Source organism: Vibrio sp. V09_P4A23P171, from assembly GCF_963875615.1.
Taxonomy (GTDB): domain Bacteria; phylum Pseudomonadota; class Gammaproteobacteria; order Enterobacterales; family Vibrionaceae; genus Vibrio; species Vibrio anguillarum.
In genome coordinates this window covers 1-50865 of record NZ_CAWNMR010000017.1, presented here as the reverse complement: position 1 = coordinate 50865, position 50865 = coordinate 1, and the positions used below count along the sequence as shown (strand labels likewise).

The following is a 50865-nucleotide window of genomic DNA, read 5'->3' as shown; positions in this document are numbered from 1 at the left end:
GTAATTTTAAAGCTATTGTTGTTCCAACAGAACAACAATGAATTGACTGTGCCAAAATCAAGTAAACTTGATTCTGATTGGTCACTCAGTTCATTGATAAATCTTTTTTGATTATCATCAACGAGTGCCCACACAGATTGATAGGTTTATATTGTTAAAGAGCGTTCCTGTCGAACAAGACCGTTAAGTCCGTGTCGCTAGGGGTGCGAATAATACGCTTTAGCTTTTAAGAGTCAAGAGTTATTTTTAACTATCTTTCTCTTTCAACTAGTAACTCGTTTGTGAGGCTTGCCTCACTCCGTGTCAGTGAGGCGGCATTATAGGGAGGTTTTACAATGTGACAAGTTCTTTTTTAAAATCACCCTTCATTCGCTTAAAAAGCCACCAATGTCGCGTTTTATTGAATAAAACTTCAACATTTGAAGGTTATCACAGCAATTGGTTGGAAAAACACCAAGCATAAACGTAAGATTGATGTGTCTATTTTGTTAATCCTAGACATCCTTCTTCTTTTACTTGATATGTAGTATTCCAATATGAACTCTAATAAATCGATTTTACTGGTTGCATCTCTTGCAATAATAGGCGCAATCCTTTTTTCTCTGGTCGCGCTTTCTCCCGCAATTACTTTTGTTCTTGGTGTTGTCTCTTCCGCTCTTGTTTTTAAATTTTTTGGCAGCAAAACGCTAACCGATGATGAGGAGTCAAAACTCTCAACGAAAACACTGTATGTCGGTAACTTGCCATACAAAGCGAATGAAGCTCATGTTCGTGAACTTTTTGCCAAATATGGAGAAGTCTTTGCCGTACGTTTGATGAAAGATAAGCGGACAGGCAAAAGGCGTGGATTTGGCTTTGTTGTGATGGCTTCTGCGAATGTAGATAGTGCTATTTCAGCTTTAAATGAGAAAGACTATATGCAGCGTACATTGAAGGTACGTGTGGCGAATGATCCTAAACATCCTGATGACGATATGTTTGAACAGGAGTAAAACCTAAGTGAGCTAATCGGCTATTGAGCGCGCTTTCTTCCCAAGGAGGTGCGCTTGATAATATCTTGTGTTGTTTGATTTTGCATTGTGGCTCGCTTTTCACACCCAATAGCTCTTGCACACGACGAGCAATAGCTTCTCCGGAATCAACTAGCACGACACTCTTCCCTAATACGGCTTGGATCTCTTCTTTTATTAATGGGAAGTGTGTACAGCCAAGGACCGCCACATCAATACGGTTCACCAAAGGGCTAAGAATCTCTTTTAATTCTGCAAGATCGACAGCTTTGCCCCTCAATTTTTCTTCTGCCATATCCACTAAGCGCGTTGACCCTAGCAATTCAACATTCTTGTCAGATGAGAAATCTCGAATCAAATCGTGAGTGTATTGACGAGTGATAGTCGCTGGGGTAGCAATGAGTCCCACGGCTTTATTTGCCAGTGACGAGGCCGGTTTAATCGCAGGGACAACCCCCACAACTGGTACAGCAAGACAAGAACGCAGCTTGGGTAAGACGATGGTGCTTGCGGTATTACAAGCAATAACGACCAAATCAATGCGCTCTTTCACAACGACATCGCTTACCAACCTAACCACACGCTTAATTAACACCTCTTGATTGAGCTCTCCATAAGGATAAGCTTCATTGTCAAACAGGTAGATGTAGTTTAATTGTGGTAGTTTGGCTTGGACCTCTTGATAAACCGATAACCCACCAACACCAGAGTCAAAGATAAGCACATTAAGCTGAGACGGTTGCGACACTCTGAGCACCTTATAATGAAAACGTTCCGATCATACTCGCTCTTTATCAATTGGCAATGCTCTTGCTCGGTATCTTTGGTGACAAAAACGTTCCCCCAGTTGGAGATACGTCAACTCTAACTCCAGTGTTCCACCCAAAAAACAGGGCGCGTCGGTGACCAGTGTATGAAACTCGCCATTTTCGCCACACGGGTCAACCTCTGCTGGTAAAGAATCAATAAACGCTCGTCCATAAGGTTGTCCACAATAGTCTGTCGTGAGGCTGTGACCATCTGTCGTCATCACCATGGTTTGGATGCCGCGATTTATGATCTCTCGCGCAAGAGCGCTACTATCTTCACCTAACAAGGGCAACACACACTCCCAGCCAGCCGGTTCAATATAGCTTTTGCGATACTCCGCAATGCCGTTACAGAACATATCGCCAAAAGCAACGGCGTCTATCTCTAATCCACTTTGTTTTAATGCGCTGATGATGGTCGATTGATAAAGCTCGTTACTTGGAAATACGGCAGGCAGCTCTATTTTGACAACGGGTAATTTTAAAAGTCGTGCTTGTAGCTCAATTACATACAAAGGGGTGGCGTGAAAGGGCACTTCATCTTCAACATAAGTGGTAAAAATGCCCACCACACAATAACGGCTATCTTCCAGTAATCGCTCTAAAGTGAGGGTTGAATCTTTTCCGCTAGACCAACTGACGATAACGTTCTTTTTCATCATCACACTCGCAAAGTAAAAACCGCCCACAGGCGGTTTCAAAAATCAGAATTGGTAAGTAGCATTTACGTAATATGTACGCTCTGGAGATGGGTATCCACCAGCTGTCTCGTACTCTTCATCAGTAAGGTTCTCGACTCGACCGTTTAAAGTAAGATTTTCATTTACGTAGTAGTTAACTGAAACATCAAACAAACTGTATGCAGCCAACTCTTCAGAGAAGTCTGGTCGCTCACCGACGTATTGGTACCCCAATGACAAATCAACATCATCGAAACTAGCTACCGCGTTATACTTATAAATCTTCTTAGCACGGCGGACTAACTGTTCACCAGATTGGTCTTTTGGATCTTGGAAGTTAGCGCTCACTTGGTGGTTAATAAAGCCTGTATCAAAACCGACAACCATTTCCACACCACGTAATTGGCTTTCACCATCAGTGTTGTAATACTTACTCGTCGCGTAATTATAATCAATTAAGTCTTCAACGTTTGTATCGTATCCAGTAATTGACCAATCAACCTCTTGGATTAAACCACTAAAAGTTAATTCAAATGAATCCGCTTTCTCGGCTTCTAGCTTGTCATTACCGTAGTAACTATATAGTTGATACAAGTTCGGAGCTTTAAACGATGTACCATAGGCAGCCTTAACCACAAGCCATTCTGCGTAACGATAACCTAACCCTGTGTTATACGTTGTTTCAGTACCAAACTGTTCATTGTCATCAGCACGAATGCTCAACTCACCAAACACTTTGTCCGCATCTGCGTTTAATGCAGTGAAGTATGCAACATTGGTTCGATCATATTCAGTATTCGATGGCTTAACGATGTAGGCCTCATCTCGCCAATCAACACCACCACTTAACGTCAGTGCTGAAGTAACTTTGTATGAGTTTACCCATTGAACATTAAGTTGCTCAAGCTCATCAGACGTAGCCGAAGAAGAGTTCTTACCTAGAGACTTTTCGTAATTCCAGTTGTCTTGGTTTTGATAATTAACTAGGAATTCAGACTTTAGCTCACTGCCATTAAATTTAACGCCAGCAGCAACAGTAGAGTTTTGTACTTCAGCTTCTTTGTAAGAGTGGACAGGGTTGCCGGTATTATAATCAACATACGAACCATCATATTGAGAGATAGTCTCGAACATTCGGAAATTCGCAAAGCCACTCCACTGTTGGTCGAAGTTATGTACGTACCCGAGCAAAGCATTACGTGATTCAAACCCATGACGGCCACCATCGTTTACTCCGGGCATTGGGTGAACGTTATAGCCCTCATCAGAATCGTAACCAACCGATGCGTTTAAATGACCGTTCTCGCCAACTTTAGTACCACTAACAAAACTTAATTCTTCATAATCACGGCTGCCTAATCCTGCACTCACTACAGTTTCTTCATTGTCAGAACTGACAACTGTAATGATATTAATCACACCACCAATCGCCTCTGAACCATACATAGCAGCACGAGCACCTCGTACATACTCTACTCGGTCAACAAATGCGATTGGCAGTTGGCTGAAATCGACACCACCTTTTGCAGCGCGAGCAAAACGAATGCCGTCAATTAAGACAAGAACCTGATCAGAGTTAGCACCTCGAACAAAGATCGAAGCTTGCTGGCCTCTACCACCATTCTGTGTAACTTGAATACCCGTTAATCGTTTGAATACATCAGTTAGTGACTTAGCTTGAATACGGGCTATATCTTGACGTGTCACAACCTCCACTTGAGCAACAACACTTTCGGTACTTTGCTCAAAACGGTTAGCCGTAACCACCATGGTTTCGTCAGCAGATGCTTCTTGGGCGTGTAAATTGGAGATAAGTGAAAGCAGCGATGCTACAGCCGCCGCTAAAAGGGATTTATTCATATTGTGATCCTAATTCGCGTAAGTCCTACCAAATCAACCAAAAGGTGGCATAGATTTGGCTGCTGGCAGGTATTCGGACTTGAGAGCTCTTGACCTACTAACCCGACTTCCCACAGCATTTTCCTGCAGTGTCATATTGGGTGTTCGTTCTCTCTTACCGCTGCGCGTCAGTTCTGGATTCACACCAGATTCCCTTTTCGGCCATCTATACCGCTAGATAGCACCAGCTGAGGGCGATACTATGGCTCTACTGATAATTTGTCTAGTACTGATTGGTGTCAGCTATTTTTGTTAGCTCGCAATTAATGACTAATTCAGGACAAAACTGGACAAGCGCGAGGGATTGAATAAAATCTGCGCTCTTTATTATTTGAATGCACCATACCCAAGCAAAGGTAATACCATGGCGACTCTTGATGTAAACCCACAACACTACCAGCAACAGTTGGCGGAAAAGACCGAGCGTCTGACCCAAATGTTCGCACAATACAACATGCCTCAGTTGGAAGTGTTTGAATCACCAGAGCAGCATTACCGTATGCGTGCAGAATTTCGAGTTTGGCACGAAGGTGATGAGCTTTATTACATCATGTTCAACCAAGAAACGCGTGAAAAATACCGCGTTGACCAGTTTCCTGCGGCCAGTCGTTTAATTAATGATTTGATGCCACTTTTGGTCGATGCACTTAAAGGCAGCGACTCACTGCGTCGTAAACTTTTCCAAGTCGATTTTCTCTCCACTCTTAGTGGTGAAGTACTGGTTTCTCTGCTTTATCATCGCCAACTCGATGAAGAATGGATAACCCAAGCAAAAGCATTAAAACAGCGTCTCAATGATGAGGGATTCAACCTCAATTTGATTGGCCGTGCACGTAAAATGAAAGTCGTGCTCGATCGAGATTTTGTGATTGAGAAACTGAACGTACATGGTCAAAGTTACATTTATCAACAAGTGGAAAACAGCTTTACTCAACCAAATGGTACTGTCGCACAAAAAATGTTGGAATGGGCCGTTGACTGCACGCAAGAGAGCCAAGGCGATTTATTGGAGCTCTACTGTGGGAATGGTAACTTTTCACTGGCATTGGCGAAAAATTTCGAGCGAGTGCTCGCAACCGAATTAGCCAAACCTTCTGTTGATTCCGCGCAATACAACATTGCGGCGAATAAAATAGACAATGTGCAAATCATCCGCATGTCTGCCGAAGAGTTTACTCAAGCGATGGAAGGTCAACGTGAGTTTCGTCGTTTACAACAAGCGGGAGTTGATCTCAAAAGCTATCGTTGCAACACCATTTTTGTTGACCCACCGCGCTCGGGTATGGATATCGATACCTGTAAAATGGTGCAAGGCTACGAGCGGATTGTGTATATCTCCTGCAACCCAGAAACCTTAAAAGAGAATTTAGACACTCTATGTGAAACACACAAAGTGACTCGTTTCGCTCTATTCGACCAATTCCCTTACACCCACCACATGGAAGCAGGTGTGATGCTGGAGAAAATTAAATAAGACTTTTAATCGGTATTTAAATTTCGATTTAATCGGCTTTCACGCATTCGTACTGACAACATTACCTATCATGCTGCTCGCTCTGACTAACGGTTTAATCAGGGCGGGCGATGCAGAGCCCATACGATAACCGTTGAGATCACCGCTTACCTTCTGTCCCCAATGCAGAATCTCTGCATACTCACCCAATTCTACAATCAGTAGAGCCTGCCCACCGGTTAATTCAATCAATGGTTATCTGTCATTTTGTCTGACTTTGAAGCAGGAAATTACATCGCATCACAATGAATCGAGCAAAATAATCAGTGAGCCAAACCAAATTCATGGGAACGTTTACAGATTGATTTTGATATAAACGTCAGATCCAAAGCCAATCTCATCAAGGAAAGTTCATCACTCGCCGTTAAAATTGCTTAAAAGTACATTCCAGAGAGGATGATCACACGAAAGAAGAATAAATCCGTTATTACTATGAAAATATAAACCCCACCATGGAAACGTTTCCACATTTTATTTACACTGAGTAGCAAGTTAGGACTCAAAAAATAAAACGATTAGCTACTCTATGTATGGCACTGTTTTTGGCCGCGTTTGCGTCGATTACCAGAGCAAAAAAGTCATCCATTACGGTATTCACTACCGTAGCTCAACACGGTTAGAAACAAAAAATAAAGTAGGAAAACCATGAAGGCATTTTCAGATATTCTCCAACGACGTGACTGGGAAACCCCGCAATCAGTGAATATTCACTGCTTAAAAGCACACAGCCCACTTTCCAGTTACCGAGATATTGACCATGCCCGTGACGGCGTTTACGCCCAACGTCAATCGCTGAATGGCCAATGGAAATTCAAAGTGTTCGACTCGCCAGAACAAGTCGAAGGCGAGTTTATTCAAACCAAATTCAATGACACGAACTGGGATGAAATAACGGTTCCTTCCAACTGGCAGCTACAAGGCTACGACAAACCAATTTACACCAACGTAAAATACCCGTTTGAAGTAAACCCTCCATTCGTACCCGCTGAAAACCCGACAGGTTGTTACCGCACTACGATTTCCCGCTCAGAAGCCGATCTTGCCAATACCCAGCGCATCATCTTCGATGGTGTGAACTCAGCATTCCACCTATGGTGCAACGGCACTTGGGTGGGATACAGCCAAGATAGCCGCTTGCCTTCCGAATTCGACTTATCGCCCTACCTAGTGGCTGGCGAGAATACACTTGCCGTGATGGTGATGCGTTGGTGTGATGGCAGCTACCTAGAAGACCAAGACATGTGGTGGCTAAGTGGTATTTTCCGCGACGTAACTTTGCTTTCTAAACCGCAATACTGCATTGAAGATGTATTCGTCACGCCAGATTTGGATGCGTGTTATCGCGATGGTTCACTATCAATCGTGACGCACATTTCAGCGCCAGATTGTTACCAAGTGCAAGTGCAGCTCTTTGATGGTGAATGCGCGGTGACTGAGCCGCGAATTGATCGCCCGCACAACCGCCGTATTGACGAGCGAGGCACATACGATGACGTGGTATTTCAAACATTGCATGTGCGTGAGCCAAACAAATGGAGCGCAGAAACCCCCAATCTATACCGCCTAGTCGTTTCACTATTAGATGAAAACGGCATACATCTAGAGAGTGAAGCCTATCATGTGGGCTTTCGCAAAGTGGAAATCACTGATGGTCAGTTGAAACTCAACGGCAGGCCTTTGCTGATCCGTGGCGTTAACCGTCATGAGCATCATCCAGAGCTTGGGCATGTGATGACAGAAGAAGACATGATCCGCGACATCTGTTTGATGAAGCAATACAATTTCAACGCGGTACGTACAGCGCACTACCCAAATCACCCTCGTTGGTACGAACTGTGTGACCAATACGGCTTGTACGTGTGCGATGAAGCGAACATCGAAACCCATGGCATGCAGCCGATGAATCGCCTTTCGAGCAATCCACAATGGGCGCACGCATACATGAGCCGCTACACCCAAATGGTGATGCGCGATAAAAACCATCCTTCTATCATCATCTGGTCTTTGGGTAACGAGTCTGGCCACGGCAGCAACCACAATGCAATGTACGCTTGGTCGAAAAACTACGATCCGTCGCGTCCTGTTCAATATGAAGGTGGCGGTGCCAATACCGCTGCAACTGACATCATTGCGCCTATGTACGCCCGTGTGAATACAACGATTGCAGATGAAGCAGTACCAAAATGGCCAATCAAAAAATGGATTTCTCTACCCAACGAAACTCGCCCACTGATCTTATGTGAATACGCCCACGCAATGGGTAACAGTTTGGGGAGTTTTAATGAATATTGGGATGCATTCCGCGAGTTTCCTCGCCTTCAAGGCGGCTTTATCTGGGATTGGGTAGACCAAGGCTTGAGCCAATGGGACGAGAACGGCCAACACTTCTGGGCTTACGGTGGCGATTTTGGCGATAAAATCAATGACCGCCAGTTCTGCATCAACGGGTTGATCTTCCCAGATCGCACTGTGCATCCAACATTGGAAGAAGCCAAATACTGCCAGCGTATGATTCGCGTGTCGCTGCAAGAACAAGTGAAAGGATTCTGTCATCTATTAGTAACTAACGAAAACCTATTTCGTGCAACGGACAACGAGCAATTGAACTGGTCACTTTTGGAAGATGGCAAATTGATTCAATCTGGCTCAGTGGTGCTGAACATCAAAGCCGATAGCCAAGCAACCGTAGAGATTGCTTTTGAATTTACACCTAAAGCAGAAGCGCGATACCACTTGAATACTGACATCACCTTAGTGGCTGAAACACTTTGGGCACCCGCGGGACATGTGAGCGCTTCTGAGCAATTTGCGCTACGCAATACCGCAGGTCTCGCCATGCCTAAATTGGAAACACAACCAGCCCCAGCGATAAGCCAGCAAAAAGGCATGATCGTAGTCACCAGCCTAGATGAGAAGCATCAATGGTGCTGGGATAGTCAAACAGGCTTGATGATTGATTGGCAAGTCGATGGCAAAGCGCAAATGCTGGCGGCACCGCAAGATAACTTCTTCCGTGCGCCACTGGATAACGATATTGGTGTGAGTGAAGTGGATAACGTAGATCCAAACGCTTGGGTATGCCGTTGGGATATGGCTGGTATTGGCCAATGGAAACGCGAATGTGTCAATTGCCATAGCGACATGTTGGCGCATGCCGTGCAAGTAACATCCACTTTCGCTTACCAATTCAACGGTGCCGTGCAAGCCATCACCACTTGGACGCATACGCTGAAAAACAGTGGCGAAATGCAGCTGACCGTTGATGTGACACTTGCCGATGATCTACCACCCATGCCACGTATCGGCTTGGAGTTGCAATTGCCATTGCATGAGCAGAGTACACCAATCACTTGGCAAGGTTTAGGTCCGTTTGAGAACTACCCAGACCGCCTATCTGCAGCACGTTTTGGCTTGCACACGCAAACGCTAGAAGAGATGCACACTCCGTATATTTTCCCAACCGACAGTGGCTTACGTTGTGGAACTCAATGGCTGCAAGTGAACGAACTGGTGATATCTGGCGATTTCCAATTTAGTGTCAGTCAATATGCTCAACAGACGCTGGCAAAAGCAAAACACACCTGTGATTTAATGGCAGAAAAAACCATTTATGTGCGCCTAGACCATCAGCACATGGGCGTGGGTGGTGATGATTCTTGGAGCCCTAGTGTGCACAAAGAATTCCAGCTAACTGGCAATAATTACGTTTACCGAATATCGTTCAAACCAATTTTGCATCGTATTTAAAAACGCACCGATAACGGCTATCGATACTTACAACGATTACGTGGCAGCGGGATGCATGACGCTACGACAAGAAAACGGCGTCCACATCCCTGTGATATGTCTTTGATAGGCTTGGATGACGGTCACATCGCACGCTATATCTACCTAGTCATTGATGACTTAGTCGGTGCGATGGCGACCAAGAAAACCCAATTTTCTTCCAACCCAGAGTAGCAACAACAGCAGTACGAGAATGGCGAAAAAGTTAGAACCAGAATCTGGATATTGTGCTTTGATAAATGCCGAATGACCAAAAGCACCGACAAAGAAACAGGCAAGCGCTACCAATGGAAGATCTTCCGCCACCGGATGGCGCAAATATTCTTGATACAACGCCTGCACAGAAAGCACTAATGCAATCAATGGGAAAATGGAGAACGGAACTTGGCTAATGGTTACCCAAGACAACAAGGCATCGCCGCACATACCTGCGATGAGCGCTAGCACAAGTGTTTTTCTTTCCGAACCACGATGGGTTGTGTTGTTTTCATTCGACATTACTCTATCCCCCCTTTGAGCCGATTACGTTCACGTTCTTTGCGATACCAAAATGCCCCTTTGGCTAGCATTCGCAACTGCATGATCAAACGTTCAGCAAGCTCATCTCGCTCACGTCGATCTAAATCTAAAGCTTCAGCGCCGGAGCTGAACACCAAAATAACGGAAGCTTCGGCCTGAGTTAATGCCTCGTCACGACCCATGCCTATCGTCATCAAATACTCGGTGAGCTCTGCGGAAAAGTGCTGTATTTCTCGCACTACCGCGGCACGAAACTCGCAAGAAGTACCTGAGCGTTCTCGCAGTAATAAGCGAAACACATTGGGACTACTTTCAATAAATTCCATGAAGGTTTCAACCGACGTGCGAATCACACTGCCCTCTTTGACAATGCGCTGCCGTGCTTGGCGCATCAATTGGCGCAGCAGTAAACCGCCTTCATCAACCATGGTTAAACCCAACTCATCCATATCTTTAAAATGTCGATAGAATGAGGTGGGCGCAATCCCCGCCTCGCGGGCCACTTCTCGTAAACTTAAGTTAGAAAAACTCCGATCGGCACTTAATTGGCTAAATGCTGCATCAATCAATGAACGACGTGTTTTTTCTTTTTGTAATGCGCGAATTCCCATCGATTTCATATTAAGTCGCTTCTCTTTTACTATCTGAGCCATACTATAACGTGATTGAGCACGTTGTCTAAGCCACAACATCGCCTCTTTGGACAAAGTGACCAATTAAACAGTCACCTAACCTAATTTCAATCACTCGCCACAGTAAGATGGGCAAAGCAATAGCATAAAGTGGCATTTTCACCTCTCGAGCGTGATCCTCTCCACTCTCTGATGGCAACATCGTTTACCGCACTGATGGATCAGTTAAAATCTCGCTACAGCAATGTTAAACAAATACAACAAGGAATAGAGTATGGCGAACCAAAACCACTTCGATGTCATCGTAATTGGTAGCGGCCCGGGCGGAGAAGGCGCCGCAATGGGTTTGACTAAAGCGGGGTTTAATGTCGCCATTATCGAAAAAGAGAGTAGTGTTGGCGGAGGTTGTACCCATTGGGGCACCATTCCCTCCAAGGCGTTACGCCATGCGGTCAGCCGCATCATCGAATTCAACAGTAACCCTCTATTTTGTAAAAACAACACCAGTATTCATCTCACTTTCTCTGATATTTTAGGCCATGCTAAATCTGTGATTGATAAACAGACGCGCTTGCGCCAAGGCTTTTACGATCGCAATCAGTGTACGCTGATTTTTGGTAACGCTAAGTTTACCCACAAAAATACCGTGGCGGTTACGCACGCTGACGGCAGCATCGAAAAATACAGCGCCGACAAATTTGTGATTGCGACTGGCTCACGCCCTTATCAACCTGATGATGTTGATTTTACTCATGAACGAGTTTATGACAGCGATTCGATTCTCTCGCTTAAACACGATCCTCGCCACATCATTATTTATGGTGCAGGCGTCATTGGTTGCGAATACGCTTCGATTTTCCGAGGCTTAGGGGTCAAAACTGACCTCATCAATACCCGTGACCGCTTACTTTCGTTTCTGGATAACGAAACGTCTGATGCACTCTCGTACCATTTTTGGAACAGCGGCATTGTGATTCGTAATGATGAAACCCATGAAAAGATTGAAGGCACTGACGATGGTGTGATCGTTCACTTGCAATCGGGCAAAAAAATGAAAGCCGACTGTATCTTGTACGCCAATGGACGCACGGGCAACACTGACAAATTGAACCTCAAAGCGGTGGGCCTGAATGCCGACTCACGTGGCCAACTGGCCGTCAATCGTAACTATCAAACCTCGGTGGAGCACATCTACGCAGTCGGTGATGTAATTGGCTACCCAAGCCTTGCGAGCGCAGCCTATGATCAAGGTCGATTTGTCGCTCAAGCGATTGCTCATGGTCAAGCGCAAGGGCACTTAATTGATGACATTCCAACTGGGATTTACACCATTCCTGAAATCAGTTCAGTGGGCAAAACAGAGCAAGAACTCACCGCGGCCAAAATTCCGTATGAGGTTGGCCGCTCTTCGTTTAAACACCTCGCACGAGCACAAATTTCTGGCAAAGATATCGGCAGCTTGAAAATTTTGTTTCACCGAGAGACAAAAGAAATTTTAGGTATTCATGTGTTTGGAGAACGCGCGGCTGAAATAATCCATATCGGACAGGCAATTATGGAGCAAAAAGGCGAAGCCAATACCCTCGAATATTTCGTCAATACCACCTTCAATTATCCAACCATGGCCGAAGCCTACCGCGTGGCGGCGTTAAATGGCCTGAATCGATTGTTCTAATCATCGACCTAATTCTGCCTGCTAATGGAATGAAAGCCGCTAACGAGTGCGGCTTTCTTTTTGGTAACCTAGTGAGTGAAGTGCTTAGGGATAGATTCGGTGATCAAGTGAGAAAAACACCGCGTCGCCATTGTGAGATAAAGACCACACCTAAACTGATGCCGCGCATCGCCATAAAGCTGATCATCGCCATCCACAGGGCGTGATTACCCAAAGACTGAGCCAGATAGAAAACGCTGAAAAAACTGCACATCGCGACAAACATGCTGTTGCGCATCTCTTTACCTTTGGTCGCGCCGATAAAAATACCATCCAATAAAAAACACCACATCGCGGTTAACGGCATCGCCACCAGCCACGGTAGATAACGGTTAGCCGCTTGCTGAACTGCGTTAATGTCAGTGATCAGCGTGATCAACGCCGATCCCCACACCGCAAACATCACCGTTAACGCTAAACAGATTAGCGCACTCCAGAAAAAACTGCCGATCAGAGCACTTTTGAGCTGCGTCTCACTTTTTGCACCAATCGCTTTGCCAACCATGGCCTCCATCGCATAAGCAAAACCATCCATGCCATAGGAGATCATCATCAAAAAACTCATTAAGACAGCGTTAGCCGCCACGGTTTGATCACCAAAGGCCGCCCCTTGAAAGGTCATAAAGCTAAACGCCGCCTGCAAACAGAGTGAACGCAGGAAAATATCGCGATTCAATTTCACAAAGCGGCTAAGACCTTGTGTCACTAAAACACCTAGCTGCAGTGGCGAAGGGAGTTGATGCCACAACCAATAGCGCCAAACACACAATAAGCCAAAGCTCATGCCCGCATAATCGGCGATAACCGATGCCAGCGCAGCACCTTCCACTTTCCAGCCGAAACCCAACACAAACAGAATATCCAACGCGATGTTGGTTAAGTTAGTGATGATCACCATCCACATCGGCGCTTTAGCATTTTGCGTGGCTAACAGCCAGCCGAGCAGTACAAAGTTGGCCAATGCGGCGGGCGCACTCCACGCTCGAATCACAAAATACTGCAACCCATATTGCTTTACTTGCTCACTGGCACTGCTGGCTGAAAAAATCGCATCGCCAATCCATCGATGCAGAATCAAAAACAACAACGCAAATGCCAGTGCCATCAAGAGCCCTTGCAACAAGACTAACGCCAGTTTTTGTGGCGACTGTTCACCGTATGCTTGCGCCGCAAGGCCTGTGGTCGACATTCTTAAAAAGCCGAGTAACCAGAAAGTGACACTGACTACCGTACCGCCAAGCGCCACTCCACCTAAATACCAAGCGTGTTCCAGATGACCGATCACCGCCGCATCAACTAAACCTAACAGCGGTACAGTAATATTGGACAGCACCATAGGTATCGCCAGTAGCAACACTTGCCGATGTACGGAACGATTCGATAACGTTTGTAAAATAGATTGCAACACGTTGACCTCTCATGGGTGAGAGCAAAGTGTAGCGGAGTGATAGGAGGACGGCTAGCGGTTACTCACCAACGGACATAAACTAAAACGGGTGTTAAGCGCAGCTTGTAAACCATCACCTTACTTAACCAACGTTGCCATAATTTCCAGCGGCCACAATGTTGATCGAGCGGTGAAAACGTTTTTGCCGACGAAGCCCAAGGCAAGACATTGAGTACCGCTTCGGTTGGATTAGCAAAACCATGTCCGTAATGGCCTGAGCCCATTTTCTGACCTAAAGTGGAAGCAGTTTTGTCTCCAGCCAGCATTAAACAAGCCGCCGCATTAGAAAAATGCAAACCCAATGCGCGGATAAAATAGGTGAGTTGCTGCGCCGTACAATCTAATAACGCATGCTCACAAACGATTAAAACGGCGGAGGACTCCGCAATAGGCAATGCATCCAACCACTGAAGATCATCGACACTGCCACACACATGTTGATAACGCTCACTGCGATGAAACAATTTCTGCCGCCACAGCAGGTTTTCGGTGATATCGAGTTCTATCCAATGGCAGCGCCCGTTGTCTACCCGATAAAAACGGGTATCTAACCCAGCACCGACATTAATGATCCATCCATCAGGGTTACGCTCAATAAACGCGCGCACTTGTTGATCGCACAATTGCGTTAAGGTGGCATGCAGCAATTGTTTTTGATCAATATCACCGCTTAAACATTCGGGGGCTAAGTGACAGCTCTGGCAGGCCTTTGCAGCGATCGGATCATACACTAACCCGTTATCAACCAAACTTTCGCGGCTACGAAACCACAACGGTTGAACTAAATTGGTTGGAATATGATGACGTGGGGTTAGTGAATGTTTATCGGTAGGCATTACCATCTTCCTTATGTCGCAACTCGATGTAACAACAAAGAAGATGATAATGAATATCAGTTAGAATAACAAGTTATTGAGAATAGATCTCAATAATAAATTACATCCAATCGGTATTGCGAATAATGCCGACGGCCACACCTTCAATGGTGAGCTGCTGAGATTTAAGATCCACTTCAATTGGTGAGAACGCTTCATTCTCTGCGTGCAATAACACGGTAGAGCCTTTGCGTTCTAGACGTTTTACCGTCACATCATCTTCAACACGCGCCACCACCACTTGCCCATTACGCACATCTTGTGTTTTGTGCACTGCGAGTAAGTCACCGTCCATAATGCCAATATCTTTCATACTTTCGCCTTGCACACGCAGTAAGAAATCCGCTTGAGGGCGAAACATATTGGGATCCACTTGGTAATGCGCTTCGACATGCTCTTGCGCCAAAATAGGCTCTCCCGCCGCGACTCGACCAATTAAAGGCAGGCCAAGATCTTCTGGCTCATTGGCAGCTTCAAGTAAGATACGCAACCCACGAGAGGCACCCGGAATAATTTCAATCGCTTGTTTACGAGCCAGTGCTTTTAAATGCTCTTCTGCGGCATTGGCGGAACGAAAACCCAGCTCGCGTGCGATTTCAGCGCGAGTCGGTGGCATTCCGGTTTCGTCGATCTTACTGCGGATAAGATCAAATACTTGTTGCTGGCGGGGCGTTAACGGCTTCATATCTCACCTGTCTGTTTATACAGTTAACTGTGAGTATATCCAGTAATCGAATAAATGGAAGAGCGGACGCTTATTTTTTGGCTATTTACAAAAAATGCCGCAATCGACCGATAAATACCTTACCGATTCACTCACTGCGCTCGCAAGTGATGCTGTTTTACTAAACAATAATGATTAAAAGGTTTGACCAGTTTCTGGTATCCTTGCGGCTCAAAAATAGCTAGCCGCTTCGGCGCATATCGATTTCTCTGAGTATCAACTCACAGGGAAATGGACATGCGCTTAAGCATATTGAAATATTCTTGAGGCGACGACCTTTATGTCTTCTGGACACTCATTATCTCGTTCACTACTAAAATTACCTTTGTCTGCGTTGGTCAAAGGCACGGCGATCCCTTCTAATCCAATAGAAGACCACGGCATTGATATTCACAAGCCGATTGTTTACGCCTTACCTTTTCGCTCAAGTGTTGATTTGCTCACCTTGCAAACGCACGCCAAAGAACTGGGTTTACCTGACCCGCTGCAACCACTTGAGCTAAACGGCAAAAGTTTTGCCCGTTATGTTTTCATCTCGGCGCGCCCAACCTTGATGCGCAATGATCAGCACGTTCCTAGTGACTCTATCGCTCTTTTTTCTGAACTGCTTGAGCTACATAAGTTTGATACGGAATTGGACGTTCAAATGATCCCAGCAACGGTGCTTTGGGGACGTAAACCAGGTAAAGAGGGGCAAGAGAAACCCTATCTCCAAGCCTTAAATGGCCCACAAAAAGCACTCGCGGTAATTTTTGCTGGACGCGATTGCATGGTGCGCTTTAGCCCCGTCGTTTCACTGCGCTATATGGCTGATTCACACGGCACCGACGAATCTATTGCGCATAAATTGGCACGAGTGGCTCGTATTCATTTCTCTCGCCAAAAGCTGGCAGCTTCTGGGCCAAATTTGCCCAATCGCCAAGCGCTGTTTAACCGCCTAATTAAATCACAAGCGATTGAAAAAGCGATTGAAGATCAAGCGAAAGCCAACAATATCTCCCTCGAAAAAGCGCGCAAAGAAGCGCATGACATCATGGATGAGATTGCCGCTGATTTCTCTTACTCCTTAATCAAGAAAGGAGAGCGCATACTGGGCTGGTTATGGAACCGCATTTACCAAGGGCTTAATATAAATAATGCCGCCACCGTGCGTCGCCTTGCGCAAGATGGACACGAGATTGTCTATGTCCCTTGCCACCGCAGCCATATGGATTATCTCTTACTTTCTTATGTGCTGTATCGCGAAGGTATGGTGCCACCGCATATTGCTGCCGGAATCAACTTGAACTTTTTCCCAGCAGGTCCGATTTTCCGCCGTGGCGGCGCATTCTTCATTCGTCGCAGCTTTAAAGGCAATAAGCTCTATTCGACCATTTTCCGCGAATATCTGGCCGAGCTATTTGCCAAAGGCTATTCAGTTGAATATTTCAGCGAAGGTGGCCGTTCACGCACTGGCCGTTTACTGCCAGCGAAAACAGGCATGCTGGCGATGACCATCCAAGCCATGTTGCGCGGCCTTAACCGCCCGGTGACCCTCGTGCCGGTTTATATCGGTTATGAACACGTGATGGAAGTGAGCACTTACGCCAAAGAGCTACGCGGCAAAAGTAAAGAGAAAGAAAATGCGGGTTTAGTGCTGCGCACGATTCGCAAGCTGCGTAATTTTGGCCAAGGCTATGTCAATTTCGGCGAACCGATCCCGCTGAACCAATACCTTAACGAGCAAGTGCCAGAATGGACGCAAGATATTGACCCTATGGGCAGCACCAAGCCGCAGTGGATCAACCCTATTGTTAACCAACTGGCCACCAAGATGATGACGCACATTAACGATGCGGCGGCGGCCAATGCCTTAACTTTGTGTGCCACCGCGTTACTTGCTTCACGCCAAAGCGCACTGGCTCGTGACAATTTGGTTAAGCAAATCGACTGCTATTTATCGCTACTAAATAACGTGCGCTACTCAGCAACCTGCACTGTGCCTAAAGCCAGTGCGGAAGAACTGGTTAACCATGCACAGTCGCTCGACAAGTTTGTAATTGAATCCGATACCATGGGTGAGATTATTTCTCTTGACCGCAATCAGTCGATTTTGATGACCTACTATCGCAATAACATCATTCATCTGTTTGCCATTCCCTCACTGATTGCGCAGATGTTGATCCGCCAGCAAACGCTATCACTAGAGCAGATAACCGCCAATGTGGCACTGATTTATCCCTTCTTAAAGCAGGAGCTGTTTTTAAGCTTTGCGCAAGATGAACTCGCAGATGTAGTCAACGCTTACGTTAACGAACTGCAACGTCAACAATTAGTGACGCTAGAAGAGGGTGTCGTGGCTATTAATCAAGCCAAAACACAAGTGTTGATGCTGCTCGGTCGTACCATTTCAGAAACCCTACAACGCTACGCGATTGCTCTCAATCTACTGGTTGCCAACCCTGAAGTGGGCAAATCAGATTTAGAGCAAAAAAGCCAAGAAATTGCACAACGTCTTGGCCGTTTGCATGGCATCAATGCCCCTGAGTTTTTTGATAAAGGGGTATTCTCCGCCATGTTTGTCACGCTCAAAGAGCAGGGCTATTTGGATGTTGATGGCAATTGCCATTTAGAACCAACCGTTCAGCTAGCACGCCTACTTTACTCGATGCTCTATCCTGAAATTCGCTTAACCATTCAAGAAAGTCTCTGCCAAGCGAACTAATCAGGCGTAAGAAACAGTAAAGGCATCCCAATGGATGCCTTTACTTTATTCGTGAAGTACTTACAAAAACTAGTGAACTACTTACCAAAACGCAAAAAGCAGGCCCAACGTTAACACCATGCCAACGTGATTGTTATTGAGAAAAGCGTGGAAGCATAAATCACGATCACGATGACGAATTAAACGCTGCTGATAGACAAACAGAGCCGCTGCAGCCAATACTGACCAATAAAAACTCGCCCCTAACTGATAATAACCACCAAGTGCGATCATCAACGCCAGTACCAATAACTGTAAAATGCCGATGATGATTTTATCAAAACGACCAAATAAAATAGCGGTCGATTTGACTCCGATATTGATATCGTCATCACGATCAACCATCGCATACTGCGTATCATACGCCACAGTCCACAACGCATTGATCAAAAATAGCCCCCACATCACCGCTGGCAATTCGTTGGCTTGCGCCGCCCATGCCATCGGAATAGACCAACTAAAGGCCAGCCCTAATACCAACTGCGGAAGGTGTGTATAACGTTTCATGAACGGATAAACAAACGCTAATGCGATACCAACAAAGGAGAGCTGAACCGTGAGTGGATTCATGGTCAAAACCAGCAGGAAAGAAGTGATACCTAGCGTTAAAAACAGTGCAATCGCCTCTTTGGTTGTCACACGCCCGGCAGGCAAAGGCCGCTGTTTGGTTCGTTTAACATGTCCATCGACTCTGCGATCGGCAAAATCGTTGATCACGCAACCCGCTGAGCGCATCAACAACACCCCCAACACGAATACCAATAATACTTTAGGATCGGGGAAACCTTGCGCGGCTAAAATCAATGCCCATAAGGTTGGCCACAACAATAGCAAAGAACCAATTGGCCGGTCCATGCGCATCAGTTGCCAATAAGCACGCGCCTTAACCAAAGTCATGACACTCTCTCCTTAGAGTAAATCGGTGAAAAGGGTAAAAACAGCTCCGCAACTAACATCGGTTTATTATTCATCCATAATCGTGAACGGCGTGCAAGCAACGGCCCCTCTTCCATCATTGCCCAGCCCACTTGTAGTGCGTCACGCTTAACGTGCTCAGCACGAAAAACCGTTAACCCAAGCGGAATATCACCTTGGCGCGCTAAGTCATATTGCTGACCCAGCATCGAAGATTGAGGAATTAAAGTACGGCCTAAAACCCATGGCAGTTGATCACCACGCAGCACAACCTGACGTAACAAACAGGCTTCATCAGATAACAGAGCCATCTCATCGCCCTGTAATTTTTCTGCCTCAACGAGCTTATTGTGCAGTAGTTCAACGCTCAGTTGCTGACACTGCGCCTCTAAGACGCGAGATAATGATCCTTGCTCTAAAAGCCAAGACTGAGAAACCTGATCAGGAAAAGAAAAAACGTCAGGTTGTTGCCAAATTACTTCTCGCAAAGCAGACAGATAGAGCGAAATTGATTGATTCATACTAGTATTCAATTAGTGGCTTTATCAACATACAATAAAGGTCCATTTTTGGTTAACACAACCATAAAAAGCGCTCACTCACAGAATCCCTCGGTTGGAGGTTAAAAACCCGCTTGTAAAAACGGGAAGCGACAACTGCGGTATATTCCAAACAACGAGATAAGCATTTTGATTACAATCCGATGCTCTATTGTAACAAGACTCAAGCGATTCGAGTATCGTGAACCAACTAAAGAAAAGATAGAAATATGCTTAAACGTTATGTAGCCCAAATAATTATCGCCCTAAGCTTGTTTTGTGCGTTACCAAGTTATGCACAAGATGAAAAAGCGCCTAGGCTGGCGTACTTTACCTTAGAGCCGGATCTCACCACCAACTTTTTCACCAAAGGAAATAAGTTAGGTTACATCCAAGTTCGTATCGACGTGATGGTATCCAGCGACGCCGATTTACCCGCCGTTGAACGGCACCAACCACTGATTCGTGATGCCATCGTCGAGCTACTCGGTAAACAGACCGAAGAGACGATAAAATCACTCGCAGGTCGGGAAGATTTAAGAAAAACGTTGGTAACAGAGCTCAACGCGGTGTTACTGCCTGAAATAGGCCGAACCATTATTGCTGACCTACTGTTTACTAAATACATCTATCAATAGAGCAGCGATTGCCGCTCTATTGATGTTTTGCTTAACGAGTTCGATGACGGCTGGCGTCATTTAATCCAAAGGCGATTCCTGCAAATAGACCCGCTAAATGCGCGCTGTTGGCAATCGCCATAAAGGGTTGTACAAACCCGAGCACCAACCACACCAGCATGAAACCGATCACGGGTTTGGGCATTTGCAAGCCAAGATTAGGGGCTTTCCAACCGAGCATCCATAGATAACCGACCAACGCATAGACCACACCCGATAAACCACCAAAATTGGCTCCTTCAACCCAGTACTGAGCCGCACCGGACAACAATGCTGACACTAAAAATAGCTGTCCAAGTTTGAATGAGCCAAGCCGTTTTTCAACATCGCCCCCCAACTGCCACCACCATAACAAGTTAAAGACGATGTGTAGCACAGAGAAATGAAGTAAAGCATGACTAAACCAGCGCCAAATCTGCCATTGCTGCCCAGCCAAAGCAGGAAAATGTAATGCAGAAAATACTTGATTGGCTAGCCCAAACTGCTGCAATGCAAAGATAATGGCGCATGCCATCATCACGCCCAGAGTTAAAGGCCCAGCTTTGGCTTTGAGCATCGCCAACATGCTCGGTGAACGATATTGAAAGTGACTTTTGCGGCTTTCAGCCACATCCCATGAAGCGGCTTGATACTTTCTGTCATTTGGATTGTGCAGAAAATGGTTGAGTTCCGCTTCGGCTTCAATCTGATGTTGCTCATCAAGTAACCATAACGCAAATTGACCACTCCCTTCCGGCATCATTTGAATCTCAATTTCACGAGAGGCCATGTAATCAATAAAGGCTTGCGCCATTCTTGGGTTATTGAGCGTGATCAGTCTTAACATAAGTCATCCTAATTGCTGGTTACGGGCAAGCCTGCACGATGCCAAGCTTCGAATCCACCATCCACACTATACACCTGTTCAAAACCTTGGTTAATCAGATACTGTGCAGCACCTTGGCTGCTAATACCGTGATAACACATCACTAAAATGGGTTGGTCAAATTCGCTTTTTTCCATAAATGAAACCATACTGTCGTTGGTTAAGTGGAATGCGCCATTTGCATGTGCAACCGCAAAAGATTGCGCATCACGAATATCCACTAATTGCGCATCATGTTGTTCCATTAAAGCTTGTGCTGCTTGAGCATTGATATGTTGAAACTGATCCATCGCTTCCTCTGATTGGTTTTATTTTTAGCGTTTGATTGTAACCTATCCCAAGGCAATCAAGTACACGGCCTTTATAAGGTTATCCACCACTGATCACTTTTTCGCCGTTTGTGGATAATCTTGTGGATTGCGTTGATAAAGTAGTAAATGAGAAATAGATCCACAACATGTAGTGATGATCCTTACTTTTCTGTGTGTAACACAATACATATCCCCAAATATAAAACGGTGTTCAAGCCTTGATTTAACCGACTTGATGACAGCTCACGAATAATTTTGTCACAGAGTTATCCACAATCAGCGCGCTGAAAATTTGATCACTTAAAGTGATCAAAAATAAAAAACCGAGATCGTAAAATCTCGGTTTTTAATGCGCTTCACAATGAGTCAGTGATTAGAACTCGCCGACAGCATCCTTTAGCTTCTTCATTGCATTTTTTTCTAGCTGACGAATACGCTCAGCTGAGACACCATACTCTTCCGCTAACTCTTGTAGCGTAGCTTTTTGATCATCCAACCAACGAGAGCGCACAATATGTTTACTGCGTTCATCTAAGCTAGCCAACGCCAAGCTTAAACGATTGTTGGTGTGATGCTCCCAATTCGCCGCTTCAATGTTATCCGCAAGATCCGAATGCTTATCTTCGAGATAAAGCACAGGTGCCGTGTAAGAAGAGCTCGAATCATCGTCTTCCGCCGACATTTCAAAGGTGGCATCTTGCGCGGCTAAGCGTGATTCCATTTCTCGCACTTCAGCCGGGTCAACGCCCAACTCACGGGCAACCGCTTCCACTTCACCGCTATTAAACCAGCCTAAACGCTTTTTCGATTTGCGTAGGTTGAAGAATAGCTTACGTTGCGCTTTCGTGGTCGCTATTTTTACAATGCGCCAGTTGCGTAACACGTATTCGTGAATTTCAGCTTTGATCCAGTGCACAGCAAAGGAAACCAGTCTCACCCCAACTTCTGGGTTGAAACGCTTCACCGCTTTCATTAAGCCAATATTGCCTTCCTGAACTAAATCCGCCATGGGCAGGCCATAACCAGAATAGCCACGAGCAACGTGAACAACGAATCGAAGGTGCGATAAGATCAACCCTTTCGCCGCTTCAATTTCACCTTTGTAATGTAATCGCTCTGCGAGTGACCGCTCTTCTTCCGCGCTCAGCATTGGGTAGCTGTTCACTGAACGAATGTAGCTGTCTAAGCTGTCTTGTGAAACGAGAGCCATTTGATACGTTTGGTTTGTCATTCAATTCCTCATCAATTTCTGATCTGGAGTAATGGATGTTTTTAACCCGACAATCTTGAACCTAAAATGAACAAGATTCAAGCAAGGGGAAACTATTATGCATAAACAAGTCGCCTATACAAGTGCTGTGGCTAAAGCTAGCCAACAGTTATTGCCTACATATGACAATATTCAACTAAACTGGTTCAATTTCTTTTAAATGACGCTGCGCAGATACTTTTGCCGCTACGCATCCTAAGAAAGTACCGAGCATCAACAGCAGTAAGGATTCATCCCAACTTAGGCCAATAAGACGAAAACGGCTGTCATACAGTAGGGCAAGATCTTCAACGGCACCGTTCAATAAAATAGTCACAAAAGCGGTTAACAGCCAAGCGGCGAATGCGCCCAACAAGCCAAACCACATGCCAGCATAGAGATAAGGGCGCAAAATGTAGCGATCGGTGGCACCGATCAATTTCATGGTTTGGATCTCTTCTTTATTGGCTTGTACGTTAAAGCGCAAGGTGTTGCCCACAATCAGAAATACAGCGCCCAACATCAATACCGATAAACTCGCGACAATGATCGCCGCTAAAGTTCGAATGGCGTTTAACCTAGCAAGCCAATCTTCATCCAAGCGAACATCCGTGACGTCTTGTTCTGCTTGTATTTTTTTCGCCAGCGCTTTGATTTGCTCTTGCTGCTCAACCTGCGGGGTAACAATAAGCACGCCAGGTAAAGCGTAATCATCCAATAAACTAATGGCTTGTTCAAACCCGGCGTATTGACTCAGGTCATCCAATCCTTGCTGCGGTGAGATGTACTCCACGCTGGCGACATCGGCCAAACTTTCTAGCTCATCTTTCAACACCATAATTCGTGCTTCAGGTGTGCGCTCATGTAGATAGACACTGATCTGAGCAGGGCTGGTGACATTATTGGCTACAGACGCGATATTTTTGCTCAGCAGGTACATACAGGCTGGCATCGCAAGCGCCATCGAAATAACGGCGAGCGTTAAAATATTGCCGAGTGGGCGTGACCATAAACTTGAAAATGAGGCCTTGGCCTGCTTAAAGTGGATGGCTAAGAAACTATCGGTTTTGGCCCGTTTCGGTTCACGTGCTTTCGCGTTCCTTTTATTCGACGACTTAACGGCCATAGTCTTCTACCTCGCTTAAAAAACCTTGGTTAAGTTCTAAATGACGATATTGAGGACGCGTGTTGACTAAGCTGATGTCGTGCGTCGCAAGCAAAATAGAGACTCCGGCACGGTTAAACTCTTCAAACAGTTTAAGCACACGGTTAGAAAGCTCTGGGTCTAAGTTACCCGTAGGCTCATCGGCCAGCAGTAAGGTAGGTCGGTTCACGACCGCTCTTGCGATACCCACTCGTTGCTGCTCACCCCCAGAAAGTTGGCTCGGTAAACAGCGTGCTTTGTCTAATAGATCAGTTTTATCCAGCGCGGCTGAGACGCGACGCTTAATTTCATTTTCTGAAATCGATTCAATGCGCATTGGCAATGCCACATTGTCGTAAACCGTTCTGTCCATCAGCAAGCGATGATCTTGAAACACAATGCCGATGTTGCGGCGTAAAAAGGGAATATCTTGATTGGGAATACGCGTAATATCGTGACCGTTAAAGCTGATGCGCCCATCGGTTGGACGCTCAATCGCACAGATTAACTTCAACAAGGTACTTTTACCGGCTCCGGAGTGCCCACCCAAAAACGCCATTTCTCCTCGGCGTAGGTGAAAGTCGACCTTTTGCAGCGCCTGACGGCCTCCGCGATACGCTTTGCTGACTTGTTGAAACTTAATCACTCGCTATTCCTCTCACCAGTCTCCATTGGATGATGAGGTGCTCATTGAGCACCCACGCACACTTACTCTTCGCGGCTAAACAGAGCTTCAATAAATTGCTGCGTTTCAAACGGACGTAAATCGTCAATCCCTTCACCAACCCCAATAAAGCGGATCGGAATTTCAAACTGATCGGCCAGCGCAAAAATAACGCCGCCTTTCGCCGTGCCATCCAGCTTGGTTAAGGTGATCCCAGTCACCGGGGCCACTTCACTAAAGAGTTTGGCTTGGCTGATGGCGTTTTGCCCAGTAGCGGCATCTAACGTCAGCATCACTTCATGCGGCGCTGATTGATCAATTTTTTTCATGACGCGCACAATTTTACGCAACTCTTCCATGAGGTTGCTCTTGTTTTGCAAGCGACCAGCGGTATCGGCGATCACCACATCCACGCCACGTGCTTTGGCGGCCTCAATCGCATCATAAATCACTGATGCGCTGTCTGCGCCAGTGTGCTGCGCAATTACTGGTACGTTGTTACGCTCGCCCCACACCTGCAACTGCTCAACAGCCGCCGCACGAAAAGTATCGCCCGCCGCTAAGATCACTTTTTTACCTTGAGCTTGAAACTGTTTGGCCAACTTACCTATCGTGGTCGTTTTGCCTACACCGTTGACGCCGACCATTAAAATAACGTAGGGCGTTTTTTGGCTATCAATCACTAACGGTTGCTCTACTTTGGCCAAAATGTCGGCCATTTCATCTTTCAGTAAACCGTAGAGTGCCTCTCCATCTTTCAACGCGTGGCGAGAGGCTTTTTCTGTCAGATTGCTGATGATTTTGAGTGTGGTCTCCATCCCAACATCGGCAATAAGCAGTTGCTCTTCCAGCTCTTCAAACAGCTCATCATCAATTTTCTTGCCTTTAAACAGACCAAAGAAACCCGCACCAATATTGGCTTTGGTTCGGCTAAGGCTGCGTTTTAAGCGTGCGAAAAAACTCTCGCTGGGTTTTTCTTGCTCTTGGATTCGTGCTTCTGCTTCTGCTTCTGCTTCTGCTTCTGCTTCTGCTTCTGCTTCTGCTTCTGCTTCTGCTTCTGCTTCTGCTTCTGCTTCTGCTAGCGCAGTGTGTGGCTCTTCGATGGGTTGAGCAACTGCCGTCGTTTCTTGTTCTTGCTCAGAATCAACTGGTTCTACAAGCGTAGATGGCTCAAGCACTTGTTCTGTTTCGCTGGTTGATTTACTTGATTCTTCGTCACCAAAACCGAGCCAAGAGAGTAATCCACGTTTCTTTTTTTCCGTCATCTGGGGATATCCTAGATCTACCTAACTAACTAACTACGACCCTTTTCTTGAAGGATTATCCCTCGTAAGAAAAAGAAAAATGACAAAGCAGTGAAAACTTTCCAATTAGATTGGTAAACTTTGTCATTATTGAAATTCAATGGCTATACCAAACCCGTTTCGGGTTGGCAGATTGGGTATAGTATCACTTTATTAGCGGTCAAAAAATCTATGGTAAGACGTCGCCAACAAAACTCATCACAAAATAAGCCTTCAACGGGCTTTGTTCGCATTATTAGTGGCTTATGGAGAGGTCGTAAACTGCCTGTTCATGATGCCCAAGGTCTGCGTCCCACGACGGATCGCGTCAAAGAAACTCTTTTTAACTGGTTAGCACAGGAGATCCCTGGTGCACACTGCTTAGATTTATTTGCAGGCTCTGGCAGCCTTGGGTTTGAAGCCGCCTCAAGGCAAGCAGAATCCGTGACGCTGATTGAACTCAACCCGACGGCATTCAAACAGCTTGAACATAATATTGGTGCGCTCAACGCGACCAACTTACGAGCGATAAATAGTGATGCGCTGGCCTTTCTCAAGCAGCAAGGGACGCCTCACCACGTGGTGTTCATCGATCCGCCGTTTCGCCAAGGCTTATTAAGCGAAGCCGTCTCGCTTTTAGAACAAAATGGCTGGCTTGCCGATGAAGCGCTAATTTATATTGAGACGGAAAAAGAATTGGCGCTAGAAGGCATCCCTGCTAATTGGCATCTACACCGTGAGAAAAACGCAGGCCAAGTCAGTTATCGACTATTTGAGAGGAGCTCGGAATGAGAGTGTTACTGGTACTTGCAAAAGCGGCGATTGCTTTTGTTTGGTTGATTCTATTACTGAATATCTTCATGCCGTTCCCCGGTAAAGCGGCGATTGCACTTTATATTATGACGGCATTTTTGTTCATTATGCACGGACTACAAATGCTGATTTTTATCGGTGCGTTTGGTGACAAGATCAGCATGAGCCGTTGGGAAAAATGGTCGATTCTGGTATTTGGAGTCTTCGCGCTGCTCGATATCCGCCGCAAACACATGACGTAAGTTAACGGCATAAAGAAAGCAACATAGGAAAAGCCGCTTCAAGTTCACACGATAGGCGGCTTTTTTATCCCCGAATCACAGCCCCATATAGCTTTTTACGCCATTTAAGAACATTTGCGTTGAGATCATAACTAGCAATAATCCCATCAAACGCTCGACCGCTTTTAAACCACGTTCACCCAGCACTTTGTGGAAGAAACCGTAGAACATCAAAATGATGAAAGTAGCGCCCCACGCGAGCAGTACAGAGGCTGACAGCTCAAGGAGTTTGTCAGGGTGCTGAGTCGAAAGAAGCAGTAAGGCCGCAATCACTGAAGGACCCGCGATCATCGGAATTGCCATCGGTACGATGAAGGGCTCTTCCCCCGCCGCTAATCCAGTAATGCTACCTGCACTAGGGAAAATCATTTTAATCGAGATGATGAAGAGAATGATACCGCCAGAAATGCTGAGAGTTTCCGGTTGCACGTGCAAAAAACCCATGATGTTTTTGCCAGCAAACAGGAACAACATCAAAATGATCAACGCAAAACAGAGTTCACGCACGAGCACAACACGGCGACGTTTGGGTTCAAGGTGTTTTAAGATGGAGAGCATGACCGGCAGGTTGCCAAGCGGGTCCATGATCAAAAAAAGCATGGTCGCCGCCGATAAAATATCCATCTCTCACTACTCACATCGATTTAAAGTGGCAGCAGTATATCAGCCCAGTCATGAGATTTCGATGCTCCTGAAAGTAACGATATAGATGACGCGATAATGTTTACAAGGCCACCGAGGCAGAGATTAACGCTTGCGCTAATAAATAGCTGCCAGAAATAAGATAGCGCCCACAAGGCAATGGCCTGCGGTAATCGTGAATGGCTAACAAACTGGCCGAGAGCATCAGCACCAGACAGCCAACAAACCCGGCAAAGGCAGGCACTGTTTGCGTCTGCAGCCACAACTCTCCCGCCGCCCACGCCAACTGAACTAACATCATACCCATAATGGTTACGGGAAAGATCAAGGTGTCAATTTGCGGCAGCAATAGGAAAAAAGCCACAATACTGGTCGCAATCAAAAGGGCAGGTAGCCACCACACCATAGTGTCAGAAAGTTGCGCCCAGAAGGCTTTACTGTACATCAACTGTGCGACAAGAAAGCTAGCAAAACAGAGTTTTGAGTAGCGTTGCAACAGATGCAATGTGTCCGCGATTGCGGAAATAAGTAGACCGAGCGTGACCCATAAGATAGGAGAAGTGAGCTGCGTGGTATGGTTTAGAACTATCGCCACCAATAACAGCATACTGAGTGTTTTAAACATTACCGCTTGCTTGATTTTGTTACTTTCAACAGCCGAAATACTAATGAATCCAGACAAAGCAACGGAGAGCCAACTCCACATCTCATTTCCCCTTTAAAAATCTGCGGTCAGTGTAGGCATGTCATCATTGAAGTCCAGCAGATGAACGCAAAAATTGGATCTTGCTAGCGAATCGGAACGTTGGCTTTATTCAACAACAAAGAGTGCGAAAACAATCAAAGCTCACTCTTTACTCACTAACCCTCACTTTCAATCACCACAATGACACCCAGAGACATTCCACTCATTTACAATACACAAACAAAGAAAAACCAACAAAAAACGACACTAAAACAGAAATTATAAAAATAAAAATAAAAATAAAAACAACGATTTAGGCAAAAAACCAAAAGAAAAACTAGAACTTAAAGCCTCTAATAAAAAAACAGCAACAACTGACTTACTAACTAGCAAAAAAACTGGTTTAACCAATTTTATTTGCGAGAACATCTCATTATTAAATTAATTTTTCTCGAAAAATGAGAATTCACCAAACTCTGACAATGATAAGCCACCTAAGATAGTAAAACCAAAAAAAACCATACAAGCAACATCACATTAACCTAATAAAATTAAACAAATTCAACGAATTAAATAAATACAGATTAAAACAACACCAAGAAGAACATTATATAAACACACCAAAACAAGCACTAAACATTGCCAATATTCCCTGAATATGATGATGTTAAGGTGTTATTTTGGATGCTTCATCAAATTGAGGTTGATCAACTAAACAAAGTAGTGCTATTCTCATATTCATAGAATGAAACCACAGAATAAAGGAGCAGTGTTATGATTTCTTCATCTCAAAAACAGGGACTTGTAATGATCGCGGTTATCGTAGGCCTAATGACACTGCCAATGATGTACTAAGTATCTAATTCCCAATAAAAAAGAGGACACCTTCGTGTCCTCTTTTTTTATCTAACGATTGAGTAAAACAACCTAATACCATTTATGGCATTGTGACGTGTTTCGATAGGGCTTCCCAATGAAGATAGTAAAAAAGAAGCGCCGCTAACGTGATTAAGGTCATTAATGAAATGGCTACGCGCCAAATAAAACGACCGCTGCGCGGAGTCAGCTCCTTCTCACATTCATCACACACACGAAGAAATGCTTTGCGATCTTCTAACTGATAGTTATCTTCATGCACAACTTTGTTACGAATAGTGGCAATAAACCTCAGCTTGCCCACCACATCATGTGGTAAACGCTCTTCACAGCTGGTCACCAATTGATGTAACCCCTTCCCCTCAGCGTGATATTGCTCTCTCAACAAACTTTCCAATCGACGCGTTCGCAAAACCACTTTCTCAATATCTGACATTATCGCCCTCCTGTGCCAACTCTGGTGGCGCTCCATCTATTTTTATCATACTTCCCCACGAGATAGTTGAGCATTTTTGCTCGCTAACCTGCCGAGGAAATGTGATATCCGCTGGAAAAAAAACCGTCAAACCAATCAAACTCACGCTTTAGTAGCAAGTAACACTCCTTTGCCATATGTTGCACGCTAAAATGTCGCCTTCATCGCTAAGGAGTTCACCATGCCGCTTTCATTACTTATCGTTGTCGCTTTGTTAGTTATCTCTGCTATTTGGGTATTTAGCTATTTCTATCGTCGCCATGTGCAAGGCGAAAACGCCCCCGAACGCACTGCTAATGTCACGATTATCGACAAGCAAGCCATCGTCATCCCTCATGCTCGCCCTGGGGAAGAGGATCAGGAGTTCTGGATTTACGTCCAAAAAGGCAAACTTGGCCCAAAGCGGGAATTTCAAGTCGGCGTGCATTATTACCATGCACTTAACCCAGGCGACCAAGGAATGCTGACTTATTGCGGACACAAGTTTCTACACTTTGCACTCAAGCGTTAAGGTAATAACCAACGTGTTTTTGCAGAGCGAGCAACCCATATACTCACCGCCAGTGATCCTGCGCCGCTTACGAGAATCCATAACGGGATCACCCATGCGGGATTCCCTTGATCCCACCCATACTCTTTTACAGGCCATAGAAAGATGGGATGTAATAAATAGATGCCTAAGCTGTGCTGGCTTATCACACTTACGACTTGCTTAGCACGAGCGGGCAATCTCTCAGCAAAATATCGACACACTATAAATATCATGCTGGCGGCTAACACAACGTTCAGTGTTTTATAAGAGAGCCAGCGACCAATCGTATACTCACCCGCTGCGACACTGTGGCTGACCACCATCCATACCGTCGTCAATAGTGCCAGACAGCCAAGCAGAATCGCCATACATAGCGTTACTCGGTTGAGTGGCACCTTCTGATAGAGCAAGTAACCCAACGGTAAATAACCAGCAAACAGCCATAGCTCATTGCTCCAAGGGCCATCAATACCGCATAAAAATAAGGTGGTCGTCAGCAGCCACACGGCAACTAATGCGTACAGCGCTTTATCATCAACTCTTCGGACCAGCAGTTGTAGAAAAGGGATCACAAAATAAAGTGGGATAAAGTAATAAAAAAAACCTAAATGGTAATACGTTGCGTGGTGCGTACTGTTACTCAGCACCGCCTTTGCAACTTGCCCATCAAATCCACTCGCACTCCAGCCGGACAAATAAGCATAGAAGAGCGACCAAACGATAAATGGCAGCAAAACTTTGCCAAGACGTCGCTGAACATAATAACGCGCATCAAAAGGGCGACGATCACTGAGCATTAAGGCTCCAGTGATCAATATAAAGACTGGCACAGCCCAACGGCTTACACTATTGATGCCAACCGCAACCACCCACTGCTCAAAAGGAATATAACCGAGTTGCTGCCGATAGGGGGCCAACACATGAATACCGATCACCGCTACAGCCGCCAAACAGCGCAATAAATCAAAAAAAATAACTCGTTTGGTCATAGTGCCTATCCACAGTGTTTTAAGGTTTCTACTATAAAGTTGAAATAGTTGGCTATGTAATCCGCAAGTCAATTATCGGTAAAGGATCACTAACGCCATTATAATTAATAGCTAATACCTATCGAATAAATCAATCAAAACGAATTTATTTTGTTCACTTCAAGGTGCAATCTAATGCTTAACAAGAGAAATCACTTATCCATGACAACGAGGTGAACACATGACAACAAATTTGATCGGTTTAGATACCAACCAAAGCCAACAACTTGCACAAGCGTTAAACCAATTATTGGCTAACTACCAAGTGTTTTATATGAATACTCGTGGTTACCATTGGAATATCAAAGGAAAAGAGTTCTTTGAATTGCACGCAAAATTTGAAGAGATTTACACTGACATACAGGTCAAAATTGATGAGTTAGCGGAACGAGTTTTGACTTTAGGTTATCAACCGTTGCATAGCTTCAGCGCCTATTTAGCAACAGCACAAGTGTCAGAACACACTAATGCAACTAATGGTCAAGAAACCATGCAAGGATTGGTTAAGGGATTCAGTGTATTGATCCACCAGCAACGAGAAATTCTTGAAATTGCAACGCAGGCGGGAGATGAAGGCACTTCAGCACTGATGAGTGACTACATCCGCGAACAAGAGAAACTGGTATGGATGCTGAATGCTTGGCTGCAATAAACCCCAAGTTTGGGCAAACCGCCGTCGCTCATGACGGCGGTTTTTATATTCGCACGAAATTTATTACAGCAAACGATGAATATCTTGACTCCAGCGCTGCGCCGCCGAAAGCTCATCACTGACTTGATTTAATTCAAGCCCTAGCAGATCACAATGGCTTTCCACTCCTTGCCAGTCCGCTTGCTCAAAACACTCCTCAAGTGCCAACAGCTCGCCAATGGGTCCTTCACGCTTTTGCAGTGCTAGTTTGACCACGTCACACAAGGGTAACTGCGCAACCAGCTCTTCAATTGAAATATCCAGTAAGGCATCTAACACAGAAAAAAGACCAATTAAAAAAGCTTGCTCGCGATGTTGACGAAATGAAGGATGCCCAGACATTAATTGGCAAAATTGAGCACGTTGCAAAGAGAGGTTATACAACTCTTTCGGCTTTTTAGCTGAGACAAATGAAGCAACGGCTAGTGATACAAAGGTTTTGAGTTTATCTTGACCAAGATAGACCAAAGCTTGACGAAAAGAGGAAATCGGCACGGATAAGCGATCAGACATAGTGTTGACGAATCTGAGCAACTTGTATGAGAGCGCTACATCTTGCGCGACAATGTATTCAATCCGTTCAAAATCAGCATTTGGCTTACAAACTTCTCGAAACAGCTCCAAGGCGATAATCTGCTCTGGTCCAACATAACGCTGCTTGATCATTTCTGGTTTACTAAAGAAATAACCTTGGAAAAAGCTAAAACCGGCATTACGTGTCACGGTGAACTGGTGATCCGTTTCAACTCGTTCCGCTAAATAACGACGCTTACTGCCTTCCGCTAAACGCTGACGTACAAACTCGCAAGCGTGATCTAAGCCCAGCGCCATAATATCGAGCTTGACGATATGCACATAACTCAGAAAGCGTTCCCATTCTGGCGCATACACAAAGTCATCCAGCGCCACCAGATAGCCACGCCGATACAACTCTTTAATCGCCTCAAGCAGTTCATCCGTCGGCTCACAGGTTTCGAGCACTTCCACCACAATTTGTTCTCGCGGCAACGTTAAAGGCAGACGGCGAATTAAACTCTTGTAGGGAAAATTAATAAAACAACGTGATTTGGGAATATTGGGATTGATCCCCACCGCAAGAAAGTTTTCGACGATCAAGCGATACGTGGCTCGATTCGACTCAATGTGCGCTGGAAACGCGTTTTTTTCCCCATCACGAAAGAGCAATTCATAGCCAAGCGTATGCTGCTTGGCATTTAAGATCGGTTGTCGTGCGACATAAGAATAATGCATTAGTGATTAACAACTAATAATTGAGACATAGCCATCTAGGACTTCGCCACTGCCAGTAGCGCTCCACAACCAATAAACATCGAGCCAAATACTCGGTTAATCTTACTCATGACACTCTCTGAACGAATAAAGCGCCCCATTCGTGCGGCTAAGGAGGTGTAACCAAGCATCACAATCGAATCAATGGTTACCGTGGTCACGCCTAACACCAACAATTGAATGAACTGATCTTGGGTTGGGTCAATAAATTGTGGAAAAAGCGCCACCAGAAAGACGATGGATTTAGGATTTGTCAGGTTGATCAACACCGCTCGACGCAATAAAGACCAACTCGTTTGCATTTGAGCCGTTGCATTGGTCATCATACTTGAACGATCACGCCATTTTTGAACACCTAACCACACCAGATACGCAGCACCAACCCACTTAATCACACTAAATGCCATGGCTGATTGTGCCACTAAGGCACCAATTCCGGCTCCCACCAACATGATGTGAAAAGCCAAACCCAATTGTAAACCCACAATCGCGGCTAGTGATTTACGTGTACCGTAGCTAAGGCCATTGCTGATGGAATTGACCGTACCTGAACCCGGCGCCAAACTAAACAGTATCGCGGTCACCACATAGGCAAGCCAAACATGAGTATCCATTGCAATTCCTCTCAACTAGACTAATCTAGCCTAAAAATGAACTATTCCTCGAATCTGTCCAATAAGAATAATCTATGAATCAGACGAGTCCAAACTCCCCACCTTATACTCAAGAGTCTTTCTTTGAGCAAGTGATCAATACCACGATTGCCGATTTCTGGCACTCCAGAGAAGAAGGTTTTATCAAATCTGCTGATAAAACAAAACTTTATTGGTGCAAACTTACCTCGCCTCAACACTCAAAGGCGATCTTCGTCGTTAACGGACGAATTGAATCTTGCTGGAAATATCAGGAGCTATTTTATGATTTTTTCCAACAAGGTTATGATATTTATTCTTTTGATCACCGTGGCCAAGGGCTTTCTGATCGATTAATCGACGATCCACAAATCGGCCATGTCGGTGAATTTGATGACTACATTTTAGACATGCAGCGTGTCATTGAGCACTTTGACTTAAGCCATTATGCACAACGTTTTCTCGTCGCTCATTCGATGGGCGGTGCCATTGCGACCCGGTATGTACAAACATACCCTCAACACCCGTTTGCGGCTATGGTGCTCAGCGCGCCAATGTTTGGTGTCAACATGCCATGGCAATTACGTCCTATCGCCATGACACTGAGCCAAGTGCTGACGGCGATGTATAGCAAACCAACCTATGCGCCGGGCTATCAAGCCTATTCGGCAAAGCCTTTTGAGATTAACCCATTAAGTCAAAGTCAGGTGCGTTACCAATGGTTTCGAGACCTGTACCAACGCAAACCCGAATTGCAAGTTGGCGGCCCTAGCACGCGCTGGGTATGGCAAGGGCTCATGGCAGCGAAGCTGTGCCAACTAATGACTCGTCAAGTGAAGTTACCAACACTCATCTTGCAAGCAGGACAGGATGAAATTGTCAGTAATGCGGATCAAATTCGCTTTGTCACTAAGCTGGCGAAAACCAATCCATCTAGCAAGCTGGTCATCATTGAAGGAGCAAAGCATGAGCTCTTTTTTGAAAAGGATTGCTATCGAAACCAAGCACTTGATGAGCTATTTAAGCAATTCTAATCTCTTGAGAACACGGTTTAATCACGGTGTTAGAACTGAGCAAATAGAGGAAATTTCAATTGAGAGTTTTACCCTCTTTTTCCTCTTTAAGATGGCGTAAACTAAGCCACACCAAAGTTTCTCCACCATCTGCGATCTGCAAACCAAATCGACCATGATAATGAGGGTTTTATGACCACCGAATGTAAAGAGCACGCGATTCATATCGTGGCGTCCGATCTCGACGGTACACTACTTGCGCCAAACCACCAATTGAGCGAATTCACCAAGCAAACGCTACAAGCACTTCACCAAAAAGGCTTTACTTTCATCTTCGCTACCGGTCGCCATCACGTTGATGTGGCGGGTATTCGCCAGTTAGCAGGCATTCCAGCCTACATGATTACTTCCAATGGTGCGCGCGTTCACGATCAACATGACAACCTGATGTATAGTAAAAATGTACCGCAAGAATTGGTACAGCCCGTCATTGATGTGTTTAAGCAAAACCCTGATATTTTTGTTCACATCTATCAAGATGAATCGTGGTTATTGAATAAAGAAGATGAAACGCTGCGTGATTTCCACGAAGAATCCGGCTTTAGCTACCAAGTATTTGATGTCAATAACGCACCTACCGAGGGCGTCGCCAAAATATTCTTCACCCACCCAGCGCAAGATCATGAGTTATTAGCTCAGTTTGAAGAACGCTTAAACGATATTTTTGGCGACAAACTGAACGTCGCCTTCTCAACACCTTGGTGTTTGGAAGTGATGGCAGCAGAAGTGTCGAAAGGGGATGCGCTCAAAGCCGTTGCAGAATCATTAAACCTGACCCTAGATAACTGTATTGCGTTTGGCGATGGTATGAACGATGTGGAAATGCTGTCGATGGCTGGTAAAGGCTTGGTGATGGGCACATCGCATCAAAAAGTGTTCAATGCACTGCCTAATAACACCGTGATTGGTAGCAATGCAGAAGACGCCGTGGCTCACTATTTGCGTGAACATTTATTGTAACAGCAGCCTGCAGTAACGAGCGGTCACAAAACACAGCGCCATTTGAGCGCTGTGTTTTTGTTCATAACGGCTTTGCGATTTATCTCTGATTCTTGTCCGCGGGTTGTTAAATTCACACCCATCAGTTCAATTTTCCAGCGCCTTTATGCCATAATCTAGCCTCGTTGCATTGCCCAAAAAGAGTCTGCTATGAAAGTGCTTCACTGTTCCGCGCTGTTATTGACCACGTTAATGCTGCAAGCCTGCGCGACAAAAAACGCATCACTGCCACCAGCCGTACCGATGGCGAGTTTGGATAAACCCAGCTCAATCAAAGCACAGCCCTTTATTATGCGTGGAGAAGTCGTGGTAGGTCATGAGGCGCAAACCTTTACACCTTGTGGTAGCAATCAACAATATTGGCTAGCACTGACGCCACAGCAGACTCAGCAAGCCTTGAGTTTGGCTCGCTCGCCTTATCAGCCTTTGTATGGCGAACTCATTGGTACTTTATCAGCGCCAAGCCGCACAGGCTTCGATGCCGATTCCAGCGCACGTTTCAACGTGACCAGCATCAATATGCTCAGTGCTGAAAATCCTAAACGCTGCAATCAACCACTCAAACCGACACGCGCTTTTGGCAACGAACCATCATGGTCCATCCACTTTGAAGGGAAAAACCTTAACTTTCAAACCATCAGCGGTGAAACTCAAACATTCGCTATCACAAAAAGTCAGCTATCTGAAACTAAGCGTGAGTACCAAATGAATCAAGGTTCGCTGCTCCTCACACAAAAAATGTGCAGTGACGGGATGAGTGACTCGCTGTACGGCTGGAGTTCCACCTTGAAAGTCGGTGAGAAAAGCTATCAGGGGTGTGCCACCTTAGGTAATAGTGATGCGACGCTTCCATGGGTTGGGGCTTATCATGCTACTTCGACCCAAAATAGGGATTTCACGATTCGTTTGCAACTGAATGCGGATCATACCGCTAGCACTCATTATGACTACAACGATGGTCAGCCATCGACCGTTGAAAAGGGGTTTTGGCAACCATTAAACCTAAATCAGATCCAAGTTGTCATGACGCGCCACCAGCAACAATATCTGCTTTCTGAACGTCTCTTTACTCGCACTGGTTACCAACTGAAAGCAGAAAAAGAGAAGGTGGGCGATGTACTCTACCCTATCGCCAATGGCGGTTTAACGTTATTTTCTGAAAATATCGAGACACCATAAGTGACCAGACCGTGCCCTTGCCCAGTTTGCCATTTTAGCTATCAATGCCTCTGTTCACTGCAACCAACACTGGATAGCCAACTGCGCATTGCACTACTGATGCATGAAAATGAACCGCATCGAGCGACCAATACTGGCAAGCTGCTGCTGCGTAGCTTGCCCAATTCCTCTGTGTACATCTGGGACCGAGTCTCTACGGCGAAATCATTACAAAAGAGAATTCTAGATGAGAAGTTAAACGCTGTGGTTATTTTCCCTTCGACGCGCAGTCAATCGCTCACCGAATACCAATCTCTCTCAACGTCTGACACTCAAGAAATCGTGTTTATTATCCTAGATGGGACATGGCAAGAAGCCAAGAAGATACTCAATAAGAGCCCTTGGTTATCCGATTTACCGCAGCTACACCTCACCCCAAATCAAATCTCTCAGTATGGATTAAGGCGAAATCAAGATGCTGGTCATTTATGCACGTTAGAAGTGGGCGTTGAGCTGCTCAACTCTCTCGGAGAACCAAATAACGCGAGAGAGTTACGCGCGTTTTTTACTTACTATCTCAAGGCTTTTCAAGCGGATAAAAGCGGTCACGCCCTAAAGCTGCAGTAATGAATCCAGTTGATGGATTTCAATATCAGGCAACACTTTGGCCTTACGAGTGGCGAGCAAGGTTTGGCCTTGATCGTTATACCAACAGGCTTGAAAACCATTACATTTTGCGCCTTGCACATCGGTTATCAGATGATCACCAACGTGTAAAATCGAGGCTGCAGGTAACTGTAATGCAGCCTGCGCTTTGTCAAAAAGATCCGGATACGGCTTAGCCAAGCCATCGGGACCCGCTTTAAAAATTTGTTGAAAATAATGCCCCAAGCCAATTTTGTGCGGGTCAACATTGCCGTTGGTAATCGCCACTAACGGCATGCGCTTTGCCAGTTCGGTCATCACGCGGTGCGTCTTCTCTGGCACCGTGATTAAGTGACGTAACCGCAACACTTCTTCAATGGCATTCTGCGCAGCCTGTAAAGCAAGTTGCGGCGAATAGCCTAATTGAATTAAGCCTTGTTCTATCTGCTTAAATCGCCACTGAGTGACATCATGGCCGAGCAGTGGCTCTTGCAGCGCCAGTTGCTGTTTAAGTTGCTGCCACCAACTTATCGGACGCGTCGCGGAAAGCGGATGATGAGTGTGCAGCCACACGACCATTTGCTGCTCAACATGATGGATCACTGGATGGTTGTCATACAACGTGTCGTCCAAATCAAAGCTCATCGCTTTAATGGGGCCGATATTGCGATAAAAGTGCATGCGTTATTCGCTCTGTTTCTTTTTACGTGCTCTTGGGTGCGCTTGGTCATAGGCCTGCGCAAGATGTTGAAAGTCCAAATGAGTATAAATTTGCGTCGTCGAAATATTCTCATGACCCAGCAACTCTTGGACAGCACGTAAATTATTGCTCGATTCAAGCATGTGAGTCGCAAAAGAGTGGCGCAGTTTATGTGGGCTAATATGGCTAGCCACCGCCTGCTTTTGCCCCCACTCGGCCATGCGTTTTTGTACGTTGCGATGCGAAATACGAACACCCAGTTTTGAAACAAACAAGCTTTGCTCATCAGCGTTTGCAAACTGCGTTCGTATTTTCAACCAATGCGCCACCCATTCTTTGGCTTGGCCTGCAAAAGGCACCTTACGTTCTTTGTCCCCTTTACCCACCACTCGAATCTCGCCGCGGCTAAAGCTCAGGTCTTTTACGTTAATGCTGACGAGCTCCGCTAAACGCAACCCAGCGCCATACATCAATTCCATCATGGCGCGATCGCGCACTGACAGCGGATCATCATCCTTGACTTCGAGTAGTTGCGCGACTTCATCCACATCTAAGTTTTTCGGTAACGGGCGTTTTTTACGCGGTGCTGCAACGCCTTTGGCCGGGTTAGCCGTCAGTTCACCACGCAAGATCAAGAAATCAAAAAAACTGCGCAATGAAGAGAGACGCGTCGCTAAACTGCTGGCTTTCATCCCTTCACGCATCCCTTTGCTCGCAAGCTGTCGCACCCAAGCGGCATCGACTTGTTGCCATTGATTCAGCCCCATCTGCACTAAATGCTGCGCCATGGTTTCCAGCTGTTGTTTGTAATTGCGTTGGGTGTGCAAGCTCAACCCTTTCTCGCTCCGCAGATATTCATAGAAGCGAGTTAAGGGCTGCTGTAAGCCGTTAGGCAGAGGTGTGGCTGATTCGGTCATGCTCAATCGGTTGCCAAGGTAGAGTCTCAATTAAATGAGAGAGAACTAACGCCAAATGACGTAAAAAGAGGGTATCCATGCTCGGTTGAAAATGGCCGCCATCTTCACTTGCAAACGCTAACACACCTTGTGATGAGCGCTTACCTAATGGTAGCACCACATACGAACCCATTTCTGGCGCAGCAGTTTGTTCACCAAATAACGCTTGGCGATCCAACTTTTTCATACGCCCTAAATAAGCATTTTTGCCATTAAAATGGTTAGTTGCAAAGCGCTGCCATTGCTCTTGGGTCAATTGATAGTCGGTTTCAGGCGAGGCCAGTAAACGGATATACGCTACCAAACCTAAGGTTTGCGCTTTGTTTTCTATTGCCTTACATACTTGCGGCATTGAATGACATTTTAAGATCTGCTCTTGCAGATCCATAAATTCGTGGAAAGTGCGGTCATTATTGGCCGCTAATGACATAAAGGCGGTGATCTCTTCCTCTAACTCCTCAATTCTCTGACGCTGACGATTCAGTTGTACATGCACCAAAGAGACCGCACCTTGTTGATGGTGCGGCAAGGAGAGCCTGTCAACCAGCTCTGAACGCTGGAGGAAAAAATCTGGGTGATCTCGTAAATATTCAGCCACAACTTCGGCTGTGAGTGCATCCGCTTCAACGTGTGACAAAACGATTCCTTATCTTACTTAACCCTAACAAGAGACTTGACCATCAAACACATGAGTCGCAGGGCCTGTCATATAGAGTGGCTTACCCGGCCCTTGCCAGTGGATCTCTAACGAGCCACCAGGTAAGTGTACTGTCACCTCTTCCGCCAATAACCCTTGAAGAATACCAACGGCAACCGCGCCACACGCACCACTGCCACACGCTTGAGTTTCACCCGTGCCACGTTCATAAACACGTAGCTTCACTTCATTGCGATTCAGCACTTGCATGAAGCCTGCGTTAACACGCTCTGGAAAACGCTCATGAGATTCAAGCAGTGGACCCAAAATTTCAACATCAGCGGTTGTCACATCCTCCACCACTGTCACCACATGCGGATTGCCCATACTCACCGCCCCGCAGAACAAGGTTTTCTCTTCAACGCGCATGATGTAGGTTTTCTCTGCCTGTTTGGCTCGAAATGGAATCTTATTAGGCTCAAATTCTGGTATGCCCATGTTGACGGTGATTTGATCATCCTCTTCAACATTTAAAACCATTTTGCCTTTTTTAGTCGTGACTCCAATGCTGTACTTATTGGTCAGCCCTTTCATCCGCACAAAGCGAGCAAAGCAACGTGCGCCATTGCCACACTGTTCGACTTCGCTGCCATCGGCATTAAAAATACGGTAGTGAAAATCACTTTCCGGATCATACGGCGCTTCAACCACTAATAGCTGATCAAACCCCACGCCAGTATGACGATCCGCCAAGCGGCGGATCAAATCAGGGGAGAAGAAGACGTTTTGTGTAATGCAATCAACGACCATGAAGTCATTACCCAAACCGTGCATTTTAGAAAAATGGAAATGCATAATGCTTCAATTTACTCCGGCAGAATACGCTCTAATGCCCATAGGCTCGATAGTGCTTCACGCTGACGAACAAGGTGGGTTTGTGCACCATCCACCATCACTTCCGCCACGCGAGTACGTGTATTATAGTTCGAAGACATCACAAAACCGTAAGCTCCTGCTGAGCGAACCGCCAGTAGATCTCCCTCATCCAAGACCAATGAACGATCTTTACCCAAGAAGTCACCGGTTTCACAAATAGGCCCAACCAAATCATAGGTTAGCGCTTCACCTTGGCGCGGCACAACAGGAACAATATCTTGCCAAGCTTGATAAAGCGCTGGACGCATCAAATCGTTCATCGCCGCATCAATAATGGCAAAGTTTTTGTGTTCGGTATGTTTCAGAAACTCTACTTTCGTCAACAACACGCCCGCGTTAGCCGCAATAGCACGTCCCGGTTCAAAAATCAGTTCGAGATCTTGATGGTTATTCAAACGCGCCAACAAGGCTTTGGCATAATCGGAAGGCTGCGGGGGCAACTCATCGCGATACACCACGCCTAAACCACCACCAACATCCAAATGTTTAATGGTGATCCCTTCCTCTTTAAGCTGATCAATTAACGCAAGTAAACGATCGGTTGCATCAATAAAAGGGGCAATGGCGGTCAGTTGAGAGCCAATGTGGCAATCAATACCGTGAATGCTGAGATTCTCTAGGCTTTGTGCCAAGCGATAAACATCCAGTGCACGGTCAAAAGCAATACCAAACTTATTGTCACGCAAACCGGTTGAAATATAAGGGTGGGTTTGTGCATCCACATCAGGGTTGATGCGCAGTGAAATCGGTGCTTTGACACCCAGCTCGCCAGCCACTTTATTTAAACGTGCTAATTCAGGCTCGGATTCAACGTTAAAGCATTTAATCTTGAGCTCCAACGCGCGTTTCATTTCCGCTTCCGTTTTACCGACGCCAGAAAATACCACTTTCGCCGGGTCACCACCCGCCACCACAACACGCTCTAGCTCTCCTGCCGAAACAATATCAAAACCTGACCCTAAACGCGCCAACGTGTTTAATACGCCTAAGTTTGAGTTAGCCTTCACCGCATAACACACCAGATGAGGGTGTTCGCCTACCGACTTATCAAAAGCATGCCAGTGACGCTCTAAAGTAGCGCGAGAATAGACATACAAAGGCGTGCCGTATTGCTCAGCCAACTCTGTTAATGCGACATTTTCAGCCCAAAGCTGACCATCGTCCTGATAATTGAAGTAATCCAAAATTCGTTTCCTTTAAGCTAAATCAATGACTATGGCTGAGGTTGTTCACTCTGCTCAGGCTCTGCTGGCATGTATAACGGCCCGGTTTGACCACACCCTGCGAGAGCAAGGAGTGACAACATAAAAAGTGCAGCGATTGATTTTTTCATTTTGCATGTCGTGATTATTGAGTCAATGCCCCCTATAATCGCACCACAATCAGGAAAAGCAATAGGATAGACAGGATGAACGATACTGAATTTCACCAACTTGTCGATGAGCAGCTAGAAATCATTGAACAAGCGATAGACAACGCAGGTGCCGACATTGATTACGAAACCTCAGGCAATGTGATGACGTTAGAATTTGATGACCGCAGCCAAATTATTATTAACCGCCAAGAGCCAATGCATGAAATTTGGCTGGCATCAAAGTCAGGCGGTTTCCATTTCAAACTGATCGACCAAAACTGGATTTGTTCAAAAACAGGGCTGGAATTGATTGCGATGGTGAAACAAGAATGTGAAAAACACGCTGGCGAAACGATCGACTGGGTGTAAAGCAACAACGCCAAGTGACAGATGTGTGACTTGGCGCTACCGAACTAAGCGTTGACCGCTTTTGAAGGACGAGAATAGAGCGCGGAATCGTTACGATAAGGGACAATATAGCTTTCCCCTTCTTCTGGGTGGACGATTTGATAATACTGCGGCAGATTGAAGTTAATAAGTTTAGCGGAGAGTGGGTTACCGTCGCGCACTGAGGTATAAAAGCTGTTGACGTTAGTGATCATCTCATCTTTTTCGCCGCTGAACTGGTGATAGACTTCAATTTGGTTCGACTCATCCAACACATAAATGTTGAAGCCTTTATCGGTATCTTCAAAGAAAAACTGCACTAAGCCTTCACTAGCAAAACCATCGACGATTTCCGGCAGTTGATAATCTTGATCGCGATCGAGCATTAACAGCGGTGAACCTTTCAATTTGTTGGTTGAAATACTGCGGTAAAAATCTACCGAATTTTCCAACTTCTGTACCGAAACCCCTCGCCGTTCAAAAAACAGACCATACATTTGATCGCCAATGCGTAACGCTTTAAAACGGCGACGTTTCTCTTGCTCTACCGGTTTCAAACGCAAATCGATACATTCCGCCAGCAACTGGTACACCATGTTGCGCATCACGCCACGCAGACTTTTGCTGTAACAAAATACATCGACAGACTCTGGCGGTAGCGCATCTTGGTGCATTTTGCCAAGCACGGTTTTCAACGCGTCGAGCATCGCCGTTTCGCCAGTAAAATGGAGAGTCCGTACTTCATGCCACGAGTTGCGATACACTAAATCGACACTACCAACTAAGCTTTTTTGCTCAGATCCGAAACTGAAAATATCTATATTTTTCAAATCAATTTTGAGCGATTTACCGCTTAATTCCGCAGTAGGATCATTTTCAAAGTTGATGAACATCGCCAGTTGACTGATTTCACAAGGGCTCGCTAAGGCCTGCATGGTCGGCCGCCGCTTACGCAACGAGAAGGTATTACGCAAATCGCTAACCATTTGATAGAACTTATCAATATCCAACTGTGCGTCACGTACTACTGAATGCAAATGAGTTGATTCCGTGATCAAACCATTAAAGAAGGCCCAAGAGACCAGCTTACTGAGGTATTCATTATGCTCAAGGAAAGGTTGGCCAATCATACGATGGGCAACCAGAGGCTGTTTATACAGATACCAGCCCGCTTTATTGGCTCGCCCTTCCCGAACTTGAATGAACGAGAGATCCGGCTCGTGCAGATCTGGCGAAATTTGTGGATTCAGTAGCGTGACTTTACCCGGCAACACCTCAAACACCGCATACAACTTACGCGCGAGGATTGATATATCTTGTGGGCTAATGGCCGAGGTGATGTCATTACGACGCGCAAACTGGATCAGGTTTCGATAGCTCAGCATCAACGCATCTAACAACGCATGGTGGACAACTTTAACTTGTTCGACTTTCCAATTACGGCGATTGTCTAATTCTTGAACAACAGATTCCGACCAATTCCATTGCTGAATCATGTGGCTTAATGCTTCTCGACGCCATGCCACTGAGCCTAAGCTCGGCTCACGGGATAACTTTTCATGCGTTTTGAGATAGAAACAACGACGCACCAGATCAAGACGGGCAGAATCACCAATGCGTTCAAGGTAACGCGTCACTTTTTCAAGCATCAAATAGTAAGCATCCATACTGTACAAATCAGGTTCATGAGTAAAAAACCGTCGTTTGGTATCAATGCTTAATAATTGCGTGTGTGGGTACTCCCACGAATACGCCTCAAGCAGAATCGCTTTTAACACTGACTTGTAAGGCGAGTCGATGCTTTTATAAAGCTGCCAAAGGTTTGCGCCGAAATACTCTTCAGCAGGAATGCGGTTCAACTTACCAAAATCGATCCATTCACTGCAATTAATGTAATCATTGCTGCACAATTCGTGCACGTATTCGTCGTAGCACTCTTCCATTTCAGGAGGCACGATTTGCCACAGTAAACGCTTGCCTGCCAAGCGAACAGCAGAGCGATAGAACTCGTCTAATAGCAGGAGATGTTGCGATGAACCGCAGTTTTCGCCTGTCATCTGCTCAGAATGATTACTGCGAAAACGTAGCTCATCCATCAAGAAAAAGTTAGCTTCCACCCCTTGGCTCTTTGCCCAATCAGTGATCAACAAACATTTGTTGCTTAAGCTTTCCCGCTCATCACAGCTCATACTCGATGCTACACATACCCAAATATCTAAGTCACTCGAGGTGCTTTGACCAATCGACGAGGTACTGCCCATGGTATACAGAGCAAGAATAGCGGGGGAATCAGCGGTCGGTAAGGGTTGACCTAAGGTGAGTTCTGTATCTTCAACCAGCTGACGTTGGATGTCGTTAGGCTCAAAACCATAGACACCATAAGGGACTTTTGCATCGTAGTAGCCGGGAATAATCGGGTGATTGAAGTGCAGTAATGCAGGAATGAAATGAAATACACGTTGACTTTGCAAATCCATAAGCGCCAGCGCACGCTCGGTACGTTGCTGGTTGAGATTGTCTAATCGTTGAATTAACGTCTTGGTGTAAGCCTGCAAGGTTGATTCCTTGGTTGAAACATTAACACGCGCTTTGATTATATTTTATTCTAAAGCACCAAAAAAACGTGATCAATCTAACATTTTCTTTCCATTTGGTAAAGCCCTCTCGATGCATATCACACTCAGGCGGAGCATGCCTACAATGCGCTCCAATGACCTTGGCTATAGTGTCGTAGCTATTTACACTTTGTCGTAATAGCTCATTATATAAACGAGATATAAATCACACAATTTTGACCAATTTATGCTATCTCTTCATCAATCCTTCACAGCGACGATCTAGTAGTAAACCTTTCATAGCGGGAATGATAGGATTAAACCATCCATTACCTACACTCGGGATTATCATGACTCACGCAACACCCATTCGAATCGCCACACGTAAAAGCCCGCTCGCCCTTTGGCAAGCTTATTATGTTAAAGATGCGCTGCAAGCGGCTCATCCTGGCCTAGAAGTGGAATTAGTGACCATGGTAACCAAAGGTGACGTCATTTTAGATACGCCTTTAGCTAAAGTGGGTGGTAAGGGGCTTTTTGTCAAAGAGTTGGAAGTCGCTATGCTTGAAGGCCGTGCCGATTTGGCAGTGCATTCAATGAAAGATGTTCCCGTCGATTTCCCTCAAGGGCTTGGACTAGTGACGATTTGTGAACGCGAAGATCCACGTGATGCTTTCGTTTCAAACACCTATCAAAGCATTGAACAACTGCCTCAAGGTGCCATAGTCGGCACCTGCAGTCTACGTCGCCAATGCCAACTCAAAGCATATCGACCAGACCTTGTGATTAAAGAATTGCGTGGCAATGTCGGTACTCGTCTTGGAAAACTCGATGCAGGTGAATACGATGCGATTATTCTCGCCGCAGCAGGTTTAAAACGTCTGAAGCTTGAAGATCGCATTCGCAGCATTATTGAACCAGAACAATCGCTTCCTGCAGTAGGGCAAGGTGCAGTCGGGATTGAATGCCGTTTAGATGACGAACGTTTAAGAGCATTGCTTGCGCCACTCAACCATTCTGACACGGCTGATCGCGTGAAATGTGAACGAGCCATGAACCTAACATTAGAAGGCGGTTGCCAAGTACCTATCGGTAGCTACGCATTGCTCGATGGTGATCATATTTGGCTAAGAGCATTAGTCGGTGAGCCTGATGGTTCTAAGATTGTACAAGGTGAGATTCGCGGCCACCGCTCCGATGCCAAGCAACTAGGAGTCACGCTTGCCCATCAATTGCTCAATGATGGAGCGCGAGATATTCTGTCCAAACTCTACTGCGAGCACGAATAAAACATGACGGTGTTGGTCACTCGCCCCGAAAATCAAGGGATTGAACTTTGCCAACAATTAGCGGATCTCGGTATCCGCTCCGTTCACCATCCACTGATTCAGATTAATGCAGGAGCCGATCTCCCGTATTTACTCCCAGAACTTCAGCAATGCGACATTATTATTGCGGTTAGCCAAAACGCGGTGACGTTCAGTCATCAATTTTTGCAAGATCATCGATATTTTTGGCCAAATGACGCCAGATACCTTGCCGTTGGTCAAAAAACCGCACATGTTTTCAGCAAATTAAGCCAACAAAAAGTACACTATCCGCAGATAAGTGACAGTGAACACCTGCTTGCCCTACCGCAGTTGCAATCAATATCGGGCCTTAAGGTGATGATTTTACGTGGTAATGGCGGACGTGAGCTCATCCACGACAGCTTAATCGAGCGTGGTGCTGATGTGGTGTATAAGGAAGTGTATCGACGCGATACGATCACCCTCTTTGCCGCCGAATCGATATCTCTGTGGCAGCAACAGCAAGTCACTCAGTTAGTTGTCACCAGCTCAGGTCAACTCAATTTTATGATGGATCAATTCTCTGATTCACAACGACTCTGGCTGCTAAATTTAGCTCTTTTTGTCCCAAGCGAGCGAATTCGACAAGAGGCGCTGCACATGGGATTTGGGTGCGTCACGAACGTGGGAAGCGCCTCCAATACAGAACTCGCGGCTAGTATTAGCCAATCTAGACAGGACTCTAAGCATGACAAGCAAAAATAATAACCCGCATATTGAACCTGAAAAAGCAGCCACACCTCCTCTGGTTACAGAAAAAGACGCAACGGATAACCTTGATTCACCAAAAAGTTACGTGCAGGATCCCACGTCTCAGCCTGAAGAAAAGAGTGATAAACGAGCAAAGCGCAGTATCAAACTTTCTGTTATTGCAATTAGCCTATCTATCATTTTCAGTGGTGGTATAGCCTATCAAATGCAGCAAAAAGACGCTGTTTACCAAGCCAAAATCAACGCATTGCAGACTCAATTAACACAAACCCAAAGTCAGCTCGCGGCTGAAATCAATCAAATAAAGCAAGAAACACAAGCCAAAGCGGACCAACTCACTCACAAAACTGACGTAGCCTTGGATCAACAGCAAAAAAGTATCGACAGCTTGCAACTGGCGATAGCTGATATCAAAGGCCGCCGTCCCAACGACTGGCTACTAGCAGAAGCAGATTACTTAGTGAAACTAGCAGGCCGTAAACTTTTTCTGGAACATGACATCGTCAGTGCGACCAAGCTAATGGAAAGCGCTGATCAACGTATTGCTGAATTGAATGACCCAAGCTTAGTGCCGCTACGCAAAGCCATGGCGCGTGACATTACTCAGCTCAAAATCATCCCATTGATTGATCGTGAAGGGCTAGTGTTACGCTTAACAACCTTGCAGCAACAAGTTGACACTCTACCGCTGGCCAATGCCATGTTACCTGAAACTCAGCAGCAATCAGCACCACAAGTTTCCGAAAATATTAACGACTGGCAAAATAATCTCGTTAGCTCATTGAAAGACTTCTCGGAGAACTTCATTACCTTCCGCACTCGAGACGGTAATGCCATTCCGCTACTGTCACCTGAGCAGCACTTCTATCTAAAAGAAAATCTCAAAGCAAAATTAGAAACCGCCATCAAAGCCGTATACGCAGAACAACAAGAGATTTATACAACGGCACTGAGCACAGCAGATAAATGGTCAGCCCGCTTCTTTAATTCCGATGATCAGAGTGTGCAGCAGTTTAATCACGCGCTATTGCAGCTCAGTAAACAAAATATACAAGTGCAATATCCAGTTAAACTTGAAACTCAGCACGAACTCGCTGATGTCATCACTGAACGCCTACGCCGTGAAGTCTCTCCAATGAGCGTTACGGAGGACAAGTAATGTTTAGAGTCATCTTTCTTTTTGTAGTATTAGGGGCCGGTTTATTTGTCGGAACCCAATATGCTGGCCAGCAAGGTTATGTTCTTATCTCTATAGCTAATAGAACAATAGAGATGAGCGTAACCACCTTAGTGATCTTTGTGATTGCACTCCTCTCTGGATTATTTAGCTTAGAATATCTCCTCAAAAAAGCATTCTATGCCAGTTCAAACACATTAAACTGGTTCAGCGTACGTAAGTTAAAGCGCTCTCGCCGTTATACCAATGAAGGTATCATTAAACTTCTAGAGGGAGACTGGAAGCAGGCAGAAAAGAAAGTCACTCGCTGGGCGAACCACCATGATATGCCGCTGCTCTGCTACCTTGTTGCATCGGAAGCTGCGCAGGGAATGGGCGACAGAGCAAAACGAGATCACTATTTAGATCTCGCCAGTCAGCAAAGTAATGCAGGCCTAGCCGTTGAATTAACTCGCGCCAAGCAGCAAGTACGAGAAGAAGAGTTTGAGCTGGCGCTAAGCACTCTATCAGCATTACAAGCCACTCATCCGAATAACACCATCGTGCTCAACTTACTCAAGATAACATACGTGCACCTAGAACAGTGGCAACCGCTGCTTGAGCTTTTACCTAAGCTCCAAAAAGCAAAACAGATCGATACGGACGAGAGCCAACAACTGAACCAAAAAGCACAATGCGGTTTACTAAAAAACGTGGCCCAGCAGCAAGGTAGTGAAGGCTTAATCAATCATTGGGACAAGCTTCCAAGGAAAACCAAAAACGACGTCATTTTAACTCAATGCTTCATCGAGCAGTTGATTCAACGAAAAGCAGATTCGGAAGCATTTACCGTCATTAAAGAAACATTAAAAAAACATCCAATGCCAGCTCTGTATTCATTATTGGCAGAGCTCAATTTACCAGATAGATACCCAGCAATTTTGTTGTTACAAGAAGCCATTAGTAAGGATAGTGGTAACGCCGAAGCACACAGCGCACTGGCTCAATTGTATATGAGAGAGCAGAAATGGGCAGAGGCGCAAAGCCATTTGGAAAAAGCGTTATCGCTCCGTGCCAATGTATCTGATTACGCTTATCTTGCCGATAGCCTTGAAAAACAAAACTATCCTAAAGCCGCCGCAGAAGTCTCACGTAAGGCACTGACCATGATAGAGCATGTTTAAATGGCAATCTAACTAAGCACCTAAAAATAACCTTATACCAATTAAAGAAAAGTACGATCTCATTAAGGCTATCTAACTATTGTTAAATATCACGATGGATAGCCTTAATAGCACCGATTTCAAAACGCTGGCGAGCCAACAAAAACTATCCTAATTCTACTATTACCCGCTTGAACACCTGGGATTTCCTGGATAATTTCTTGATCAAAATGCCATTTGACTTAAGGCCGAGCACGGCACAAAACCTCGAACTGTGAAGCCACAGCGATTTGAATATGCGTATTTATTTGGGTCGGCTTGGGTCATGCCCCTAAAAATGAATAGGTGAGGCCGTCGTTATAATGGATGGTGCTGGTAGGTATATAAGTGCAGTTTAGTCATGTCAGTGTCATCACGTTTCTTCCTACTCACCGTGCTAAATCCAATAGAGCAAGTGTGCAGTTGGCTCACGCTAACCAACAAAGTTTTGCGGATCACAACGACATTATGTCTGAGGTGTTCAATGTGTAAAATCGATTTTTGGAAAGTACAGATAGGGTGATCAAGATATGTTCGAGGGATTGAATTAAGCTATTAATTTTCCAGATTGGCATGTTGATATAAAACGAAAAAAACCGCTGTAAAAACAGCGGTTTTTTCTTTAAAAGTGGCGGAGAGATAGGGATTTGAACCCTAGGATAGCTATTAACCATCGCCGGTTTTCAAGACCGGTGCTTTAAACCACTCAGCCATCTCTCCACAAATTGTCACTAAAAATTAGTCTTACTTTGATAATGCTATATTTTTAGTTTTGCTTTCATATTTTTAATGATATGTAAGCGATATTCAAAGCCTGGCGATGTCCTACTCTCACATGGGGAGACCCCACACTACCATCGGCGCTGTTGTGTTTCACTTCTGAGTTCGGCATGGAGTCAGGTGGGTCCACAACGCTATGGTCGCCAAGCAAATTTCTTAATTCGGAAAGCTGTTTCGTTCTCATTCACACATTCAATGTTCTTCAATTGAGCCCACAAAACCCCTTCGGTGTTGTATGGTTAAGCCTCACGGGCAATTAGTATTGGTTAGCTCAACGCCTCGCAGCGCTTACACACCCAACCTATCAACGTTCTAGTCTCGAAC

The 50865-nt window shown here is 45.5% G+C and carries 50 protein-coding genes, 1 tRNA gene, 2 rRNA genes, 1 pseudogene and 1 riboswitch; of the genes and pseudogenes, 21 read left to right on the top strand and 33 right to left on the bottom strand.

What is annotated here, in order from left to right; genetic code table 11:
- The first annotated feature begins 536 nt into the window (after positions 1-536).
- Complete coding sequence (locus AACT23_RS07120) at positions 537-992, top strand: RNA recognition motif domain-containing protein (protein WP_017049959.1); 456 nt, start codon at positions 537-539, stop codon at positions 990-992.
- Here AACT23_RS07120 and murI read toward each other — a convergent pair.
- The 3 genes from murI to btuB are packed head-to-tail and all read right to left on the bottom strand — an operon-like array spanning position 955 to position 4359.
- Positions 955-1758, bottom strand: coding sequence for a glutamate racemase (gene murI, locus AACT23_RS07115; protein ID WP_026028593.1), 804 nt, complete (start codon positions 1756-1758; stop codon positions 955-957). The genes AACT23_RS07120 and murI overlap by 38 nt on opposite strands.
- Before the next feature lie 30 nt (positions 1759-1788).
- Positions 1789-2478 carry an ATPase gene (locus AACT23_RS07110; protein WP_445286075.1) on the bottom strand — a complete coding sequence of 230 codons (690 nt, stop codon included), beginning with the start codon at positions 2476-2478 and terminating at the stop codon, positions 1789-1791.
- A 45-nt stretch (positions 2479-2523) separates the two neighbouring features.
- Positions 2524-4359 carry a TonB-dependent vitamin B12 receptor gene (btuB, locus tag AACT23_RS07105; RefSeq protein ID WP_088731462.1) on the bottom strand — a complete coding sequence of 612 codons (1836 nt, stop codon included), beginning with the start codon at positions 4357-4359 and terminating at the stop codon, positions 2524-2526.
- A gap of 47 nt (positions 4360-4406) precedes the next feature.
- A riboswitch (cobalamin riboswitch) is annotated at positions 4407-4602 on the bottom strand.
- A gap of 160 nt (positions 4603-4762) precedes the next feature.
- Between btuB and trmA the strand changes: the two genes are divergently transcribed.
- Complete coding sequence (gene trmA / locus AACT23_RS07100) at positions 4763-5872, top strand: tRNA (uridine(54)-C5)-methyltransferase TrmA (protein ID WP_026028859.1); 1110 nt, start codon at positions 4763-4765, stop codon at positions 5870-5872.
- Between the two features lie 39 nt (positions 5873-5911).
- Here the strand turns inward: trmA and AACT23_RS07095 are convergent, their stop codons facing one another.
- A complete protein-coding gene (locus AACT23_RS07095; RefSeq protein WP_017042077.1) occupies positions 5912-6103 on the bottom strand; it encodes a hypothetical protein in 192 nt (63 codons plus the stop codon).
- A 453-nt stretch (positions 6104-6556) separates the two neighbouring features.
- Between AACT23_RS07095 and AACT23_RS07090 the strand changes: the two genes are divergently transcribed.
- Complete coding sequence (locus tag AACT23_RS07090; protein WP_094126883.1) at positions 6557-9658, top strand: beta-galactosidase; 3102 nt, start codon at positions 6557-6559, stop codon at positions 9656-9658.
- A pseudogene (locus tag AACT23_RS07085) lies at positions 9648-9802 on the top strand (substrate-binding domain-containing protein); the annotation flags it as partial. The gene AACT23_RS07090 and the pseudogene AACT23_RS07085, both read left to right, overlap by 11 nt.
- Before the next feature lie 15 nt (positions 9803-9817).
- Here AACT23_RS07085 and AACT23_RS07080 read toward each other — a convergent pair.
- Together AACT23_RS07080 and fabR are read right to left on the bottom strand one after the other, a co-directional pair.
- Positions 9818-10195 (bottom strand): YijD family membrane protein, encoded by a 378-nt coding sequence (locus tag AACT23_RS07080; protein WP_013855478.1) that lies wholly within the window; start codon positions 10193-10195, stop codon positions 9818-9820.
- The gene (fabR, locus tag AACT23_RS07075; RefSeq protein ID WP_094126881.1) at positions 10195-10836 is read right to left on the bottom strand and encodes an HTH-type transcriptional repressor FabR; all 642 of its coding nucleotides are present in this window, start codon (positions 10834-10836) and stop codon (positions 10195-10197) included. The genes AACT23_RS07080 and fabR overlap by 1 nt, the downstream gene beginning before the upstream one ends.
- A 286-nt stretch (positions 10837-11122) precedes the next feature.
- Here fabR and sthA point away from each other — a divergent pair, with 286 nt between their 5' ends.
- Positions 11123-12523: a Si-specific NAD(P)(+) transhydrogenase gene (gene sthA / locus AACT23_RS07070; RefSeq protein ID WP_017048582.1), complete on the top strand. Its 1401-nt coding sequence runs from the start codon at positions 11123-11125 to the stop codon at positions 12521-12523.
- A 103-nt stretch (positions 12524-12626) separates the two neighbouring features.
- Here the strand turns inward: sthA and dinF are convergent, their stop codons facing one another.
- From dinF to lexA, 3 genes are all read right to left on the bottom strand, one after another.
- On the bottom strand, positions 12627-13970 hold the full coding sequence (gene dinF / locus AACT23_RS07065) for an MATE family efflux transporter DinF (RefSeq protein ID WP_094126879.1): 1344 nt from the start codon (positions 13968-13970) through the stop codon (positions 12627-12629).
- Positions 13971-14032: 62 nt separating this feature from the next.
- Positions 14033-14851, bottom strand: a complete 819-nt coding sequence (locus AACT23_RS07060) for a class I SAM-dependent methyltransferase (protein WP_088728537.1) — start codon at positions 14849-14851, stop codon at positions 14033-14035.
- A gap of 94 nt (positions 14852-14945) precedes the next feature.
- On the bottom strand, positions 14946-15569 hold the full coding sequence (lexA, locus tag AACT23_RS07055; protein WP_026028591.1) for a transcriptional repressor LexA: 624 nt from the start codon (positions 15567-15569) through the stop codon (positions 14946-14948).
- A gap of 319 nt (positions 15570-15888) precedes the next feature.
- Here lexA and plsB point away from each other — a divergent pair, with 319 nt between their 5' ends.
- On the top strand, positions 15889-18312 hold the full coding sequence (gene plsB, locus AACT23_RS07050; RefSeq protein WP_013855485.1) for a glycerol-3-phosphate 1-O-acyltransferase PlsB: 2424 nt from the start codon (positions 15889-15891) through the stop codon (positions 18310-18312).
- An 81-nt stretch (positions 18313-18393) separates the two neighbouring features.
- Here the strand turns inward: plsB and ubiA are convergent, their stop codons facing one another.
- Both ubiA and AACT23_RS07040 read right to left on the bottom strand, forming a co-directional pair.
- Entirely contained in the window at positions 18394-19248 is an 855-nt protein-coding gene (gene ubiA / locus AACT23_RS07045) for a 4-hydroxybenzoate octaprenyltransferase (RefSeq protein ID WP_017042069.1), read from the bottom strand.
- Positions 19245-19799, bottom strand: a complete 555-nt coding sequence (locus AACT23_RS07040; RefSeq protein WP_094126876.1) for a chorismate lyase — start codon at positions 19797-19799, stop codon at positions 19245-19247. The genes ubiA and AACT23_RS07040 overlap by 4 nt, the downstream gene beginning before the upstream one ends.
- Before the next feature lie 236 nt (positions 19800-20035).
- Between AACT23_RS07040 and AACT23_RS07035 the strand changes: the two genes are divergently transcribed.
- Positions 20036-20443, top strand: coding sequence for a flagellar basal body-associated protein FliL (locus AACT23_RS07035; RefSeq protein WP_013855488.1), 408 nt, complete (start codon positions 20036-20038; stop codon positions 20441-20443).
- 31 nt (positions 20444-20474) lie between these two features.
- Here AACT23_RS07035 and glpG read toward each other — a convergent pair whose 3' ends face one another.
- From glpG to ftsY, 6 genes are all read right to left on the bottom strand, one after another.
- Positions 20475-21308, bottom strand: a complete 834-nt coding sequence (gene glpG / locus AACT23_RS07030; RefSeq protein WP_017044871.1) for a rhomboid family intramembrane serine protease GlpG — start codon at positions 21306-21308, stop codon at positions 20475-20477.
- A gap of 8 nt (positions 21309-21316) precedes the next feature.
- Positions 21317-21637, bottom strand: coding sequence for a thiosulfate sulfurtransferase GlpE (gene glpE / locus AACT23_RS07025; RefSeq protein ID WP_010316900.1), 321 nt, complete (start codon positions 21635-21637; stop codon positions 21317-21319).
- Positions 21638-22031: 394 nt separating this feature from the next.
- Complete coding sequence (rpoH, locus tag AACT23_RS07020) at positions 22032-22889, bottom strand: RNA polymerase sigma factor RpoH (protein WP_013855491.1); 858 nt, start codon at positions 22887-22889, stop codon at positions 22032-22034.
- A 175-nt stretch (positions 22890-23064) separates the two neighbouring features.
- Positions 23065-24033 carry a permease-like cell division protein FtsX gene (gene ftsX, locus AACT23_RS07015; protein ID WP_013855492.1) on the bottom strand — a complete coding sequence of 323 codons (969 nt, stop codon included), beginning with the start codon at positions 24031-24033 and terminating at the stop codon, positions 23065-23067.
- A complete protein-coding gene (ftsE, locus tag AACT23_RS07010) occupies positions 24023-24697 on the bottom strand; it encodes a cell division ATP-binding protein FtsE (protein ID WP_010316903.1) in 675 nt (224 codons plus the stop codon). Before ftsE ends, ftsX begins: the two co-directional genes overlap by 11 nt.
- A gap of 62 nt (positions 24698-24759) precedes the next feature.
- Positions 24760-25980, bottom strand: a complete 1221-nt coding sequence (gene ftsY, locus AACT23_RS07005; protein ID WP_094126874.1) for a signal recognition particle-docking protein FtsY — start codon at positions 25978-25980, stop codon at positions 24760-24762.
- 210 nt (positions 25981-26190) lie between these two features.
- On the opposite strand from ftsY, the gene rsmD reads away from it, so the two are divergent.
- On the top strand, positions 26191-26790 hold the full coding sequence (gene rsmD, locus AACT23_RS07000; protein ID WP_026028287.1) for a 16S rRNA (guanine(966)-N(2))-methyltransferase RsmD: 600 nt from the start codon (positions 26191-26193) through the stop codon (positions 26788-26790).
- A complete protein-coding gene (locus AACT23_RS06995) occupies positions 26787-27053 on the top strand; it encodes a DUF1145 domain-containing protein (protein ID WP_013855495.1) in 267 nt (88 codons plus the stop codon). The genes rsmD and AACT23_RS06995 overlap by 4 nt, the downstream gene beginning before the upstream one ends.
- Positions 27054-27128: 75 nt before the next feature.
- Here AACT23_RS06995 and AACT23_RS06990 read toward each other — a convergent pair whose 3' ends face one another.
- From AACT23_RS06990 to AACT23_RS06980, 3 genes are all read right to left on the bottom strand, one after another.
- Complete coding sequence (locus tag AACT23_RS06990; protein ID WP_094126872.1) at positions 27129-27716, bottom strand: YhgN family NAAT transporter; 588 nt, start codon at positions 27714-27716, stop codon at positions 27129-27131.
- Between the two features lie 100 nt (positions 27717-27816).
- Complete coding sequence (locus AACT23_RS06985) at positions 27817-28440, bottom strand: lysoplasmalogenase (protein ID WP_013855503.1); 624 nt, start codon at positions 28438-28440, stop codon at positions 27817-27819.
- A 916-nt stretch (positions 28441-29356) separates the two neighbouring features.
- Entirely contained in the window at positions 29357-29731 is a 375-nt protein-coding gene (locus AACT23_RS06980) for a hypothetical protein (protein ID WP_026028288.1), read from the bottom strand.
- Positions 29732-29951: 220 nt separating this feature from the next.
- Here AACT23_RS06980 and AACT23_RS06975 point away from each other — a divergent pair, with 220 nt between their 5' ends.
- Positions 29952-30281, top strand: a complete 330-nt coding sequence (locus tag AACT23_RS06975) for a DUF2500 domain-containing protein (RefSeq protein WP_017044543.1) — start codon at positions 29952-29954, stop codon at positions 30279-30281.
- Here the strand turns inward: AACT23_RS06975 and AACT23_RS06970 are convergent.
- Complete coding sequence (locus AACT23_RS06970) at positions 30278-31291, bottom strand: acyltransferase (RefSeq protein WP_094126870.1); 1014 nt, start codon at positions 31289-31291, stop codon at positions 30278-30280. The genes AACT23_RS06975 and AACT23_RS06970 overlap by 4 nt on opposite strands.
- Before the next feature lie 220 nt (positions 31292-31511).
- Between AACT23_RS06970 and AACT23_RS06965 the strand changes: the two genes are divergently transcribed.
- Entirely contained in the window at positions 31512-31982 is a 471-nt protein-coding gene (locus tag AACT23_RS06965) for a Dps family protein (protein WP_013855507.1), read from the top strand.
- A 63-nt stretch (positions 31983-32045) separates the two neighbouring features.
- On the opposite strand, the gene AACT23_RS06960 is transcribed toward AACT23_RS06965, so the two are convergent.
- On the bottom strand, positions 32046-33272 hold the full coding sequence (locus AACT23_RS06960) for an EAL and HDOD domain-containing protein (RefSeq protein WP_013855508.1): 1227 nt from the start codon (positions 33270-33272) through the stop codon (positions 32046-32048).
- Between the two features lie 35 nt (positions 33273-33307).
- A complete protein-coding gene (gene rhtB, locus AACT23_RS06955; RefSeq protein WP_026028289.1) occupies positions 33308-33925 on the bottom strand; it encodes a homoserine/homoserine lactone efflux protein in 618 nt (205 codons plus the stop codon).
- Positions 33926-33999: 74 nt separating this feature from the next.
- Here rhtB and AACT23_RS06950 point away from each other — a divergent pair, with 74 nt between their 5' ends.
- The 4 genes from AACT23_RS06950 to AACT23_RS06935 all read left to right on the top strand — a co-directional run bounded on the left by AACT23_RS06950 (position 34000) and on the right by AACT23_RS06935 (position 37800).
- The gene (locus AACT23_RS06950) at positions 34000-34977 is read left to right on the top strand and encodes an alpha/beta fold hydrolase (RefSeq protein ID WP_094126868.1); all 978 of its coding nucleotides are present in this window, start codon (positions 34000-34002) and stop codon (positions 34975-34977) included.
- Between the two features lie 171 nt (positions 34978-35148).
- Entirely contained in the window at positions 35149-35976 is an 828-nt protein-coding gene (locus tag AACT23_RS06945) for a Cof-type HAD-IIB family hydrolase (RefSeq protein ID WP_013855511.1), read from the top strand.
- 189 nt (positions 35977-36165) lie between these two features.
- Entirely contained in the window at positions 36166-37194 is a 1029-nt protein-coding gene (locus AACT23_RS06940) for a COG3650 family protein (protein WP_094126866.1), read from the top strand.
- Positions 37195-37800, top strand: a complete 606-nt coding sequence (locus AACT23_RS06935) for a tRNA-uridine aminocarboxypropyltransferase (RefSeq protein ID WP_094126864.1) — start codon at positions 37195-37197, stop codon at positions 37798-37800.
- Here the strand turns inward: AACT23_RS06935 and yigB are convergent.
- Genes yigB through lptM form a run of 6 tightly spaced genes read right to left on the bottom strand, consistent with a single transcriptional unit; the run spans position 37786 to position 42380 of the window.
- Positions 37786-38499, bottom strand: coding sequence for a 5-amino-6-(5-phospho-D-ribitylamino)uracil phosphatase YigB (gene yigB / locus AACT23_RS06930; protein WP_094123689.1), 714 nt, complete (start codon positions 38497-38499; stop codon positions 37786-37788). The genes AACT23_RS06935 and yigB overlap by 15 nt on opposite strands.
- A gap of 3 nt (positions 38500-38502) precedes the next feature.
- Positions 38503-39435: a tyrosine recombinase XerC gene (gene xerC / locus AACT23_RS06925; protein WP_010319873.1), complete on the bottom strand. Its 933-nt coding sequence runs from the start codon at positions 39433-39435 to the stop codon at positions 38503-38505.
- Positions 39407-40111: a DUF484 family protein gene (locus AACT23_RS06920; protein ID WP_019281077.1), complete on the bottom strand. Its 705-nt coding sequence runs from the start codon at positions 40109-40111 to the stop codon at positions 39407-39409. Before AACT23_RS06920 ends, xerC begins: the two co-directional genes overlap by 29 nt.
- 24 nt (positions 40112-40135) lie before the next feature.
- Entirely contained in the window at positions 40136-40966 is an 831-nt protein-coding gene (dapF, locus tag AACT23_RS06915) for a diaminopimelate epimerase (RefSeq protein ID WP_094126862.1), read from the bottom strand.
- Between the two features lie 11 nt (positions 40967-40977).
- Positions 40978-42231: a diaminopimelate decarboxylase gene (lysA, locus tag AACT23_RS06910; RefSeq protein ID WP_094126860.1), complete on the bottom strand. Its 1254-nt coding sequence runs from the start codon at positions 42229-42231 to the stop codon at positions 40978-40980.
- Between the two features lie 29 nt (positions 42232-42260).
- Positions 42261-42380, bottom strand: a complete 120-nt coding sequence (gene lptM, locus AACT23_RS18015) for an LPS translocon maturation chaperone LptM (RefSeq protein WP_033197445.1) — start codon at positions 42378-42380, stop codon at positions 42261-42263.
- 75 nt (positions 42381-42455) lie between these two features.
- On the opposite strand from lptM, the gene cyaY reads away from it, so the two are divergent.
- Entirely contained in the window at positions 42456-42770 is a 315-nt protein-coding gene (gene cyaY / locus AACT23_RS06900; protein WP_017044535.1) for an iron donor protein CyaY, read from the top strand.
- Between the two features lie 44 nt (positions 42771-42814).
- On the opposite strand, the gene AACT23_RS06895 is transcribed toward cyaY, so the two are convergent.
- Positions 42815-45343: a class I adenylate cyclase gene (locus tag AACT23_RS06895; RefSeq protein ID WP_017049934.1), complete on the bottom strand. Its 2529-nt coding sequence runs from the start codon at positions 45341-45343 to the stop codon at positions 42815-42817.
- Between the two features lie 350 nt (positions 45344-45693).
- On the opposite strand from AACT23_RS06895, the gene hemC reads away from it, so the two are divergent.
- The 5 genes from hemC (at position 45694) to AACT23_RS06870 (ending at position 50253) form a co-directional block, all read left to right on the top strand.
- On the top strand, positions 45694-46632 hold the full coding sequence (gene hemC, locus AACT23_RS06890) for a hydroxymethylbilane synthase (RefSeq protein ID WP_026028588.1): 939 nt from the start codon (positions 45694-45696) through the stop codon (positions 46630-46632).
- A gap of 3 nt (positions 46633-46635) precedes the next feature.
- Positions 46636-47397, top strand: coding sequence for a uroporphyrinogen-III synthase (locus tag AACT23_RS06885; protein ID WP_013855520.1), 762 nt, complete (start codon positions 46636-46638; stop codon positions 47395-47397).
- Entirely contained in the window at positions 47381-48562 is a 1182-nt protein-coding gene (locus tag AACT23_RS06880) for a uroporphyrinogen-III C-methyltransferase (protein ID WP_094126858.1), read from the top strand. Before AACT23_RS06885 ends, AACT23_RS06880 begins: the two co-directional genes overlap by 17 nt.
- Complete coding sequence (locus tag AACT23_RS06875; RefSeq protein ID WP_047690033.1) at positions 48562-49743, top strand: heme biosynthesis protein HemY; 1182 nt, start codon at positions 48562-48564, stop codon at positions 49741-49743. The genes AACT23_RS06880 and AACT23_RS06875 overlap by 1 nt, the downstream gene beginning before the upstream one ends.
- A 366-nt stretch (positions 49744-50109) precedes the next feature.
- A complete protein-coding gene (locus AACT23_RS06870; protein WP_157722350.1) occupies positions 50110-50253 on the top strand; it encodes a hypothetical protein in 144 nt (47 codons plus the stop codon).
- A 137-nt stretch (positions 50254-50390) separates the two neighbouring features.
- On the opposite strand, the gene AACT23_RS06865 is transcribed toward AACT23_RS06870, so the two are convergent.
- The 3 genes from AACT23_RS06865 to AACT23_RS06855 form a co-directional block, all read right to left on the bottom strand.
- Positions 50391-50481 (bottom strand) — tRNA-Ser (locus AACT23_RS06865).
- 92 nt (positions 50482-50573) lie between these two features.
- Positions 50574-50689 (bottom strand): 5S ribosomal RNA (rrf, locus tag AACT23_RS06860).
- 87 nt (positions 50690-50776) lie between these two features.
- Positions 50777-50865 (bottom strand): 23S ribosomal RNA (locus tag AACT23_RS06855); the annotation flags it as partial.

Coding starts and splice junctions, on each gene's coding strand:
- AACT23_RS07120 (WP_017049959.1), top strand. CDS start 537: ATGAACTCTAATAAATCGATTTTACTGGTTGCATCTCTTGCAATAATA.
- AACT23_RS07110 (WP_445286075.1), bottom strand. CDS start 2,478: ATGAAAAAGAACGTTATCGTCAGTTGGTCTAGCGGAAAAGATTCAACC.
- btuB (WP_088731462.1), bottom strand. CDS start 4,359: ATGAATAAATCCCTTTTAGCGGCGGCTGTAGCATCGCTGCTTTCACTT.
- trmA (WP_026028859.1), top strand. CDS start 4,763: ATGGCGACTCTTGATGTAAACCCACAACACTACCAGCAACAGTTGGCG.
- AACT23_RS07090 (WP_094126883.1), top strand. CDS start 6,557: ATGAAGGCATTTTCAGATATTCTCCAACGACGTGACTGGGAAACCCCG.
- AACT23_RS07080 (WP_013855478.1), bottom strand. CDS start 10,195: ATGTCGAATGAAAACAACACAACCCATCGTGGTTCGGAAAGAAAAACA.
- fabR (WP_094126881.1), bottom strand. CDS start 10,836: ATGAAATCGATGGGAATTCGCGCATTACAAAAAGAAAAAACACGTCGT.
- sthA (WP_017048582.1), top strand. CDS start 11,123: ATGGCGAACCAAAACCACTTCGATGTCATCGTAATTGGTAGCGGCCCG.
- AACT23_RS07060 (WP_088728537.1), bottom strand. CDS start 14,851: ATGGTAATGCCTACCGATAAACATTCACTAACCCCACGTCATCATATT.
- lexA (WP_026028591.1), bottom strand. CDS start 15,569: ATGAAGCCGTTAACGCCCCGCCAGCAACAAGTATTTGATCTTATCCGC.
- plsB (WP_013855485.1), top strand. CDS start 15,889: ATGTCTTCTGGACACTCATTATCTCGTTCACTACTAAAATTACCTTTG.
- ubiA (WP_017042069.1), bottom strand. CDS start 19,248: ATGACTTTGGTTAAGGCGCGTGCTTATTGGCAACTGATGCGCATGGAC.
- AACT23_RS07035 (WP_013855488.1), top strand. CDS start 20,036: ATGCTTAAACGTTATGTAGCCCAAATAATTATCGCCCTAAGCTTGTTT.
- glpG (WP_017044871.1), bottom strand. CDS start 21,308: ATGTTAAGACTGATCACGCTCAATAACCCAAGAATGGCGCAAGCCTTT.
- glpE (WP_010316900.1), bottom strand. CDS start 21,637: ATGGATCAGTTTCAACATATCAATGCTCAAGCAGCACAAGCTTTAATG.
- rpoH (WP_013855491.1), bottom strand. CDS start 22,889: ATGACAAACCAAACGTATCAAATGGCTCTCGTTTCACAAGACAGCTTA.
- ftsX (WP_013855492.1), bottom strand. CDS start 24,033: ATGGCCGTTAAGTCGTCGAATAAAAGGAACGCGAAAGCACGTGAACCG.
- ftsY (WP_094126874.1), bottom strand. CDS start 25,980: ATGACGGAAAAAAAGAAACGTGGATTACTCTCTTGGCTCGGTTTTGGT.
- rsmD (WP_026028287.1), top strand. CDS start 26,191: ATGGTAAGACGTCGCCAACAAAACTCATCACAAAATAAGCCTTCAACG.
- AACT23_RS06995 (WP_013855495.1), top strand. CDS start 26,787: ATGAGAGTGTTACTGGTACTTGCAAAAGCGGCGATTGCTTTTGTTTGG.
- AACT23_RS06990 (WP_094126872.1), bottom strand. CDS start 27,716: ATGGATATTTTATCGGCGGCGACCATGCTTTTTTTGATCATGGACCCG.
- AACT23_RS06985 (WP_013855503.1), bottom strand. CDS start 28,440: ATGTGGAGTTGGCTCTCCGTTGCTTTGTCTGGATTCATTAGTATTTCG.
- AACT23_RS06980 (WP_026028288.1), bottom strand. CDS start 29,731: ATGTCAGATATTGAGAAAGTGGTTTTGCGAACGCGTCGATTGGAAAGT.
- AACT23_RS06975 (WP_017044543.1), top strand. CDS start 29,952: ATGCCGCTTTCATTACTTATCGTTGTCGCTTTGTTAGTTATCTCTGCT.
- AACT23_RS06970 (WP_094126870.1), bottom strand. CDS start 31,291: ATGACCAAACGAGTTATTTTTTTTGATTTATTGCGCTGTTTGGCGGCT.
- AACT23_RS06965 (WP_013855507.1), top strand. CDS start 31,512: ATGACAACAAATTTGATCGGTTTAGATACCAACCAAAGCCAACAACTT.
- AACT23_RS06960 (WP_013855508.1), bottom strand. CDS start 33,272: ATGCATTATTCTTATGTCGCACGACAACCGATCTTAAATGCCAAGCAG.
- rhtB (WP_026028289.1), bottom strand. CDS start 33,925: ATGGATACTCATGTTTGGCTTGCCTATGTGGTGACCGCGATACTGTTT.
- AACT23_RS06950 (WP_094126868.1), top strand. CDS start 34,000: ATGAATCAGACGAGTCCAAACTCCCCACCTTATACTCAAGAGTCTTTC.
- AACT23_RS06945 (WP_013855511.1), top strand. CDS start 35,149: ATGACCACCGAATGTAAAGAGCACGCGATTCATATCGTGGCGTCCGAT.
- AACT23_RS06940 (WP_094126866.1), top strand. CDS start 36,166: ATGAAAGTGCTTCACTGTTCCGCGCTGTTATTGACCACGTTAATGCTG.
- yigB (WP_094123689.1), bottom strand. CDS start 38,499: ATGCACTTTTATCGCAATATCGGCCCCATTAAAGCGATGAGCTTTGAT.
- xerC (WP_010319873.1), bottom strand. CDS start 39,435: ATGACCGAATCAGCCACACCTCTGCCTAACGGCTTACAGCAGCCCTTA.
- dapF (WP_094126862.1), bottom strand. CDS start 40,966: ATGCATTTCCATTTTTCTAAAATGCACGGTTTGGGTAATGACTTCATG.
- lptM (WP_033197445.1), bottom strand. CDS start 42,380: ATGAAAAAATCAATCGCTGCACTTTTTATGTTGTCACTCCTTGCTCTC.
- cyaY (WP_017044535.1), top strand. CDS start 42,456: ATGAACGATACTGAATTTCACCAACTTGTCGATGAGCAGCTAGAAATC.
- hemC (WP_026028588.1), top strand. CDS start 45,694: ATGACTCACGCAACACCCATTCGAATCGCCACACGTAAAAGCCCGCTC.
- AACT23_RS06885 (WP_013855520.1), top strand. CDS start 46,636: ATGACGGTGTTGGTCACTCGCCCCGAAAATCAAGGGATTGAACTTTGC.
- AACT23_RS06880 (WP_094126858.1), top strand. CDS start 47,381: ATGACAAGCAAAAATAATAACCCGCATATTGAACCTGAAAAAGCAGCC.
- AACT23_RS06875 (WP_047690033.1), top strand. CDS start 48,562: ATGTTTAGAGTCATCTTTCTTTTTGTAGTATTAGGGGCCGGTTTATTT.